Source organism: Plesiomonas sp. ZOR0011 (genome assembly GCF_000800945.1).
Classification (GTDB): Bacteria; Pseudomonadota; Gammaproteobacteria; order Enterobacterales; family CAMTGL01; genus Plesiomonas; species Plesiomonas shigelloides.
Map to the genome: position 1 here is coordinate 1 of NZ_JRKB01000064.1, position 57671 is coordinate 57671.

General features: G+C 55.0%; 46 protein-coding genes (1 of these 46 running past the window's edge). 23 read left to right on the top strand and 23 right to left on the bottom strand.

Annotation, left to right across the window (positions count from 1 at the left end):
• The first annotated feature begins 238 nt into the window (after positions 1-238).
• The 6 genes from cueO (at position 239) to hpt (ending at position 8748) form a co-directional block, all read left to right on the top strand.
• Positions 239-1975, top strand: coding sequence for a multicopper oxidase CueO (gene cueO, locus L975_RS11400; RefSeq protein WP_039046744.1), 1737 nt, complete (start codon positions 239-241; stop codon positions 1973-1975).
• Positions 1976-2236: 261 nt separating this feature from the next.
• Positions 2237-3256, top strand: coding sequence for a Fe(3+) ABC transporter substrate-binding protein (locus L975_RS11405; RefSeq protein WP_047708742.1), 1020 nt, complete (start codon positions 2237-2239; stop codon positions 3254-3256).
• Positions 3257-3375: 119 nt separating this feature from the next.
• A complete protein-coding gene (locus tag L975_RS11410; RefSeq protein ID WP_047708743.1) occupies positions 3376-5007 on the top strand; it encodes an iron ABC transporter permease in 1632 nt (543 codons plus the stop codon).
• A 1-nt stretch (position 5008) separates the two neighbouring features.
• Positions 5009-6043, top strand: a complete 1035-nt coding sequence (locus L975_RS11415; RefSeq protein WP_047708744.1) for an ABC transporter ATP-binding protein — start codon at positions 5009-5011, stop codon at positions 6041-6043.
• A 793-nt stretch (positions 6044-6836) separates the two neighbouring features.
• A complete protein-coding gene (gene ompA, locus L975_RS11420) occupies positions 6837-7907 on the top strand; it encodes a porin OmpA (protein ID WP_010862578.1) in 1071 nt (356 codons plus the stop codon).
• 310 nt (positions 7908-8217) lie between these two features.
• Positions 8218-8748: a hypoxanthine phosphoribosyltransferase gene (gene hpt / locus L975_RS11425; RefSeq protein ID WP_010862577.1), complete on the top strand. Its 531-nt coding sequence runs from the start codon at positions 8218-8220 to the stop codon at positions 8746-8748.
• 110 nt (positions 8749-8858) lie between these two features.
• On the opposite strand, the gene can is transcribed toward hpt, so the two are convergent.
• Entirely contained in the window at positions 8859-9533 is a 675-nt protein-coding gene (gene can, locus L975_RS11430; RefSeq protein ID WP_010862576.1) for a carbonate dehydratase, read from the bottom strand.
• A 128-nt stretch (positions 9534-9661) separates the two neighbouring features.
• On the opposite strand from can, the gene L975_RS11435 reads away from it, so the two are divergent.
• Together L975_RS11435 and L975_RS11440 are read left to right on the top strand one after the other, a co-directional pair.
• The gene (locus tag L975_RS11435; protein ID WP_052181431.1) at positions 9662-10627 is read left to right on the top strand and encodes an ABC transporter ATP-binding protein; all 966 of its coding nucleotides are present in this window, start codon (positions 9662-9664) and stop codon (positions 10625-10627) included.
• The gene (locus L975_RS11440; protein WP_039045939.1) at positions 10624-11394 is read left to right on the top strand and encodes an ABC transporter permease; all 771 of its coding nucleotides are present in this window, start codon (positions 10624-10626) and stop codon (positions 11392-11394) included. Before L975_RS11435 ends, L975_RS11440 begins: the two co-directional genes overlap by 4 nt.
• Positions 11395-11550: 156 nt before the next feature.
• Here L975_RS11440 and L975_RS17330 read toward each other — a convergent pair whose 3' ends face one another.
• From L975_RS17330 to thpR, 10 genes are all read right to left on the bottom strand, one after another.
• A complete protein-coding gene (locus L975_RS17330; protein WP_177326640.1) occupies positions 11551-12993 on the bottom strand; it encodes a diguanylate cyclase in 1443 nt (480 codons plus the stop codon).
• A gap of 406 nt (positions 12994-13399) precedes the next feature.
• Positions 13400-13780, bottom strand: coding sequence for an aspartate 1-decarboxylase (gene panD, locus L975_RS11450; RefSeq protein ID WP_010862571.1), 381 nt, complete (start codon positions 13778-13780; stop codon positions 13400-13402).
• Positions 13781-13928: 148 nt separating this feature from the next.
• Positions 13929-14783 (bottom strand): pantoate--beta-alanine ligase, encoded by an 855-nt coding sequence (gene panC / locus L975_RS11455; protein WP_047708745.1) that lies wholly within the window; start codon positions 14781-14783, stop codon positions 13929-13931.
• Between the two features lie 91 nt (positions 14784-14874).
• Complete coding sequence (gene panB, locus L975_RS11460) at positions 14875-15669, bottom strand: 3-methyl-2-oxobutanoate hydroxymethyltransferase (RefSeq protein WP_010862569.1); 795 nt, start codon at positions 15667-15669, stop codon at positions 14875-14877.
• Positions 15670-15758: 89 nt separating this feature from the next.
• Positions 15759-16247: a 2-amino-4-hydroxy-6-hydroxymethyldihydropteridine diphosphokinase gene (gene folK / locus L975_RS11465; RefSeq protein ID WP_047708746.1), complete on the bottom strand. Its 489-nt coding sequence runs from the start codon at positions 16245-16247 to the stop codon at positions 15759-15761.
• The gene (gene pcnB, locus L975_RS11470) at positions 16244-17674 is read right to left on the bottom strand and encodes a polynucleotide adenylyltransferase PcnB (RefSeq protein WP_218185595.1); all 1431 of its coding nucleotides are present in this window, start codon (positions 17672-17674) and stop codon (positions 16244-16246) included. Before pcnB ends, folK (L975_RS11465) begins: the two co-directional genes overlap by 4 nt.
• A 249-nt stretch (positions 17675-17923) precedes the next feature.
• On the bottom strand, positions 17924-18811 hold the full coding sequence (gluQRS, locus tag L975_RS11475) for a tRNA glutamyl-Q(34) synthetase GluQRS (protein ID WP_047708748.1): 888 nt from the start codon (positions 18809-18811) through the stop codon (positions 17924-17926).
• Positions 18812-19009: 198 nt separating this feature from the next.
• Positions 19010-19462, bottom strand: coding sequence for an RNA polymerase-binding protein DksA (gene dksA, locus L975_RS11480; protein ID WP_010862565.1), 453 nt, complete (start codon positions 19460-19462; stop codon positions 19010-19012).
• A gap of 130 nt (positions 19463-19592) precedes the next feature.
• The gene (gene sfsA, locus L975_RS11485; RefSeq protein ID WP_039045935.1) at positions 19593-20297 is read right to left on the bottom strand and encodes a DNA/RNA nuclease SfsA; all 705 of its coding nucleotides are present in this window, start codon (positions 20295-20297) and stop codon (positions 19593-19595) included.
• A complete protein-coding gene (gene thpR / locus L975_RS11490) occupies positions 20287-20832 on the bottom strand; it encodes an RNA 2',3'-cyclic phosphodiesterase (protein ID WP_052181433.1) in 546 nt (181 codons plus the stop codon). The genes sfsA and thpR overlap by 11 nt, the downstream gene beginning before the upstream one ends.
• A gap of 196 nt (positions 20833-21028) precedes the next feature.
• On the opposite strand from thpR, the gene hrpB reads away from it, so the two are divergent.
• Together hrpB and mrcB are read left to right on the top strand one after the other, a co-directional pair.
• Positions 21029-23488: an ATP-dependent helicase HrpB gene (gene hrpB / locus L975_RS11495; RefSeq protein WP_047708750.1), complete on the top strand. Its 2460-nt coding sequence runs from the start codon at positions 21029-21031 to the stop codon at positions 23486-23488.
• A 275-nt stretch (positions 23489-23763) separates the two neighbouring features.
• The gene (mrcB, locus tag L975_RS11500) at positions 23764-26277 is read left to right on the top strand and encodes a bifunctional glycosyl transferase/transpeptidase (protein ID WP_052181434.1); all 2514 of its coding nucleotides are present in this window, start codon (positions 23764-23766) and stop codon (positions 26275-26277) included.
• Positions 26278-26427: 150 nt separating this feature from the next.
• On the opposite strand, the gene hemL is transcribed toward mrcB, so the two are convergent.
• Positions 26428-27714: a glutamate-1-semialdehyde 2,1-aminomutase gene (gene hemL / locus L975_RS11505; RefSeq protein WP_047708752.1), complete on the bottom strand. Its 1287-nt coding sequence runs from the start codon at positions 27712-27714 to the stop codon at positions 26428-26430.
• Between the two features lie 239 nt (positions 27715-27953).
• On the opposite strand from hemL, the gene clcA reads away from it, so the two are divergent.
• From clcA to tyrS, 3 genes are all read left to right on the top strand, one after another.
• A complete protein-coding gene (clcA, locus tag L975_RS11510; RefSeq protein ID WP_052181435.1) occupies positions 27954-29423 on the top strand; it encodes a H(+)/Cl(-) exchange transporter ClcA in 1470 nt (489 codons plus the stop codon).
• Between the two features lie 105 nt (positions 29424-29528).
• The gene (erpA, locus tag L975_RS11515) at positions 29529-29873 is read left to right on the top strand and encodes an iron-sulfur cluster insertion protein ErpA (protein WP_010862558.1); all 345 of its coding nucleotides are present in this window, start codon (positions 29529-29531) and stop codon (positions 29871-29873) included.
• A 215-nt stretch (positions 29874-30088) separates the two neighbouring features.
• Positions 30089-31291: a tyrosine--tRNA ligase gene (tyrS, locus tag L975_RS11520; protein ID WP_010862557.1), complete on the top strand. Its 1203-nt coding sequence runs from the start codon at positions 30089-30091 to the stop codon at positions 31289-31291.
• A 152-nt stretch (positions 31292-31443) separates the two neighbouring features.
• On the opposite strand, the gene rpoD is transcribed toward tyrS, so the two are convergent.
• The 3 genes from rpoD to rpsU form a co-directional block, all read right to left on the bottom strand.
• Positions 31444-33291 carry an RNA polymerase sigma factor RpoD gene (gene rpoD / locus L975_RS11525; protein WP_010862556.1) on the bottom strand — a complete coding sequence of 616 codons (1848 nt, stop codon included), beginning with the start codon at positions 33289-33291 and terminating at the stop codon, positions 31444-31446.
• Between the two features lie 96 nt (positions 33292-33387).
• Complete coding sequence (gene dnaG, locus L975_RS11530) at positions 33388-35145, bottom strand: DNA primase (RefSeq protein WP_047708754.1); 1758 nt, start codon at positions 35143-35145, stop codon at positions 33388-33390.
• A 260-nt stretch (positions 35146-35405) separates the two neighbouring features.
• Positions 35406-35621: a 30S ribosomal protein S21 gene (gene rpsU / locus L975_RS11535; RefSeq protein WP_010862554.1), complete on the bottom strand. Its 216-nt coding sequence runs from the start codon at positions 35619-35621 to the stop codon at positions 35406-35408.
• A 183-nt stretch (positions 35622-35804) separates the two neighbouring features.
• Between rpsU and tsaD the strand changes: the two genes are divergently transcribed.
• On the top strand, positions 35805-36824 hold the full coding sequence (tsaD, locus tag L975_RS11540; protein WP_047708756.1) for a tRNA (adenosine(37)-N6)-threonylcarbamoyltransferase complex transferase subunit TsaD: 1020 nt from the start codon (positions 35805-35807) through the stop codon (positions 36822-36824).
• A 235-nt stretch (positions 36825-37059) separates the two neighbouring features.
• On the opposite strand, the gene plsY is transcribed toward tsaD, so the two are convergent.
• A complete protein-coding gene (plsY, locus tag L975_RS11545) occupies positions 37060-37674 on the bottom strand; it encodes a glycerol-3-phosphate 1-O-acyltransferase PlsY (RefSeq protein ID WP_010862551.1) in 615 nt (204 codons plus the stop codon).
• A 124-nt stretch (positions 37675-37798) separates the two neighbouring features.
• Here plsY and folB point away from each other — a divergent pair, with 124 nt between their 5' ends.
• From folB to bacA, 3 genes are all read left to right on the top strand, one after another.
• Entirely contained in the window at positions 37799-38155 is a 357-nt protein-coding gene (gene folB, locus L975_RS11550; protein ID WP_010862550.1) for a bifunctional dihydroneopterin aldolase/7,8-dihydroneopterin epimerase, read from the top strand.
• A complete protein-coding gene (folK, locus tag L975_RS11555; protein ID WP_047708758.1) occupies positions 38155-38709 on the top strand; it encodes a 2-amino-4-hydroxy-6-hydroxymethyldihydropteridine diphosphokinase in 555 nt (184 codons plus the stop codon). The genes folB and folK (L975_RS11555) overlap by 1 nt, the downstream gene beginning before the upstream one ends.
• Positions 38710-38836: 127 nt before the next feature.
• Positions 38837-39643, top strand: coding sequence for an undecaprenyl-diphosphate phosphatase (gene bacA, locus L975_RS11560; protein ID WP_010862548.1), 807 nt, complete (start codon positions 38837-38839; stop codon positions 39641-39643).
• 95 nt (positions 39644-39738) lie between these two features.
• Here bacA and L975_RS11565 read toward each other — a convergent pair whose 3' ends face one another.
• Positions 39739-40974, bottom strand: a complete 1236-nt coding sequence (locus L975_RS11565) for a multifunctional CCA addition/repair protein (protein ID WP_047708760.1) — start codon at positions 40972-40974, stop codon at positions 39739-39741.
• 181 nt (positions 40975-41155) lie between these two features.
• Between L975_RS11565 and L975_RS11570 the strand changes: the two genes are divergently transcribed.
• Together L975_RS11570 and L975_RS11575 are read left to right on the top strand one after the other, a co-directional pair.
• Positions 41156-42964, top strand: a complete 1809-nt coding sequence (locus L975_RS11570; RefSeq protein WP_052181436.1) for an ExeA family protein — start codon at positions 41156-41158, stop codon at positions 42962-42964.
• The gene (locus L975_RS11575; RefSeq protein WP_047708761.1) at positions 42964-44070 is read left to right on the top strand and encodes a general secretion pathway protein GspB; all 1107 of its coding nucleotides are present in this window, start codon (positions 42964-42966) and stop codon (positions 44068-44070) included. The genes L975_RS11570 and L975_RS11575 overlap by 1 nt, the downstream gene beginning before the upstream one ends.
• A gap of 110 nt (positions 44071-44180) precedes the next feature.
• On the opposite strand, the gene L975_RS11580 is transcribed toward L975_RS11575, so the two are convergent.
• The 3 genes from L975_RS11580 to L975_RS11590 form a co-directional block, all read right to left on the bottom strand.
• Positions 44181-44801: a TIGR04211 family SH3 domain-containing protein gene (locus tag L975_RS11580; RefSeq protein ID WP_036769158.1), complete on the bottom strand. Its 621-nt coding sequence runs from the start codon at positions 44799-44801 to the stop codon at positions 44181-44183.
• A gap of 173 nt (positions 44802-44974) precedes the next feature.
• Positions 44975-46240 carry an inorganic phosphate transporter gene (locus L975_RS11585; protein ID WP_010862543.1) on the bottom strand — a complete coding sequence of 422 codons (1266 nt, stop codon included), beginning with the start codon at positions 46238-46240 and terminating at the stop codon, positions 44975-44977.
• Positions 46241-46263: 23 nt separating this feature from the next.
• A complete protein-coding gene (locus L975_RS11590; protein ID WP_010862542.1) occupies positions 46264-46944 on the bottom strand; it encodes a TIGR00153 family protein in 681 nt (226 codons plus the stop codon).
• Between the two features lie 171 nt (positions 46945-47115).
• Between L975_RS11590 and L975_RS11595 the strand changes: the two genes are divergently transcribed.
• Positions 47116-48648, top strand: coding sequence for an inorganic triphosphatase (locus L975_RS11595; RefSeq protein WP_052181437.1), 1533 nt, complete (start codon positions 47116-47118; stop codon positions 48646-48648).
• Between the two features lie 23 nt (positions 48649-48671).
• Here L975_RS11595 and L975_RS11600 read toward each other — a convergent pair whose 3' ends face one another.
• The gene (locus L975_RS11600) at positions 48672-48896 is read right to left on the bottom strand and encodes a YbdD/YjiX family protein (protein WP_052181438.1); all 225 of its coding nucleotides are present in this window, start codon (positions 48894-48896) and stop codon (positions 48672-48674) included.
• 119 nt (positions 48897-49015) lie between these two features.
• Entirely contained in the window at positions 49016-51073 is a 2058-nt protein-coding gene (locus tag L975_RS11605; RefSeq protein WP_052181439.1) for a carbon starvation CstA family protein, read from the bottom strand.
• Positions 51074-51535: 462 nt separating this feature from the next.
• Here L975_RS11605 and L975_RS11610 point away from each other — a divergent pair, with 462 nt between their 5' ends.
• Complete coding sequence (locus L975_RS11610) at positions 51536-53056, top strand: methyl-accepting chemotaxis protein (RefSeq protein WP_197665234.1); 1521 nt, start codon at positions 51536-51538, stop codon at positions 53054-53056.
• A gap of 200 nt (positions 53057-53256) precedes the next feature.
• Complete coding sequence (gene glnE, locus L975_RS11615) at positions 53257-56184, top strand: bifunctional [glutamate--ammonia ligase]-adenylyl-L-tyrosine phosphorylase/[glutamate--ammonia-ligase] adenylyltransferase (RefSeq protein WP_052181440.1); 2928 nt, start codon at positions 53257-53259, stop codon at positions 56182-56184.
• Between the two features lie 158 nt (positions 56185-56342).
• Here glnE and L975_RS11620 read toward each other — a convergent pair whose 3' ends face one another.
• Positions 56343-57260, bottom strand: a complete 918-nt coding sequence (locus L975_RS11620) for a Kdo(2)-lipid IV(A) acyltransferase (protein ID WP_047708767.1) — start codon at positions 57258-57260, stop codon at positions 56343-56345.
• A gap of 127 nt (positions 57261-57387) precedes the next feature.
• Between L975_RS11620 and hldE the strand changes: the two genes are divergently transcribed.
• Positions 57388-57671, top strand: partial view of a bifunctional D-glycero-beta-D-manno-heptose-7-phosphate kinase/D-glycero-beta-D-manno-heptose 1-phosphate adenylyltransferase HldE gene (gene hldE / locus L975_RS11625; protein WP_047708769.1) — the beginning only. The gene runs 1147 nt beyond the window's last position; 284 of the gene's 1431 nt are visible here — the first part of the coding sequence; the start codon lies at positions 57388-57390; its stop codon lies beyond the right edge, outside the window.

Genomic DNA, 57671 nt, shown 5'->3' on the forward strand with positions numbered 1-57671 from the left:
TGTCTTCTGTCTTCTGTCTTCTGTCTTCTGTCTTCTGTCTTCTGTCTTCTGTCTTCTGTCTTCTGTCTTCTGTCTTTTTCTTAGTGAGCTTTCGCTTGGGCGCGTAACCGCAATATAAGCAAGTTGTGGCATAGTTGTGGCGTGGCTGTAAAATATCGCTTGACCTTCCGCCTGCTGGAAGCTTTAGCCTGCATATACGCAACGCAGAGTGAACCGTGGATAAACAACAGGAGCGGCTATGCAGCGCAGAGACTTTCTAAAACTGGCCTCTATCGTGGGCCTCAGCAGCAGTTGGAGTGGCATGGTGTGGGCCAAATTGGGCATTCCCTCGCGTGCCTTACCTGTCCCCCCGCTGGTCGTGGCTGATGCAGAGCAGCCGGTGGCGCTGACCTTACAAACCGGCACCAGTTATTGGCATGCCGGATTACCGACCCCAACGTGGGGCATCAATGGCCCGTTTCTGGGACCAGCGCTACAGCTACAGCGCGGTCAACGCACTGCGCTCAAGGTGATTAATCAGCTACCGGAAGCGACCACTATTCACTGGCACGGGCTGGAGATCCCCGGCGATCAAGATGGCGGTCCACATCAGATGATCGCTCCGGGAGCGAGTTGGACGGCGCAGCTGACGCTGGATCAACCTGCAGCGACCTGTTGGTTCCACCCGCATCCGCATCAAGTGACCGGACGTCATGTCGCCATGGGGCTGGCCGGTTTATTACTGCTGGAAGATGACGAGAGCCGCCGGTTAGCGCTACCCAAAGAGTGGGGCGTGGATGACATTCCACTGATCTTGCAAGATCGCCGTTTGCAGGCCGATGGGCAGATAGATTATCAGCTGGATGTGATGAGTGCGGCGGTCGGGTGGTTTGGTGACGTGATGCTGACCAATGGCGCGGTGTACCCACAGCATCGAGCACCGAAGGGATGGCTGCGTCTGCGGTTATTAAACGGCGCCAATGCACGCAGCATGAAATTAGCCTGCAGTGACGGCCAGCCGTTGCAGGTGATTGCCAGTGACGGCGGCTTTTTGGCTGCTCCGGTTGCTGTACCAGAGCTGGAGTTGCTACCCGGTGAGCGCTTTGAAGTGCTGGTATCGACCCACAACGGCAAGCCGTTCGACTTGTTGCTGTTGCCCGTCGGTCAGATGGGGATGACTTTAGCGCCGTTTGATAAGCCGTTACCGGTATTGCAAATCCAGCCGAGCGAACAAACGGGCGTGACCGTCTTGCCGGCTAGCTTAGTGGCATTACCGGCGTTAGTGACGCCATTGCCAGCGGTGACACAAACCTTGCACCTGAGTATGGATCCGGAGCTCGACCGATTAGGGATGCAGGCGCTGATGGATAAATACGGCCCGGCGGCGATGGGCTCGATGATAGGCGTGCATGCTATGCATACCATGCACGGCATGCCGAGTGCACCGGCGGCCAGCGCCGCGAAAACGGTCAGTGATCCGCATGCCGGCCACGGCGGTAGCCCTGCTCACGCTGCCCCTAGCAAGGCGGCGAGTGAGAGTGTCAGTGATGAGGGCGCGATGAGTATGCCGGCCATGGCGCATGGTGAACATGCCGGCCATGATATGGCCGCTGGGCAGCATGATATGAACGCGGCCAGCTCACCGCCAGATATCCTGCACGGCAACCGGATCAACGGCCAGACGTTCTCGATGACCACGCCGGCATTTCATGTCCCGCAAGGGCAGTGGCAGCGCTGGATCATCTCCGGTAAAGGCGACATGATGCTGCACCCGTTCCATGTGCATGGCTGTCGTTTCCGCATTCTGCGCGAAAATGGCCAGACACCGCCGCTGCATCGTCAGGGCTGGAAGGATATCGTGCGTGTCGAGGGCGATGAGAGCGAGATTTTGGTGCAGTTTCGCTTCCCAGCAGGTCAGGCTCATCCTTACATGGCGCATTGCCATCTGCTGGAGCACGAAGATACCGGCATGATGCTGTCTTTTACCGTGGGTTAACGCCTCAATGAGCCAGTAACTCTGCGATGTGAGTGTGATAAATGCGAGAGAAACAGCCGGTAGTTTTCTGACCGGCTGTTTTTTTTATGTGCAGAGCCGGAAAGGGGGATGACAGGCGACGGCGAATCCGTATAATTAATAGAAATGATAGTTGTTATCACTCGTGTTACTTAAATCGAACGGACTGTCAGACGGCATATTCGCCTTCGGCGTCAGCATACTCCAACGATAGCTCACATAACGATAGGGATAAAAGAACAGATGAAGCGTACGTTTAGCTCTCTGGCATTACTGGCTGCCACCTTGGTTTCCGGCACTGCGCTGGCCGCTGACAATGAAGTGAATGTGTATTCTTATCGTCAACCGTATCTGATTGAGCCGATGCTCAACGAGTTCACCAAAGAGACCGGCATCAAGGTCAACATGGTGTACGCCGAAAAAGGTTTGGTGGAGCGCCTTAAGCGTGAAGGTGAGTTGAGCCCTGCGGACGTGGTGCTGACCGTGGATATCAGCCGCGTGATGGAAGTGGTGAATGCCGGTTTGGCGCAGCCACTGCAAGATGCGGTGCTGGAGAAAAATATCCCCGCGCAATACCGTGACTCGGATGGCCGCTGGTTTGCTCTGACCCTGCGTGCGCGAGCCATTTACTCCTCGAAAGATCGCGTAGGTCCTTTGCCGCTGAGCTTTACCTATGCGGATCTGGCCGATCCGAAGTACAAGGGTAAAGTGTGTGTGCGCTCCGGTAAAAACGCCTACAACGTTTCTCTGGTGGCCTCGATGATTGCCCATCAAGGGGTAGAGAAAACCCGTGCGTGGCTGGAAGGCGTGAAGGCTAACTTGGCGCAAAAACCACAAGGTGGCGATCGCGATCAGGTGAAAGCCATTAAAGAAGGTGTGTGCGATCTGGCGCTGGGTAACAGCTATTACTTAGGTAAGATGCTGGAAGATGACAAGCAAAAGGCATGGGCTGAATCGGCGATCATTAACTTCCCGAACCAGCAGGCTGATGGTACGCACGTGAATATCAGTGGTGTGGTGCTGACCAAGTATGCACCAAACAAAGATAACGCAATCAAACTGATGGAGTTCCTGAGCGGCGATACTGCGCAGCACATGTACGCGGAAGTGAACTACGAATACCCAGTGAAAGCCGATGTAGCACCATCGGAGCTGGTGGCGTCATGGGGCACCTTCAAGGCAGATAAGCTGCCACTGGAGACCATCGCCAATAACTACAATCAGGCTCTGCAGCTGATTGATGAAGTGAAGTTCGATCTGTAAGTCGATTGACGGTGTTGTACACCGACAGGCAGACATTGATGCACAGGGACAGGGAGAGTTTCTCCGCTGTCCCTGTTGTCGTTGCTGCGCCGGCACAGACCTGATGATGAAGTTGTATCATGCGTAAACCGAAAAATCTGGGCTGGAGCCTTGCCGCATGGCTGTGCGGGCTCTTGCTGGTCGTTCCGATTGCGGCCATTTTCTTTGAGGCGTCGTCGCCTTCCGGTGAGCTGTTTGGTCACCTGTGGGACAGCGTACTGAGCAGTTATTTGACCAACTCGCTGCTACTGGTGGCAGGCACGGTGGGCTTGAGCTTATTGCTCGGCTTACCGGCGGCTTGGTTGATGGCGATGTACCGCTTTCCGGGCCAAAAAGTGTTGCAGTGGGCGCTCTGTTTGCCGCTGGCGCTGCCCGGTTATTTGGTGGCCTATCTGTATACCGATTTGCTGGACTTTTCTGGGCCGGTGCAGGGCAGTTTACGCGCCTTGTTTGGTTGGCAGACCCTGCAAGATTACTGGTTTCCTCCGATCCGCACCTTAGGCGGCGCCTGCCTGATTTTGGCGCTGGTGCTCTATCCGTATATTTATTTGCTGACCCGTACTGCCTTGATGGAGCAATCATCGACATTGCTGCAATCGGCGCGTTTGCTGCGCGCCTCGCCATGGCAGGTATTGTGGCGGGTGTGTTTGCCGCTGGCGCGTCCGGCGATCGCCGTGGGGGCATCGCTGGTGGCGATGGAGACCTTGGGCGATTTTGGTACCGTGGCCTATTTTGCGGTGCCGACTTTAACCACTGCGGTGTATGACACTTGGCTGGGCTATGGCGATCTCAGTGCGGCGTCTAAAATCGCGGCACTGATGCTGCTGGCGGTGTTTGTGCTGGTCAGTTTAGAGCGTTATAGCCGGCGGCGTCAGCGCGTCTATCAAAAGCATATGGGGCGTGAAGCGCATGAACTGATGCCGCTGCATGGTTGGCGCTCTGCCGGTGCGCAGCTGTATTGCTGGACGCTGGTACTGTTGGCGTTTGGTTTGCCGGTCGGTAAATTACTGTATTGGGTGATGCTCTATTTTGAGCAGTCGTGGACGGCGCAGTTTTTAACGTACAGCTGGCACAGTCTGAGTGTGTCTCTGTTGGCATCCGGTCTGACCTTGTTGGTGGCGCTGCTGCTGAACTTTTATCACCGTTTACAGCCACGCAATTACAGCAGCGTGCCGATGCGTTTGGCCTCTTTGGGCTATGCGGTGCCGGGTACCGTGCTGGCGATTGGTTTGCTGATCCCGCTGACCGGCGCCGATCACGGGCTGAATGCACTGGCTAAGTCGTTGGGGTTGCCGCTGCCGGGGTTGGTGTTCAGTGGCTCGTTACTGGCACTGGTGTTTGCCTACAGTGTGCGTTTCTCGGCGATGGCGGTCGGTGGGGTGGAGAGCACCTTGGCCAAGGTGTCGCCGTCGCTGGATATGGTGAGTCGTACGCTGGGCAGCCGTCCGCTGTCGATGTTGCGGCGGGTGCATCTGCCGTTGCTGCGTCGCGGGTTATTGACCGCGGCAATGATGGTGTTTATCGAAAGCATGAAAGAGCTGAATGCCTCTTTACTGCTGCGGCCATTTAACTTTGACACGCTGGCCACCCATGTCTTTACCTTTACCTCCGATGAACAGCTGGAGCTGGCGGCGTTGCCGGCGCTGGTACTGGTGCTGGTGGGTCTGTTGCCGGTGATTTGGTTGAACTTGTCGTTACAGCGGAAGTCCTGATATGTATGCGTTATCTGCTACCGACCTGACCTGCCGTTATGAAGGCAAGGCGGTGTTGCAAAATCTGTCACTGCATGTGGCACCGAATGAAATTCTTTGTCTGCTTGGCAGCAGTGGTTGCGGTAAAACCACCTTGCTCAAAGCGATTGCCGGTTTGTTGCCGCTCAGTGATGGCGAGATCTTGATTGCCGGTGACAGCATGAGCTGCGCCGGGATGACGGTTGCGCCAGAGCACCGCCATCTGGGCATGATCTTTCAAGACTACGCGCTATTTCCGCACTTAACCGTGGAGCAAAATGTTGGCTTTGGTTTGCATGGGCAACCGAAAGCGCAGATCCGCGCGGCGGTCGCGGAGATGCTGGCGTTGGTGCGGTTAGATGGGCTGGAAAAGCGTTTCCCGCACGAGCTATCCGGTGGCCAACAGCAGCGGGTGGCGATCGCGCGGGCGCTGGCCTGCAAGCCGGCGTTGCTGTTGCTGGATGAGCCGTTTTCCAACATCGATACGCAGGTGCGTTTTGCCATGATTGAGGAGATCCGCCGGATCTTAAAAAATCGTGGGGTGGCGGCCATTTTCGTTACCCACAGCAAAGAAGAGGCTTTTGCCTTTTCCGATCGTATGGCGGTGATGAACGAAGGGCGCATTGCACAAATCGGTGAGCCGTCGGCGCTGTACCATCAGCCGCACAGTCGCTTTGTGGCCGATTTCCTCGGCTCGGCCAATTATCTGGTGGCCACGGTGGGCGAGGATAAGCAGACGCTGGATACCCTGCTGGGGCGCTTTACCTTCCCTGAAGTATTGCCGTTTGCTGCCGGCAGTGAGGTGGAGTGGATGCTGCGTCCGCAGCAGATGCAGCTGCGTGCCGATCCGAACGGTGAAGCGGTGGTGATCAGTCGCCAGTTCCTCGGTAGCATCAGCTGTTATCATGTCGAGCTGGCGGGGGTGTGTTTGATGATCCACGCCAATACGCCATTGCAGCCGGGTGAGCGTGTGCATCTGGCGGTGGATTGCCAAGTGCCGGTGTTGTTTGCTCGTTAAGGTGCTCGTCAGTTAGTAGGCGCAAAAGAGTGTCTCTTTTCGGTTAACTCTGGTTAATCGGGAAGAGGCGTCTTGTGTTGCTGTGTGCTGGTTCGTTTTTTCTTCTCTTCTCTTCTTTGCTTTTCCCTTCTGAGTTTTTCCTGCTTGCAGGTCTCTGTTCTCTTGGCCTTGTTTCTCTTGAGGAGAGCGCAGGGAAAAAAGCATAGCTCTGGCGATTAAGTTAGACCGTTTTTAGCCAAGAAAATTGATGATTATTTATGCGCGAACGTAACCAAATATAGGCGCTTAACTGGCGGATTTGACCGGTTCTGTTCGACATATTCTGTTACCGCTTTCACCGCCCTTTACATCTAGGGATGCAACTAACCGTGAGCGAACATGAACAGCGGTAACCGGTTGTAAGGTGGCGGTGCAATTGGCTTACGCAGTACGTCATCGGTGGCGCTGTTTCTTGCGGGTAACGGTATCTTTCTGTGATCAGTTTTTTCATCCCAATGAGGTTTTAAGCTGGGTGGAACTGATTGAGCGATAAACACTTTTTTACGCAATGCGCCAGCGTCAGGCTAGCATCGGCCAGTGCGCTGAGTAGACTGCCTAATCAAGACGTGCTGCCTAAAACAGCCATCGTATTTGGGATGCGAGTGGTGTTTTATGTCGGTCACGCCGCGAACTTAGACTCAGGCAAGGATTGTTTATTTGGCCGGCAGAGTCACGTGACTAGCGTGATGTGTGTAACTGCGGAAAATGCCTGATGATTCAGTCCTATGTCTTCAGAATGATAACGAGGCGCGCAATGAAAAAAACAGTAATCGCTCTGGCCCTGGCCGGCATGGCATTCGCCGCATCTACCCAAGCAGCTCCTCAATCTGGTACTTGGTACACTGGTGCCAAACTGGGTTGGAGTCAGTACTACAGCCTGTCTGACGACAGCAACATGACCGTAACCGACACCAAGAAAAACAACGTGGGTGGCGGTATCTTCGGGGGCTACCAGTTTAATCCATGGTTAGCTGCTGAATTGGGTTATGACTACATGGGTAACATGCGTGTGCATACCCTGCATGATGGCGACGGCCGCTTCAGCAGCCAAGGTATTCAACTGACCGGTAAACTGAGCTATCCGCTGCCAATTTGGAACAACAGCATGGATATCTATACCCGTCTGGGGATCATGGGCTATCGTGCTGATATGCGTAATCTGGATAACACCCACTTTGATCACAACGGTGACAAGTACGGTGTAGCGCCAGTGGCGGCATTGGGTGCGGAATACGCCTTCAACGACCACTGGTCTGGCCGTATGGAATACCAGTGGGTGGGCAAAATGGGTAAAGAGTCCGATACCGGTATGAAAGCCGATAACGGTATGCTGAGCTTGGGTGTTGCGTATCACTTCGGTGAAGCTGCGCCAGTGCCAGCGCCAATCCCTGCTCCGGCGCCAGAAGTAGAAACCAAGCATTTCACACTGACTTCTGACGTGCTGTTCAACTTCAACAAAGCCACTTTGAAGGCCGAAGGTCAGCAAGCGCTGCAAAAACTGTATAGCCAAATCGGTGACATGGGGCTGACTAATCAGAGCATGATTGTGATTGGTTATACCGACCGTATCGGCTCTGATGCTTACAACATGAAGCTGTCTAAAGAGCGTGCGCAGTCTGTAGCCGACTATCTGGAACAACTGGGTGCGCCAGCGAACATGATTAGCGTGGAAGGCCGCGGTAAAGCGGATCCAGTAACCGGCACTAAATGTGACGGGATCCATAACCGTAACGCGCTGATTGCTTGCTTGGCTCCCGATCGTCGTGTAGACATCGAAGTTCAAGGCACTAAAGCGCAAGTGGTTGATGTACAACAGGCGCAATAAGCGTACGTTGAACCTCTCTGTGTAACACCAGTTATCATCAATCTGAAAATCCTCGTCTGGCCTTGGCCGACGGGGATTTTTTTATGGTGCTGGCGGGAGGTAGGTGCGAGAGCGGCAGTCGACCGGAGTCTCTGGTATACTTGCGCGGTCCGGAGTGGCGTGCTGTGTGTCCGCACGGGGCGCCAGTCAGCCCGGTCACACTCTTAAACCGGTTGGCGTGCGGTGGAACTGTCTTGCGGTGGAACTGCTCGCGGTGGAACCATGCGCGGCAACCTCAATAACGTTATTGAAAATCAACTGGATAAAATCAATGAAACATACCGTTGAAGTCATGATCTCCGAGCAGGAAGTCAAAAACCGGATTGCTGAACTGGGCGCCCAAATCACGGCGCATTATCAGGGTAGCAATGACTTGGTGTTAATCGGCCTGCTGCGCGGCTCATTCATGTTTATGGCGGATCTGGCGCGCAGTATCGATCTGCCGCAAGAAGTCGACTTCATGACTGCATCCAGCTATGGCAACAGCATGAACAGCAACCGTGATGTGCGGATCCTGAAAGATCTGGATGATGACATCAACGGTAAAGATGTGCTGATTGTCGAAGATATCATTGATACCGGTTATACCCTGAGCAAAGTGCGTGAGATTTTAAGTCTGCGTAGCCCGAAATCCTTGGCTATCTGTACGCTGCTGGATAAACCAGAGCGCCGCGAAGTTGAGGTGCCGGTGGAGTGGGTTGGCTTTACCATCCCTGATGAGTTTGTGGTGGGTTACGGCATCGATTATGCGCAAAAATACCGTAATCTGTCGTACATCGGCAAAGTGGTTCCGCAAGAGTAAGCCTGCGAATGCCAGAAATTTCAGCGTGCTGATGTTCGTTTGTTAATGTCAGCTTGCTAATCAGCGCCTACGGGCGCTGATTGATTATTACTCTTAGATTTAAGCGCGCTTTATTCTTGCTCGGTCGGTAGCACTTGGTGTTGCTGAATAAAGGTCGCCATCGCGCTGCGATAATTCATCTCTAACGTCTCACGACTGGTTGCGCTGACTTTCAGATCGCGCAGCAGACCGTCTTGCATCCCGTAAACCCAGCCATGCAGCATCACGTTCTGATCGCGCTTCCACGCTGATTGGATGATGGTGGAGTTACCGAGGTTATACACCTGCTCAATCACATTCAGTTCACTTAACATATCACCGCGCTGATCATGCGGGATCTTGCCCAGCAGGTGGCTATGCTTGTACCAAATATCGCGGATATGCAGCAGCCAGTTGTTGATAAGGCCCAGTTCAGGGTTATCGATTGCCGCTTGTACCCCACCACAGCTGTAGTGACCGCAGATAATGATGTGCTCAACTTGCAGCACGTCTACGGCGTATTGCACGACCGACAGGCAGTTAAGATCGGTATGGATCACCAGATTGGCCACGTTACGGTGCACAAACAGTTCACCCGGCGCCATTCCGGTTAGGCGTTCGGCCGGCACGCGGCTATCGGAGCAACCAATCCACAAATAACGCGGCTTTTGGGTCTGGGCCAACCGTTCAAAGTAGGACGGGTCTTCGTTGCTGATATTTTCGGACCAGATCCGGTTATTGTGCATCAGGCGTTCGATGTTGTGCATTGGTGGCGTCCCTGTTAAGTCAGCGTGTCTTGCGTATAATAAAGCTTTGCCAATATAAGGTAACTGACGGGAAAAACAAACGTTAACTGTTACCAAATACCGCACGGTGAATCAGGAGCACAGAGCATATGTATGCGCTGGAAATAAAAGGCTTAACCAAAACCTACAGCAACGGGGTGCAGGCACTGCGTGGCATTGATTTACAAGTGCAAGCTGGGGATTTTTATGCCTTACTCGGCCCTAATGGCGCGGGTAAATCGACCACCATCGGCATCATCAGTTCGCTGGTGAACAAAACGGCCGGCAAGGTGAGTGTGTTTGGTCATGATATCGATACCGATCTGGTTAATGCCAAACGCCAACAAGGTTTGGTGCCGCAGGAGTTTAATTTCAACCCGTTTGAAACGGTGTTGCAGATAGTGGTGAATCAGGCCGGTTATTACGGCATCACGCGCCAAGAAGCATTGGTACGCGCCGAAAAATACCTGACCCAACTGGATTTATGGGAAAAGCGCGATAGCCGCGCACGGATGCTTTCCGGTGGGATGAAGCGTCGCTTGATGATTGCGCGCGCTTTGATGCATGAGCCGAAACTGTTGATTCTGGATGAACCGACGGCTGGGGTGGACATCGAGTTGCGTCGTTCGATGTGGAGTTTTCTGCAAGAGCTTAATGCGCAGGGCACTACCATCATTTTGACGACTCACTATCTGGAAGAAGCCGAGATGCTGTGCCGTAATATCGGCATTATTCAAGGTGGCGAGCTGATTGAAAACACTTCGATGAAATCGCTGCTGGCGAAGCTGGAGAACGAGACCTTTATCTTGGATCTGGCACCGCACAGCCCACTCCCTAATCTGACCGGTTATCAGGCAACGCTCTTGGATACCAATACCTTGGAAGTGGTGGTCGCGCGTGAGCAAGGGCTAAACGGCATTTTCTCTCAGCTAAGTCAGCAAGGTATTCGTGTGCTGAGTATGCGTAACAAAGCCAACCGCTTGGAAGAGCTGTTTGTCACGTTGGTTCGCGGTGAGCAAGAGGGAGAGACGCCGGTATCTGACGCGGCGGCTACACAAGAGGAAGAGCAGGCATGATGCGTTTATATTGGGTTGCGCTGCAAAGTATTTGGATTAAAGAGATCACCCGCTTTATGCGGATTTGGGTGCAGACGCTGGTGCCGCCAGTGATCACCATGTCGCTCTATTTTGTGATTTTCGGCAACTTGATTGGCTCGCGCATTGGCGACATGCATGGGTTTACCTACATGCAGTTTATCGTGCCGGGGCTGATCATGATGTCGGTGATCACCAACTCGTACTCCAACGTAGCGTCGTCGTTTTTTAGCTCCAAGTTTCAGCGCAACGTGGAAGAGCTGCTGGTGGCACCGGTGCCGACTCATGTGATTATCTGGGGTTATGTCGGTGGTGGTGTGGCGCGCGGTTTGTGTGTCGGTGCCATGGTGACGGCGGTGTCACTGTTCTTCATTCCGCTGGAAGTGCAGCATTGGTGGGTGGTGGTAACCACGTTACTGCTGACGTCTATCGTGTTTGCCCTTGGTGGCCTGATTAACGCAGTGTATGCCCGTACCTTTGATGACATCAGCATCATTCCGACCTTTGTACTGACTCCATTGACCTATCTGGGCGGCGTCTTTTACTCCCTGACCTTGCTGCCCCCGTTCTGGCAAGGGGTATCGCGCTTAAACCCGATTGTGTACATGATCAGCGGTTTTCGTGAGGGCTTTCTCGGTATTTCCGACGTCGGTTTACCGATGACCTTCGGCGTGCTGCTGATGTTCGTTCTGGGGCTGTATGCCTTTGCGTGGCATCTGATTTCCCGTGGCGTGGGGTTGCGCAGCTAATGTTGCTAATGTAACTCATTTAGTGCAATGCATCGCGAGCTTTGATCTGTACGCGCTTAGCTTGCCAAGATGGGGATATTTCCTTTTCAATCCCGCCCGACAGGCATGCCTGCGGCGGGATTTTTTGTGCTCAGCGCTGGGTTATCCGATGCTGCCTTAAGCCAGCATCGGACAACTGACGACCTGATTGCGCCCTTGCTGTTTGGCGCGATACATCGCCTGATCGGCGCGATTCAATGCCGATGACAGGCTCTCTGCTGCGTGATTAGCGACAATCCCGATACTGACGGTTACCGGCTCGCCGTGGGCAAAGGGATGCAAAGCGATCTGCTGGCAAAGTCGTTTGGCTTGCTGCTCAATGTGCTGCAACGGGTAACTGTGCAGCGCGATAATAAATTCTTCCCCACCCCAGCGAGCAATCATCGCGATATCAGGCATATGTTTACGCAATAACGTGGCAATAGTGGCTAGCACCTGATCGCCGCTATGATGACCAAAGTGATCGTTTATTTTCTTGAAATGATCGATATCGATAAACAGCAAGCATAACTTCCCAGCCGTCGCGTGATATTGCGGCCATAGCGTTTCGAGATGCTTTTGTGCCCAACCTCGGTTATAGAGTTGGGTGAGCGGATCTTCGCTGGCCAGCTTGGCGGTGCGGCGCAGTGCATGTTTGAGTGCTTGGGTTTTGTGGTTGATGCGCCATTGCATCAAGGTACGGTTTGCCAAGTTCTCTTCTTGCATCTGGCCGAGCATCAGTAGAGGCAAACCAATCGAGATAATCAAAATCGCCCAGTAAGCTAAGCGGTGACTATCAACGGATAGTGCATGAAACAGCAGATTGTGTGAAGACAGGGTGAGCCCTTGCAAACCGAGCAGAAAGACGCAGGCGGTAGCGCCTAGATAGCGAAACTGCAGGACCAGCCACACCGAACAAACAAAGATCAGCACACTGAAAATAGGGTGATAAATAGCCAGTAAGAGTGGGAAAGGTAGCAACAGCCAGGCGCTGTAGTGTACCCATTTTACCTGCAGTCCTCGGTATTGTTGCAGCATCAGGGTATACAGCAAGGGAACTAATAAGAACATCCCTAGCGTGTTATTTAATCCTTGGGTCAAGATATAGCATAGCCAGTTAAGCTCGCTATCAGAGGCGGTCAGTTGGCGGCGTTGAGCGATGAACACTACGCCTTGTAAAGCGGCGCTGATAAAAGGCACGGTACAGCACATCCACGTAAAACGCAGCAACATCGGTTGGCTCCAACGCGCCCAGATTTTGCCTGGAATGCGCCAGATCCGAAAGCCAAGCCACGCCTCAAAACAGTCAATCAGACTGGCCAGGATACTGGATGCGAGACTATTGCCAAGTTCGGTCAGCCCTTCATTCAATGAGCCAATATCTTGCACATTAAATTGCAGATACAGGATTTGTTGATCGGTGCTCAGCAGCGAGTAATACCCGTTGACGGCAAATGAGGCGCAAAAAATCCAAGGTAAGGCTCGCTTGCCGTAACGGCAATACATCAATAGACCGATACCGGCTGGTAACCACAACAGTGCCAAGCTTTTGGGTGCCAGCTCCGTTAACTGTATGCTCAAGTAGCCAAAGCCAATATAACTGATCGCCCAGGCAAGCAGAGCCAGACATGAAGAACGTGCTAGACGGTGCATAAATAATAAAGGTGATAACCCAAAAGCGGTATCTTACATTACAGTTCGTTCTTTTCAGAGTTTTGCTTTAGTTTGTGTCGCTTATTTATAGTTTCATTGTGTTAATTTATTAAATTTCGGCTATTAACGCTTTATCGTGGTGATTTTGCAGGGTTTTATTTTGTGATTTTTGTTGGTGATGATCACGGGCGGTAATAAAATGGTTGTGAATAGTTAACCGGTAATTAAGAAATTATATGCAGCGTCATGATAAGGGAAGATGGTGCGGTATCAAGATTGATGACGCGCATCCGGAATATCGGATACGCGTAGGAGATCGGGCTTAGTGCGGCACTTAGGCTACCTGAACGGGGATAGCGCGAGCTTGGCGTTTCAGATTATTGTGTTCATCGAAGTAGGCGACCATCGGCTTATGCCGACGAGCTTCTTCATCGCTGACTTGCACATAAGCGCAGATGATCAGCAAATCACCGACACTGGCTTTGTGCGCTGCCGCGCCGTTGACCGAGATAATTTTCGAGCCGCGTTCGGCGGCAATCGCGTACGTTGAGAAACGCTCACCATTGGTCACGTTGTACAGATCAATGGCTTCATATTCTAAAATTCCGGCCGCCTCCAGAAAATCCACATCGATGGCGCAGGAGCCTTCATAATGCAGATCGGCTTGGGTTACGGTGACCCGGTGAAGTTTGCCGCGCAGCATGGTTCGTTGCATAACTTTCAATCCTTTGTACGACTGACTCGCTGTACTGAATTTGTTGAAGTACAGGTGACGGCAGCATTTGCCAGCCCCTGTACCGCACTGTACGAGACGGCAAAGGGCGCGGTATCGTACAGCTTTTAACCAGCACACTATTCCCTAATCAGGGGTGAATGTCTACTACCATATTGTCGATCAGGCGCGCTTTGCCTAGCCATGCCGCCATCAGTAATACGGCCTGTTGGCTAGTCGCATCCAGCGGTTGCAAGCTGTGTGCATCGCGGATAAAGAGCTCATCGGCGCGTAATCCGGCTGCGGCCAGCGCTTCTTTGCCGTCCGCGATGATTTGCTCACTGGCCATTGGCTGTTGTTGCAGTGCGCTGGCCATCTGTTGCATCACGCGATACAAGGCGGGTGCTTGTGCTCGCTCTTCAGCGCTCAGGTAGCCATTGCGTGAGCTTAAGGCCAGACCATCGGCCGCACGCACAGTCGGCACACCGACAATCTCAATATCAAAGGCCAGATCAGCCACCATTTGCCGGATCAGCGCCAGCTGTTGGTAATCTTTTTGTCCGAAGCAGGCCACATCCGGTTGCACTAAGTGGAACAGGGTGCTGACGACGGTTGCGACACCGCGAAAGTGTCCCGGACGGCAAGCGCCTTCCAGAATGCTGGAAATGGCCGGGACATCGACAATCGCCTGATTGTGCATTCCGCGTGGGTAAATGGCATTGGCATCGGGGGTAAACACCGCGTGAACCCCAACCGCGCGCAGTTTGGCGCAGTCTTGCTCGAGGGTGCGTGGGTAGTTGGCCAGATCGCTGGCATTATCAAATTGCAGCGGATTGACGAAGATGCTGGCAATCACCACATCGGCGCGCGCTGCCGCTTCGCGCATCAAGGTCAGGTGACCGTCGTGCAAGTTGCCCATGGTCGGAACGAAGGCAATGCGCTGGCCGCTACTTTTTAGGCGGCGAATTTCACGACGTAAAATCAGGGGCGTTTCAATGATCAGCATGCTGTACTCCTTCACCTCGGGGAGCGGCGTGAAACCTGATGCTCCCCGAAGCCTATGCGTGTTAAGCCCGATGTGTCCGAACGGGGATATCTTAGTTGAAGGTGTGTTCGGCGGCAGGGAATAAACTTTGCTCGACTTCACTGACGTACTGGCGGATCGCTTGGCGGATATCACCGGTTTCAGCCAGATAGTTTTTCGAGAATTTCGGCATGTAGTTGGCGGAAATCCCCAGTGCATCGTGCATCACCAGAATTTGGCCGTCGGTACTGACACCGGCTCCGATCCCAATCACCGGAATGAGCAAACGGCGGGTGATCTCTTCGGCTAAGGCGGCCGGAACGCACTCCAGTACCAGCATTTGGGCTCCGGCTTGTTGCAAGGTTAATGCATCGTGCAGGATTTGCTCGGCAGCTTCGGCATTGCGCCCTTGCACCTTGTAGCCACCGATCAGGTTGACCGATTGTGGGGTGAGGCCTAAATGGGCACAAACCGGTACAGCGCGCTCGGTCAACATCCGAATGGTGTCACTTAACCAGCTACCACCTTCCAGTTTGACCATGTTAGCGCCGGCTTGCATCAGGCGAGCGGCATTGTGACAGGCTTGTTCGGGGGTGGCATAACTCATGAAAGGCATGTCGGCCAGCAGCAGACACTCTGGCGCGCCGCGCCGTACGCAGCGGGTGTGGTAGGCAATCTCATCAACGGTGACCGGCAGGGTGTCGTCCTGTCCTTGCAGCACCATACCGAGTGAATCGCCGACCAGCATCACGGGGACGCCTTGCTCGGTGAACAGTTTGGCAAAGCTGGCATCATAAGCGGTAATGGAAGCGAACTTGCGCCCTTCCTGCTTCCACTGACGCAGGTGGGTGAGTGTGATCTTACTCATGCAGACCCTTCTTCTGTTGTGTGAACATCATTGTTCAAGTTTCTCATGCGCATGTGTATGGGCATGGGGTTGACGCTGGCGGCGTCAAATTAGGCGTTCTGCCAGCGCTCCAGATTATTCCTTGCCACCTGACTGACCCAGTGTTGCAGCGTGCTGCCATCCGGCAACACCAACGCGGGGGCGATTTCCGCCAACGGATAGAGCACAAATTCACGTGTGCGCATGCCGTAATGGGGAATGATCAAGTTGGGGTGATCTATCTGCTGATCACCGTACAGTAAAATATCTAGATCCAAGGTACGCGGGCCCCAACGTTCGGCTTTGCGTACCCTGCCTTGTTGTAACTCAATTTGCTGCGTGGCGTCCAGCAGCGCCAGTGGCGTCAGCGTGGTATCCAGCGCCGCCACGGCATTGATGTAATCCGGCTGATCTTGCGGTCCCATCGGTTTGCTGCGATACAGCCCAGAGACCGCTACCAGACGACTGTCTGGTAGCGCAGCTAACGCGCGGATCGCCGCGCGCGCTTGTTGCACCGGCTCGACTAAATTACTGCCGATCGCGATGTAGGTACGGATCATTCGGCGGCCTTTTTCGCGGCCGGACGACGGCGACGGAAATGCGGACGACGTGGACGACGCGGTTTATCGCTGCTGTTACCGCCTTCACGGCCCAGATCGCGCATCAGATCATTGCGCTGATCACCGTTGCTGGCTTGGAAATCGGCCCACCACTGCACCAACGTTTGCAATTCGCGACCTTCTAGGCCGGCGCGCAGCTCCAGCAAATCAAAACCGGCGCGGAATTTCGGATGCTCCAGCAAGCGCAGCGCTTTTTTACCCTGACGGCGTGGCAGACGCAGTTGCAGCATCCAGATATCACGGATCAAGGTGGTCAACCGGCGCGGAATGGCCAGTGTTTTGCACTGCTCATCCAAAATGTCATTCATGGCCAGCATGAAGGCATCGTAGTAAGTCAGGCCGCTTTCGTGCGCAATTTCGTGCGCGCGCTCAGCCAGTGGGTACCACAGCATGGTCGCGAATAAGAAGGCAGGGTTAACTCGTTTACCTTCTTGAATGCGCACATCGGTATTGTGCAGCACGCGCTCCAGCATTCGCTCTAGCTGGCTGTCTTCGTGCTGGGTGAAACCGGCGGCGATGGTCGGGAACAGTTGCTGGAACAGGTTGTATTGGCGCAGCAATTTGTAGGTTTGCAGGCCATAACCGGCTTGCAGCAGCTTGAGGGATTCTTCAAACAGGCGTGCCGGCGGAATGCTGTGCAGCAGGTAGGCCAATTCTGGAATCGGATCGGCTGTTTCTGGGGTCAGCGTCATCTCGAGTTTGACCGCAAAGCGGATCGCGCGCAGCATTCGCACCGGATCTTCGCGATAGCGAGTTTGCGGATCGCCAATCAAGCGCAGGACGCGATTGTGCAAATCTTCCACGCCGTTGGCGTAGTCGCGAATACTGAAATCGGCGATGTTGTAGTACAGACCATTGACGGTGAAGTCGCGGCGCTGCGCATCTTCATCAATGTTGCCGTACACGTTGTCGCGCAGCAGCATGCCGCCATCGGATTGGGTGGATTGCTGCGGTTGCAGATCGTCTTCCGCTTCTTCGTGGCTATGATGGCCGCGGAAGGTCGCCACTTCGATCACCTCTTCGCCAAACAGCACGTGAGCCAGCCGGAAACGGCGGCCAACCAGTCGGCAGTTTCGGAACAGGCGACGGACTTGTTCAGGGGTGGCATTGGTGGAAACGTCAAAATCCTTTGGATGTTTGCCGAGCAGCAGATCGCGCACCCCGCCGCCAACCAGATAGGCTTCATAACCGGCTTTATGCAGGCGATACAATACCTTCAGTGCGTTTTCACTGATGTCTTTGCGGGAGATTCCGTGGTGCTCGCGCGGAATAATGATAGGACCTGTCTGGGTGGCTGGGGTCTCAGCCGTCGGAGTGTCTGACTGTCCGAGCACTTTACGACAGAAATTGGCTACGCGTGTAAAAATGGTACACCTCACAAGGGTTATACCGCGCACCGGATCGGCTCCACGCTCTGGTGGGAGCAACTGATCTCTCCGTGCTGCGGCAACGCAAAAAACCGTACAGGCCGCGATCATGGCGGCTACGGTCAGTAATTGTGGCTAATAATAACGCAGCCCCCGCCAATTGAGAATGGCGGAGAGCGCGGCTTTTACCGCACCGGTCGAGATGACGAGGCGAAATGGCCACGATTTAGGTCTTTTCTGGCGCTCTTTTTAGGGATGCAGTGGTGGGATCTCGCTATGGCGACGCGGAATGCGCTGCAAATCCCAATGCGTGATAGCCCATTGTAGCAGCTCATCGATGCTGCCTTGCTGCCAATCCGTCGGCACGACTTGACCTAAAAATTGCAGCGCCCGCACCAGATGCGGCAAAGGATTCGCTGGGTCGATAGCGGTCGCGTGGTTTTGCTTGGACAGCTTGCTGCCATCGGCATTGACCACTAACGGCAGATGCAGAAAATCTGGCACCGGCGCGTTTAAACGCTGATACAGGGCGATTTGGCGCACCGTTGGCTCCAGTAAATCGGCGCCGCGCACAATTTCGGTCATGCCTTGGTGAATATCATCAATCACCACCGCCAGATTATAGGCGAATAGCCCATCGCGGCGGCGGATAATAAAGTCCTCTTCGGCCAGTGCGCTGGGCACGCGAACCTCACCAAAGAGCTGGTCGGTAAACCGGTACACCGGTTGGTGCTGGTAGAGACGTAGTGCCGCATCCTTGGCGTCATAACCTAAATGACGGCAGTGGCCGTTGTAGCCGTCACCCATCGCTTGGCGTTGCTGGCGTGAGCAGCGACAGTAATAGGCATCCCCTTGCTGCAGTAGGGTATCGATCACCGCTTGATAGGCGGCATGGCGCTGCGATTGGTAGACAATCGGACCATCCCAATACAGGTGATAGGCTTCGAGGGTGCGGATAATGCGCTCACTGGCGCCAGCGACTTCGCGCGGGGGATCGATATCTTCGATACGCAGCTGCCACACTCCTTGGCGGTGGCGGGCCTGTAAAAAGCTGCCGAGGGCGGCAACTAAAGAGCCGAAATGCAGATCACCGGACGGCGACGGAGCAAAGCGGCCGACATAACGCAGTTCATTCATGGTGGTCGTGATGACAGATAAGGCAGTCGGTATGCGCATTATCCTAATACAATTCTGCGCGGCTGAGTATGGCGGATGGTCGCTAGCATGGCGCTATAATGGCACTGATCGCAATAAAGACTACGCGCAAATAAAGACAGCGCAATAAAAGACAAAAGGGAGCCTTGGCTCCCTTCTGGTTTGGCGTATTGACGGTAATTAACCGGCCATCTGCTTTTCGCGGATCTCAGCCAGTGTCTTACAGTCGATGCACAGATCAGCGGTCGGACGAGCTTCAAGGCGGCGGATCCCGATTTCAACGCCGCAGGACTCGCAGAAACCGAAATCATCTTCTTCGATCTTCAGCAGAGTCTTCTCGATCTTCTTGATCAGCTTACGCTCACGATCACGGTTACGCAGTTCCAGGCTGAACTCTTCTTCCTGTGCCGCCCGGTCAACCGGGTCTGGGAAGTTAGCTGCTTCATCCTGCATATGGGTAACTGTGCGATCGACCTCAACCCTGAGCTGATTACGCCATGCCTCAAGAATCTTTCTGAAATGCGCAAGCTGAGCGTCATTCATGTACTCCTCGCCTGGTTTTTCCTGGTAAGGATCGACACCGGCGATGGCAAGAATGCCCAGAGACGATTTCCTGATTTGGCCTTCTGGCATGCTGCTTCTCCTAAATTCGCGCTACCCACCCCCTGTGGGGGGTAAAAATTAGGCCGCTATAAATAGCAGAAGGATACCGGTATGGCAATTCTTCGCATCCATGCTGTGAAGATAAGCGCAATTTACCGGCTCATTCCGCCCACGATAGCGGCGTATTAAGCACCATGCCTTGCGCCGAGAGGGTTGCTTGATAGCAAATCACCTCGACGCCCTGCTGTACTGCCGCGGTCAACATCCGAGCATAATCCGGGTCAATATGCCGGGCAGCACGTACCTGTGTGATCCCGCTGTGCAAGACGGCGAAGAACAGCACAGCCCGTTTTCCCTGTTGAGCCATTTGCGTCAGTTCGCGAAGGTGCTTTTGTCCGCGAACCGTAACGGCATCGGGAAAGTATCCACACTGTTGTTGCAGTAAGGTGACAGACTTCACTTCAATATAGCAGTCAGCGCGTTTTGGATCGCTTAGCAGCAGATCTATTCTGCTGTTTTCCTCACCGTAACGCACTTCCCGTGCAATTTGTGTATAGCCCGCCAGCTCCGAAATACGATTGGCGCGCAAGGCTTCTTCCACCAAGGCGTTGGCGCGCAGTGTATTTACGCAGATCCAGTCGCCCGCGGCGGTTTCGGTGAGCTCCCAGCTATGCCGGTATTTACGCTTCGGATTTTCGGAGGCGGAGTACCATACCCGATCTCCGGGCGTTGCGCACCCTGTCATTGCACCGGTATTGGCGCAATGCAACGTCATTGTGTTTCCGTCCGGCATTTCAATGTCAGCCAGAAAGCGTTTGTAACGGCGAATTAAGCGGCCGCATTCCAAAGGAGGATCAAACTGCATGGGGAGCTCCCAATGACCAGCGTTGCAGTTCCGTATAACGGCTACCACGCGGTGTAAGTTCTGAACAGTACAGGGAAAAATGGCTAAAGCTGACTGACCAGCCCGGAGTTTGTGACGGCAGGATCAGCGGATGATGGGCGCGTCGAAACAAGGTGATATGTGGGCTAAACGGGGTCGCCGGTTGCGGCAAACCGCAGCGTACCGCGGCGGCGCGCAGTGCCGAGGCCAGCGCCAATAGCGGCCGTGGGCTATACCGAGGGCCGAGCCAGATAATGCCGGCTTTCGGCCACTGACCGAGATTATCCAGCGTCAGACTAAAGGGCTGGTTTTGCAGCCGCTCGGCAATGCGGCACACACTATCGCGCTGCGCCGGTCGGGTATCGCCGAGAAAGGCCAGCGTCAGATGCAGCTGGGTGGCCGGCGTTGGGCGCGCCGGACGCTGAACATCAAAGGTCTGGTTGCGCCAATGCACAATATTGCGCGCCAACGTCGGCTGCAGGGTCAACGTAAAGAAAAGGCGCTGGGTGCTGCTCACGGGCATCTCTTTATATAACAAAATAGTCTCGGTTGACGGTCATTTCAGGTTATTTACGCGCAGGTCTACCTGTCTCGCATTTTGCGCATCAGAGTACAGGTTGCAAGGGGTTTGCTACAATGCGCCGGCCTGATTTTTACGACGACAGCTTGGCTTTGTGTGTTGAGCTGGTTTGCCTTGTGTATGAGTTATGACCATGACTGCTCCTGATTTACCGATCTGCGCTGTGATCCCTGACGTACTGGCTGCATTGCAGCAGCATCCGGCGGTATTGCTTAGCGCGCCGCCTGGCGCGGGCAAGTCGACCTATTTGCCGCTGACGCTGCTGGAGCAGCCGTGGCTGAGCGGAACGATTTTACTGCTGGAGCCACGCCGCTTAGCTGCGCGCAGTATCGCCGAGCGTTTGAGCAGTCAGCTCGGTGAGCGCTGCGGGCAAACCGTGGGCTACCGGATGCGTGCCGAAGCCAAGGTTAGCGCCGCGACACGCTTGGAAGTGGTGACAGAAGGCGTATTAACTCGCCGCTTGCAGCAAGACCCCGAGTTGAACGGGGTGAGCCTGATTATTTTTGATGAATTTCATGAGCGCAGTGTGCAAGCCGAGCTGGCGTTGGCCTTGGCGCTGGATGTGCAAGAAGGGCTGCGCGATGACCTACGCCTGCTGGTGATGTCGGCCACCTTAGATGATCAGGGGCTGCGTAATTTGTTGCCTGATGCGCCGTTGGTCAGCTCAGCGGGGCGCGCCCATCCGGTCACGGTGTTGCATCAACCTTATCCGCCGCATCAAGCGCTGGAAGAGGCGGTTAGTCAGGCGGTGTGTCAGCTGTTAGCGCAGGAATCGGGCTCGGCGTTGGTGTTTTTACCCGGCATGGGCGAGATAGAGCGCGTCAGTCGCCGTCTCGAGGGGCGCTTGCCGCCGGATACGCAGGTGTGTCCGCTGTATGGCGCGCTCACCTTGGCCGAGCAGCAACGGGCAATTGCGCCCGCGCCCAGTGGGCAGCGCAAAGTGGTGCTGGCGACCAATTTGGCAGAAACCAGTTTGACCATTGAAGGAGTACGTTTGGTGATCGACAGCGGCACCGAGCGACTGGCCAGTTTTGACCCGCGTAGCGGTCTGACCCGTTTGCAAACCACGCGAATCGCCAAGGCATCGATGACCCAGCGCGCAGGGCGTGCAGGGCGTACCGAACCGGGCGTGTGTCTGCGCCTGTACAGCAGCGAACAAGCCGAACGCGCCACCGAATTTACGCCGCCAGAGCTGTGCCGCAGCGATTTAAGCGCCATTTGGCTGGAATTGCTGCAGTGGGGCTGCAGCTCATGGCAGTCGCTACGCTTTATTGATTACCCTCCGGTGGCCCATCAGGCGGCCGCAGAAACCTTGCTGCGCCGTTTACAGGCCACCGATGAGTCAGGGCGCCTCACCGCCCGTGGCCGCGAGCTGGCGGCGTTAGGCTGCGCTCCCCGCCACGGGGTGCTGCTGCTCAGCGGTCGGGAGCGCGGCGAAGCGGCATTAGCGGCGCGTTTGGTGGCGCTATTGGAAGAGCCGCCGCGCACTCAAGTGACGCCCGATCCGGATCGCCTCACTGCGCGTCAGCGCCAGCGCGCCGACACGCTGTTGGGGCGCTTAACGCCGAATGCGGTGCGCGCTACCGAAAAAAATGCGTACAGCGCACCCGATCTGATTGCCGAGCTGTTGGCTAGCGCGTATCCGGATCGCATTGGCGTGGCGCGCAGTCATGATGGCCGTTTTCAGTTATCTGGCGGTAACGGCGCTTTTATTGAGGCCGACAGTCCACTGGCCGCTCAGCGCGCACTGGTCGCCCCAAATCTGATTTTGGGCGCATCGAGTCGTGAGGCGCGGATCTTGCTCGCTTGGCCGGTTAGCTCATTGGAGGCACTGGCGGCGCAATTGCCTCAGTTGGTCAGTGAGCAGATGGCGCTGGAGTGGGATGAGGCGCGCGGTACCTTGCGCGCTTTGCGCCGTCGCCGTTTAGGGGCGCTGACCTTGAGCGAGCAGCCGATGAGCGCGCCTGAGCCGGCGCAAATGCGCCAAGCACTGCTGGATTGGGTCGCCGAGCAAGGCTTAGCGGTGCTGAATTGGGATGAATCTGCGGTGCAGTTACGTGCGCGCTTACAGTGCGCCGCACGCTGGCTACCGGAGCTGCCGTGGCCGTCGGTGGAGGATGAGGCGCTGCTCGCCTCCCTAGATAGCTGGTTAGGGCCACAGCTTGAGGGCGTGCGTGATGTGCGCGGTTTACGCCAGTTGGATCTGAGCGCAGCGCTGAATAATCTGCTCGATTGGCAGCAACGCCAGCGTTTAGAGCAACTGCTGCCGGTGTGTTATACCGTGCCGACCGGCTCACGCATCGCGATCCGCTATGCGCCGGATGCCGATCCGGTACTGGCGGTGCGTCTGCAAGAGGTGTTTGGCGAGTCGGCATCCCCGCGTATTGCTGATGGCCGTGTGTCGTTGGTGTTGGAGTTATTGTCACCCGCGCGTCGCCCGCTGCAGATCACCCGCGATCTGCAGGCTTTCTGGCAAGGCGCGTATAAAGAAGTACAAAAAGAGATGAAGGGGCGTTATCCCAAGCATGTGTGGCCGGACGATCCGGCCAATACCCAAGCTACTCGTGCCACGAAACGGCACTGGCAGGGCTAATAAGGGCGCGGCTGGGGAAGGCGAGCGTGTGCAAGCAAGGAAGGCGACCTTCACGCTTTCAGTACGCTGCCTTAGCAAGGGCGCATGTATGCTGTGACCTCGTCCTCTGCATGGGGTGAAAGAGCGAGCACTGCAGCCTGATTCAACGTTATAATCGCGCCTTTTAATGCCATTAGTCGTTAATGGCTGTATCGGTGTGACACCGCATTTGTTCAGGTCGCGTTTGCGGGCCTGTTAGAGATGACTCGTGCAAGCAGGAGAAACCGGCAGGGATCATGCGTTACGACGACCAGGATGAAGATCGTGCTCCGATTGGACGCCGCCAGAAACCGGCGCGCAATAACCGCGCTCCGGCACGGCGTTCGCCCGCACATAACCGGAAGAATGAACAGGATGATGATGAGTGGTATGACGATCCTGACCGCGACTTGCCCGATGATGAGCAGGACGAGGAGGCGTATGACGACGACTATGACGACGATCATGATGAGCTTGCCGATGATGATGCGGAGGAGCAACTGATGGCGCGTCGTCCGTCGTGGAAACGGCGCTTGTTGAGCCTTGGGCTGAAGCTGGCGCTGGTCGGGATTGCGGTGATGGCGCTGTGGGGCATCTATCTGGATGGCAAAATTCGCGATCGGATGGATGGTCAGGTGTGGCAGCTACCGGCCTCGGTGTATAGCCGGATCATCAACTTGCAACCGGGTGAGCCGTATTCGCTCAAGATGATGAGCGAAGCGCTGGAGGGGATGCAATACCGTCCGGTGAATGCGTTGCGCCGTCCTGGTGACATGGTGGTGGGTAAGAGCAGCATCGATATTTTCCGTCGTCCGTTTGATTTTCCGGATGGCCCTGAGCCGCAGATGCGCCTGCGTTTGAGCTTTACCAATAATCAATTGGTGAGCATGCGCGATCTGGACAGCAATGAGCAGATGCAAATGCTGCGGATCGATCCGAAGCTGATCGCCATGTTGCAGTCACCGCATAACGAGCAGCGTCTGTTTACGCCGCGCGAAGGCTTCCCTGATTTGCTCATCGAAACCTTGCTGTTAACCGAAGATCGCGACTTTTATCAGCACGATGGCATCAATCCACTCGCCATTGGCCGCGCGATTTGGGTCAACTTGCTGGCCGGTCGCACCGTGCAGGGCGGCAGTACCATTACCCAGCAGCTGGCGAAAAACCTGTTTTTGACCAATCAGCGCTCGTTAATCCGTAAGGCGCGTGAAGCCTATATGGCGGTGCTGATTGACTATCGCTACAGCAAAGAGCGCATTCTGGAAACCTACCTGAATGAAGTCTATCTGGGGCAAAACGGCAACGATCAAATTCACGGATTTGCGCTGGCTAGTCTGTTCTATTTTGGTCGGCCGGTGAATGAACTGACCACCGATCAGCAGGCGCTGTTGGTGGGGATGGTCAAAGGGCCGTCCTATTACAACCCGTGGCGTTATCCTGAGCGCGCCATTGAGCGCCGCAATGTGGTGCTGAAAGTGATGCAGGAGCAGCAGGTCATTGACCAAGAGCTGTATGATCTGTTGAGTAAGCGCCCGCTGGGTATCCAAGCGCGTGGGGTGGTGACGGCTAGCCAGCCGGCGTATATGCAGGTGATGCGCCAAGAGCTGCGTCAGGCGCTCGGCGATAAGTCAGAGAAACTCTCTGGCATGCGCATTTTCACCACGCTAGATCCGGCAGTGCAAAACGCGGCAGAAAAAGCGGTACAAGACGGCATTCCAGCGCTGCTTAGTCAGCGTCATCTGAAGCAGCTGGAAACAGCCATGGTGGTTACTGACCGCTACAGCGGGGAGATCCGCGCCATGATTGGCGGCGCGCAAACCCGCTATGCTGGCTTTAACCGTGCTTTACAGGCGCGGCGTCCGATTGGCTCGTTGATCAAGCCACCGGTGTACATGACCGCGCTGACCATGCCAGATCGCTTCCGTTTAAATACGCCGCTGTCGGACAACCCGTTGTCGATGCGTATGCCAAATGGCCAGCTGTGGCAGCCGAAAAACTACGATCGTAAATACCGTGGCTCAGTCACTTTGCTGACGGCGCTCAGTAACTCCCTCAACGTGCCAACGGTGAACCTAGGCATGCAAGTGGGCTTAGATACTATCGCCACTGAGTTGACCAAGATGGGCATCGATAATCAGTACATCCCGCGTTTACCGGCGATGTTGCTGGGGGCTATCAGCTTAACGCCGATGGAAGTGACTCAGATGTACCAGACACTGGCCAGTGGCGGTCAGTATGTGCCGATGTCGACCTTGCGGACCGTGCTGGATGAGAACGGTCAGCCGCTGTACGAAAGCCTGCCGCAGGCGCAAAGCGTAGTGCCAACACAGGCTGCCGATTTGGCGCTGTATGGTATGCAGCAGGTGGTGGCGTCCGGTACTGCGCGCTCACTGAATAAGAGCTTTAACGCCGGATTGGCCGGTAAAACCGGTACTACCAATGAGCTGCGTGACAGCTGGTATGTTGGGGTAGATGGTAAGAACGTGGTGACGGTGTGGGTTGGCCGAGATGATAACGGCGAAGCTAAGCTCACCGGTGCTAATGGTGCCTTGACCTTGTATCGCCGCTATCTGGAAGCGTTGCCGCCAATGCCACTGGTGCTGAAAATGCCACCGGGGATCGCGTGGATTGGCGTGACACCATCCGGTCAGTTCGATTGCGGCGCACCGCAAAAACTGCCGGTGTGGACAAGCGATCCGGATCAGTTCTGTGCGCCACCGAATCCGGTGGATCAAATGGGAAGCTGGCTGCAGAACGTGTTGGGCTTGTAAGCCGAACGTAACAAAGGCAGTTGACTGCCCGCGGTAAAAAAAGCCCCGTCATCGACGGGGCTTTTTATTGCTATGGCGAAACTATGTCGAAACCACTTTGTTCGAAACGACTTTGAAACCGCCAGCGTTTTAGCTTCGGCGGGTGTCACTTCAGTCTTGCAGACGCGCAAAGCAGCGCTCGGCGGCGGCCACGGTGGCATCGATATCCGCTTCGCTGTGTGCCAGCGACATAAAGCCGGCTTCAAAGGCCGATGGTGCCAGATACTGGCCTTCATCCAGCATCAGGTGGAAGAAGCGCTTGAAGCGTTCGGCATCACAGGCAACCACCTCTTGATAGCAGGTGACCTGCGGCGCATCGGTGAAGAACAGGCCAAACATGCCGCCAACCTGATTCACCACCAGACCGATATTCTGGCGCTTAGCCGCAGCGCGCAGACCATCGGCCAGACGCTCGGTCAGGGCGGTCAAACGTGCTGATTGGCCAGATTCTGCCAGTGTAGTCAGGCAGGCATAACCGGCGGCCATCGCAATTGGGTTACCGGACAGCGTACCGGCCTGATACACCGGACCGGTTGGCGCGATGTGCGCCATGACATCACGACGGCCACCAAAGGCACCGACCGGCATGCCGCCGCCGATGATCTTGCCCAGACAGGTCAGATCCGGCGTCACGCCATAGTGCGCCTGCGCGCCGCCGAGGGCGACACGAAAACCGGTCATCACCTCGTCAATAATCAGCAATGCACCATACTGATCACACAGGCGACGCAGCCCCGGCAGGAAATCCGGTTGTGGCGGGATACAGTTCATGTTGCCGGCTACCGGCTCGACGATGATACAGGCGATGTCATTCGGATACGCACGGAACGCTTCTTCGACGGAGCTCAGATCGTTATAGGTGCAGGTCAGAGTGTGTTTGGCAAAATCTGCCGGTACACCCGGTGAGTTAGGCTGGCCCAGTGTCAGTGCGCCGGAGCCGGCTTTCACCAGCAGGGAGTCGGCATGACCGTGATAGCAGCCTTCGAACTTAATTATTTTGTCACGATTTGTGAAACCGCGCGCTAAGCGGATAGCACTCATGGTAGCCTCTGTGCCTGAGCTGACCATGCGGATCATTTCCATGGACGGCACCAGTCGGGTCACCAGTTCGGCCATTACCACTTCCATTTCGGTCGGTGCGCCGAAGCTTAATCCGCGTTCAGCGGCTTCAATCACCGCCTGACGGATAGCAGGATGGTTATGTCCCAGCACCATCGGCCCCCAAGAGCCGACGTAGTCAGTGTACTGTTTGCCATCCACATCAAACAGATACGCGCCATCAGCGCGGGCAATAAACAGCGGGCTGCCGCCGACACCATTGAAGGCGCGGACCGGTGAGTTGACGCCGCCGGGGATGGTTTTTTGCGCTTGGGCAAACAAGGTTGCAGATTTGGTCATACGGCTATCCTGAATGTCTGTGACCGCACCGTGTCTATGATCTGGGCCCGTTCCGCGTTGCTGAGCCGGCCAGCTTGGTGGCCACCGCACTTGGTGAGCACAATCGTCTGTGATGACACAGAGACAGGTGCATAAAACAGCTATAGTAATCGAAATGTAAGTACGCAGCGATCTGCCTGACAGACGGCTGCGGTGTTGTGAATTCTCTTCATATTAAGCGAATTAGGATCGTTTGTTCTATGAGTGCTTCAAGTAACGAGACGTCATCTGCAGCGGAGAGCACAAATCAGCCCGCTGCGCAGCAGCCTTCCACGCCTCTTTCCTCTGCCGGTCACGGCGGGTTAATTCGTCGTCTGGCCGAGCAGGATAAAACCCCGGTATTGGTGCTGATCCTGTGTGCCTTGGTCGGCCTGTTGGCCGGCGGGGTTGGGGTCGCTTTCGATCGGATGGTGAGCCGAGTCAAATTTGAGCGGGTCGATGCGCTGACCTTTATGGCCGATTATCAGGTGTTGGTGTGGATCGGGGTCTTTTTACTGTCGGCTCTGCTGGCGGCCTTCGGTTATTTCCTGGTGCATCGCTTTGCGCCAGAAGCGGCTGGCTCCGGTATTCAAGAAATTGAAGGGGCGATGGATGGCCTGCGTCCGGTACGCTGGTGGCGGGTATTGCCGGTCAAATTCTTCGGTGGCCTCGGCACCCTCGGCTCTGGGATGGTGCTGGGTCGTGAAGGCCCGACCGTGCAGATGGGCGGCGCGGTCGCGCAGATGATTGCCGATCTGTTCCGTCTCGGTAAAAATCCCGAGATTCGCAATACTTTGCTGGCGGCCGGTGCTGCGGGCGGTTTGACCGCCGCGTTTAACGCCCCGCTGGCTGGCGTACTGTTTGTGATTGAAGAGATGCGCCCGCAGTTTCGTTACAGCCTGATCTCGATTAAAGGCATTTTCCTTAGCGTCATCATGGCCTGTTTGATGGTGCGCTTTTTCACCGGTCAGGTACCGGAGTTGCCGGTCGGCTCGCTCGGGTTTGCACCGCTCAACTCCCTGTGGCTGTATCTGGTTCTTGGCATGCTGTTTGGCGTGTTTGGCGTGCTGTTCAACCGCATGGTGTTCTGGAGCCAAGATAGATTCGCAGCCTTGCACGGCGGCCAGCGCAAGAAGTTTGTGCTGATTGGTGCGGTGATTGGGGGAACCTGTGGTCTGTTGGCACTGCTGGTACCGGAAGTGTCAGGGGATGGCATGTCACTGGTGCTGATTGCAGCTAAGGGTAACTTCACCATCACCGCCTTGCTGCTGATTTTCTTTGCACGGGTGATCACCACCTTAATGTGCTTCTGCTCTGGCGCGCCGGGCGGTATTTTTGCCCCAAGTCTGGCTATCGGCACCTTGTTTGGTACCGCGTTCGGTACGCTGGCCACAATGTTGTTCCCGCAATATAACTTGGAGATTGCCACTTTCTCGATTGCAGGGATGGGCGCACTGTTTGCCGCTACCGTGCGGGCACCACTGACGGGGCTGGTATTGGTGCTGGAGATGACCGAAAACTACCAGTTAATTTTACCGATGCTGATCACCGTGCTGGGTGCCACACTGTTAGCACAAGCATTGGGTGGTCGTCCGCTGTATACTGTGCTTTTGGAGCGCACCTTGCAAAAGCAGGCGCAGCAACAAGCTGCCGCTGCCCAAGCTGCGGCGTCCCCAAGCCAGTCCGTTTGATACAGACAATCGGTCGGGGCTATCCACCGGGCAGAGCGTTCAATACTTGAACGATTTAGTCAGGTATTGGATAATAGCCCCGCTTCTGATTGCGGAGACCAAAGAATGAGCGAAGTACCGGCGTTGCCGTTGGAATTTACTGATGCCGCGGCAAACAAAGTGAAGGCACTGATTGCCGAGGAAGAAAACCCGAACCTGAAACTGCGGGTGTATATCACCGGTGGTGGTTGCAGCGGTTTCCAGTATGGTTTTACCTTTGATGAAACCGTGAATGACGGCGACATGCTGATCGAAAAAAGCGGTGTGGCGCTGGTGGTTGACCCAATGAGCCTGCAATATCTGGTCGGTGGTGAAGTTGATTATACCGAAGGCCTAGAAGGTTCGCGCTTCGTGGTGCAAAACCCGAATGCCAAGAGCACCTGCGGTTGCGGCTCCTCATTCAGTATCTAAGTGACCCACTGAATCTCTGATGTCCCCGCCGCTGGCGGGGATTTTTTTGCCTGCGGTTCACATCTTGTCTGCAGCTTGTTTACACCCGATGCCGGTGTAAACCTGCGGCGGCAGAATAATCGGCAAGATTGCGGCCTAAGCGGTTTGCCTTGCCGATTGAATCCAGTAGTATGGCAAATTCATGATTAATATTTTCGCGTATCTAGGAGAGCGCAATGGTGCGTATTGAAGAAGCACTGGCGGTAATTAAACGCGGTGTGGAAGACCTGTTGCCGGAAGATGAACTCATCGCCAAATTAAAAGAAGGGCGTCCGCTGCGTGTAAAACTGGGTGCTGACCCGACTGCGCCGGATATCCATCTGGGTCACACCGTGATCCTGACCAAGCTGCGTCAGTTCCAGGACTTGGGCCATGAGGTTATTTTCCTGATTGGTGACTTTACCGGTATGGTGGGGGATCCGTCAGGTAAAAATACCACCCGTCCGCCACTGACCAAAGAGCAGGTCATGGCTAACGCCGAGACCTATAAAGAGCAGGTGTTCAAAGTTCTGGACCCCGCCAAGACTCGTATCGAATTTAACTCCAGCTGGTTGGGCGAGATGGGTGCCGAAGGCATGATCCGTTTGGCTTCTCGTCAGACAGTGGCGCGGATGCTGGAGCGTGACGACTTTAAAAAGCGTTTCCATGATCACCAGTCCATCGCTATTCACGAGTTCATGTACCCGCTGCTGCAAGGCTATGACTCAGTCGCGCTGGAAGCAGACGTTGAGCTGGGCGGTACTGACCAGCGTTTCAACCTGCTGATGGGCCGTGAGCTGCAAAAAGAGTACGGACAAAAGCCGCAAATCGTCATCACCATGCCACTGCTGGTGGGTCTGGACGGCGAGAAGAAGATGTCCAAGTCGGCGCACAACTACATCGGGATCAGCGAAGCACCGTCCGAAATGTTCGGTAAAGTGATGTCTATCTCTGATGATCTGATGTGGGATTGGTATGTGCTGCTCTCTTTCCGCCCACTGGCTGAAATCGACGATTTCAAAGCCCGCGTAGCGGCAGGCACACTGAACCCGCGTGATGTGAAAGTGTGGCTGGCCAAAGAGATCATTGCCCGTTTCCACTCACAAGCGGATGCGGATGCGGCGGAGCAAGAGTTCATCAATCGCTTCCAAAAAGGCGCGATGCCAGATGAAATGCCAGAGCTGACGCTGGATGCCGGTAGCGAAGGCATTGCCATTGCGAACCTGCTGAAAGACGCCGATTTGGTGGCCTCAACTTCCGAAGCGCTGCGCATGATCAAGCAAGGTGGCGTGAAGATTGATGGCGAGAAAGTCGACGATGCCAAGCTGACCCTGAGCGCAGGCAGCACTGCCGTGTATCAGGTGGGTAAGCGTAAGTTTGCGCGCGTGACGCTCAAATAAGCTTGCTATTGGCGTTGGTGCTGTTGAGGTGCGGCTCTTTGTTGCGGATGCCGAAACAGCACAAATAGAACGACGCCGATAAAGACGTTGATAAAGAAAAAGCCCGTCAATGACGGGCTTTTTTATTGCTTTGCGTGACGCGACTGACGATGTTATTCGTCGAGGAAGCTACGCAGCACTTCCGAGCGGCTCGGATGGCGCAGTTTGCGCAGTGCCTTGGCTTCAATCTGACGGATACGTTCACGCGTTACGTCAAACTGCTTACCTACCTCTTCCAGCGTGTGGTCGGTGTTCATATCGATACCGAAACGCATACGCAGCACTTTGGCTTCACGCGCCGTCAGACCTTCCAGCACATCGCGAGTGGCGTTGCGCAGGCTTTCTGAGGTGGCAGAATCCAATGGCAGCTCGAGGGTAGTATCCTCGATGAAATCACCCAGATGCGAATCTTCATCATCCCCGATTGGGGTTTCCATGGAGATTGGCTCTTTGGCAATCTTCAGCACTTTGCGGATCTTGTCTTCTGGCATCATCATGCGCTCAGCCAGCTCTTCTGGGCTCGGCTCACGACCCATCTCTTGCAGCATCTGCCGTGAAATACGGTTCAGCTTGTTGATGGTTTCGATCATGTGCACCGGAATACGGATGGTGCGCGCCTGATCCGCGATAGAGCGGGTGATAGCCTGACGGATCCACCAAGTCGCATAGGTCGAGAACTTATAACCACGGCGGTATTCAAACTTATCCACCGCTTTCATCAGACCGATGTTACCTTCTTGGATCAGATCCAAGAACTGCAGGCCGCGGTTGGTGTATTTCTTGGCAATCGAAATAACCAGACGCAGGTTCGCTTCAACCATCTCTTTCTTGGCACGGCGTGCTTTCGCTTCACCGATAGACATCCGACGGTTGATATCTTTTACCTGCTCGATAGTCAGACCGGTTTCTTCTTCGATCTGACGCATCTTTTGCAGGCAACGCTGCACTTCTTCATTAACTTCACTTAAACGCATTGACCACGGTTTACCGGCGGCCAGTGCTTTTTCCATCCACTGTGGATTGGTTTCATTACCCGAGAACAAAGTGACGAAGTTTTTCTTCGGCATTTTGCACTGTTCCACACACAGTTTCATGATGATGCGTTCCTGAGTACGGACACGCTCCATCATGGAACGCATTGCGTTTACCAGATGGTCAAATTGCTTTGGAACCAGACGGAACTGCTTGAAGACTTCAGACAGCTTCTGAATCTCTTCATTGGTAACCGGATGGTTACGACCGTTGGCTTTGATCGCTAAACGGGTAACTTCATACTGATCGCGCAGTTCAGTGAACTTCTCGCGCGCCAGCTCCGGATCGATGGTGCCGTCGTCGTCGGAAGAATCATCACTCTCTTCTTCCTCTTCGTCGTCATCCAGATCCTCATCCGCCAGATGCTCTTCAGACAGCTCAGAGCCGACGTGGGTCGCCGTAGGTGCCATATCTTCTTCGGCATTCGGGTCGACAAAGCCGGTGATCAGGTCAGACAAACGGGAGGTGCCCGCTTCGACGCGATCATATTGCTCCAGAAGATAGGTAATCGCTTCTGGATACTCTGCAACAGAGCACTGTACTTGGTTGATACCGTCTTCAATACGTTTGGCGATATCGATCTCACCCTCACGGGTAAGCAGTTCTACGGTGCCCATTTCGCGCATGTACATGCGCACCGGGTCCGTGGTTCGTCCGATCTCAGATTCCACGCTGGACAGCACTTGCGCAGCGGCTTCTGCTGCGTCGTCATCCGCGAGGTTTTCTGCCAGCATCAGGTCATCGGCATCGGGTGCTTCTTCCAGCACCTGAATACCCATGTCGTTGATCATCTGGATAATGTCTTCGATTTGATCGGAGTCGACCATATCTTCCGGCAGGTGGTCATTGACCTCGGCATAGGTCAGGTAGCCTTGCTCTTTACCCTTGGTAACAAGAAGCTTAAGCTGCGACTGCGGGTTTTGCTCCATAAGACGATATCCACACTTCAAGGTCTGAAAGAAGAAACTAGTACGCTGCGGCGTAAACCGCCAAGTATAACAGTTGGGCGTTTTTTCTACTAGCTACTAGCCATTGCCCGGTTTGGCTGTAGTGATTAGCAGGGCAAGTTCCCTGCGCTCGTCGGCACTTAAGCCGTGTGTTCGGTCTTTTGCGATCAGCTGGTTCATACGTTGCTCCACTAATTGGCTGTAGAGGTGATCCAGCGTGTTCAAAAATTCGTCGGCCACATTCTCATCAGTGATCATGTGGTTCCACATGGCCAACATTTCAAGTTGTTGACCTTCTTTTGTTCCGCGCCAATGTTCTAATAACTGGCCAGTGGTGAGCCCAGGCTGCGCCTGACAGGCTTGTACCAGCCGAATAAACAGCGGTAAGCCGGGAATATCCAGCTGCTCTAACCCGGCTAGCGAAGGCACTTGGCCGGCCAGCGCTGGGTTTTGCACCAGTAAACCAATCAATACGCGCATCGGTGTACGTTTAATCTGTGGGGCTGGGGTTGCTCGCTCTTGCTGCGCTTTGGGCAGCAACCGCTCTAACTGGTTTTCATCCAAAATGCCGAGCTTTTGGCCCAGAATATTGCGCAGATACAAGCGCAAGGTATCGCCGGGCACTTTATCAATCAGCGGAATGGCCAGTGTGCTGAGTTTGGCTTTCCCGTCACGGCTGCTCAAGTCCACTTGTTGCAGCAGGGTTTCAAATAAAAACTCAGACAGCGGCAGCGCGTGTCCGATACGCTGTTCGAAGGCCTGTTTGCCTTCCTGACGAACCAGTGTATCAGGATCTTCCCCGTCCGGCAGGAACATAAATTTGAGCTGCTTGCCATCATTAAGGAAAGGCAGGGCAGTTTCCAGAGCTCGCCATGCCGCATCACGACCGGCATTATCTCCATCATAGCAGCAGATAACGTTATCGGTACTGCGCAGCAATAATTGAATATGTTCTGCTGTGGTGGAGGTGCCAAGTGAGGCGACGGCGTAGTTAATATCAAACTGCGCCAGCGCCACCACATCCATATACCCTTCGACCACCAATAAGTGATCTGGTTTCGGATTGGTTTGCTGCGCTTCATAAAGGCCATACAGTTCGCGACCTTTATGGAAAATCACCGTTTCAGGTGAGTTGAGGTATTTCGGTGTGCCATTGCCGATGATGCGGCCACCAAACCCGATGACGCGCCCACGCCGGTCACGGATGGGAAACATCACCCGCTCGCGAAAGCGGTCATAGGTGCGTTGGCTCTCTTCATTGTGAACCAAGAGACCCGCATCCGACAACATTTGTTGTTGCGTCGGATTGTTGCCACCAAAACGGCGCAACACGTTATCCCAGCCATCTGGCGCAAAGCCGATGCCGAAGCGATGAATCACTTCGGCCGACAGGCCGCGTTGGGTCAGGTATTGCTGGGCTTTGGCCGATTTCGGCTGTACCAGTTGTTCACGGTAATAGGCCGCCACTTGCCCCATTAATTCATGCAGGCTGCGGCGCTCTTTACGATCTTGCGTCGGTTGACTATGGCTACCGGTTTCGCGCGGGATTTCTAATCCGTGCTGACTGGCGAGCTCTTCTACCGCTTCCACAAATTCCAGACGATCAAAGTCCATCAGAAATCCGATGGCGTTGCCATGCGCGCCACAACCGAAGCAGTGATAAAACTGTTTTTCGGCACTGACGGTAAACGATGGCGTTTTCTCGTTATGGAACGGACAGCAGGCATGGTAGTTCTTACCCTGCTTTTTGAGTTTCACACGGGCATCAACCAGATCGACAATGTCAGTCCGGGCCAGGAGATCATCAATAAATGCGCGGGGGATTTGACCTGCCATGACACCTCATGATTGGTTAGTCAGACGAAGCAAGTTCATAAACGAGCAAAAGCCGCGCGTTCCTTGCGGAATGCACGGCCTGTGCTGTAACAGAAGTCTGTTAGCGGCTGTCTGTCCGGAGAAAACTCCGCGCGAACGGCAGGAACTGCAGCAGACAGCTGGTTGTCAGTGAGAAATTCGCCTCTGATAAATCAGTACCGAACTCCGCTGACGTGCCCGAAGGCGGTGTACTGAAACGTGAGTTTCAGCACACAAAAGCATCAGTACAGACGAGTGCGGCGTGCGTTTTCACGAGCCAGCTTCTTCGCGTGACGCTTAACAGCAGATGCTTTAGCGCGCTTACGCTCAGTAGTTGGTTTTTCGTAGAACTCGCGACGGCGAACTTCAGACAGGATACCTGCCTTTTCGCATGAACGCTTGAAACGACGCAGAGCTACGTCGAACGGCTCGTTTTCACGTACTTTGATTACCGGCATATGCCTCTCACCTCAAAGGAAATTGGGTTAATCTGCTGACTATCAATTCGCCAGCTTGACTAAAAATGGTGCGGAATTTTAATCCGAAGATATAGGGATTGTAAAGCGCTACCGTGTTCTGCTGGCGTGATTTTAGTGTGCAGGATAACATATCAGGCTTTCCACGTCAGCCTGAGGCCACTTATGCGCATTCTAGGAATTGAAACCTCCTGTGACGAGACCGGTGTTGCAATTTACGACGACAATGCCGGGCTGTTGGCTAACCAATTGTATAGCCAGATAAAATTACATGCTGATTACGGCGGGGTGGTTCCGGAGCTGGCCTCACGCGATCACGTAAAAAAAACCGTTCCCCTGATTCAAGCCGCACTGAAAGAGGCCGGACTGACGCCGAGTGATATTGATGGCGTCGCTTACACCGCCGGTCCTGGGCTGGTCGGCGCGCTGTTAGTGGGCGCGACCGTCGGCCGCTCGTTGGCCATGGCGTGGGGCGTTCCGGCTGTGGCGGTACACCACATGGAAGGCCATCTGCTGGCGCCGATGCTGGAAGACAATCCGCCACCGTTCCCGTTCGTGGCACTGCTGGTTTCCGGTGGTCACACCCAGCTGATCCGTGTTGATGGCGTTGGCCGGTATCAGCTTTTAGGCGAGTCGATTGACGATGCTGCCGGGGAAGCGTTTGATAAAACGGCCAAATTGATGGGACTGGATTATCCGGGCGGTCCGCTGTTGGCCAAGCTGGCTGAGCAGGGCACGCTGGGACGTTTTGTGTTCCCACGCCCGATGACCGATCGTCCGGGGTTGGATTTTAGTTTTTCTGGTCTGAAAACTTTCGCCGCGAATACCATCCACAAAGAGGGCAACGATCCGCAAACCCGCGCCGATATTGCCCATGCGTTCCAACAAGCGGTGGTGGATACTTTGGCGATTAAGTGCCGACGCGCGCTGAAAGAGACCGGATTTAAACGTCTGGTGATTGCCGGTGGCGTGAGCGCCAACCAAGAGCTGCGCCGTCAGCTGGCGGAGATGATGCAGAGCATCGGTGGTGAGGTGTATTACCCGCGTACCGCGTTTTGTACCGATAACGGTGCCATGATTGCTTATGCCGGTATGCTGCGCTTGAAAAACAAAGAGTTTCAGGACTTGTCAGTCTCCGCGCGTCCGCGCTGGCCGATGAATGAGTTAAAGCCGTTAACCGAGTGATCGACGCGTTGGGCATCAATCAGTCACTGGCTTTATTTTATCGCAAATGTCGGCATGTTCGTGGTCGTTAAACGACGATATGCCGATGTTCGCGACAGCGGACCAATGTGCATTTCATGCGTATTGGTGCGTAATTAGCCGCGAGACGGATGGCCAACGTGGCGCGGCATAAGCGGCCTGAAAACCGCTGTTTATTGCACTGATGTCTACGTGGCGGGTTACTGTTCACTGGCGATTACTCTTCGCGCTCCCGAGGGCGACGAAACTTTTGCCAGATTTTCGGCTCTTGGCCGCGCCATAAGCGCTCCAGATTTTCGTGGTGGCGCAGCAAAATCAGGCACGAGAGCATGGCCACAGGAAAGGTGAACTCGGGGCGGAACCACCATACGTACAACGGCGCAAGCAGCGCGGTAATCACCGCGGCCAGGGATGAATAGCCGGTCAGCAGCAAGGTGATCAGCCAAGTGCCACTGAGTAAGCCGGTGATATCCCAACTGATGGGGGCAATTGCCCCAAACGCCGTGGCGACGCCTTTACCGCCTTGAAAGTGAAAGAAGATCGGGTAGATGTGTCCGAGACAGGCGGCGATCGCGATGATCCCCAGTACCGGTGGGGCGAGATCCAGTTTATAGGCCAGCCAAACCGGTAAGCCGCCTTTGGCGACATCGGCAATCAGAACGGCGAGCGCGGCAAAGCGGCCACCGAGGCGCAATACGTTAGTGGCACCCGGATTACCGGAGCCGGTTTCGCGTGGGTCAGGCAGGCCTGCCAGCCGACAAATCAGAATTGCGCTGGAAATGGAGCCAAGCAGATACGCGCAAATGATCATGCCAAGTGCGATAGCGCTCATGGCGGCCTCCTCAGAATCCGGAATTATTGACGCAGTGGCTATCGGAGCGTGCCGATTCCATTGATAATACGCAAATTAGGCTGTTTGGGGTATCCGACCTCTCTTTTTTATGGATAGCAACGTGATGGATATCGTATTTATCGACCAGTTGAACGTCATCACTACCATCGGGGTGTATGACTGGGAACAGACCATTAAGCAGAAATTAGTGCTCGATATCGAAATGGCATGGAATAACCGTCCGGCCGGTGAAAGCGATGACGTTGCGTTCTGTCTGGATTATGCCGCGGTCAGTGAAGCGGTCACCACCTTTATCGAACAAGGGCGCTTTGCGCTGGTTGAACGGGTGGCGGAAGAGGTCGCGGCGATGCTGATGTCTCGGTTTGGGATCCGCTGGTTACGCCTGCGGGTAGCGAAACCGGGGGCGGTGGCCAATGCCCGTCAAGTCGGGGTGATTATCGAGCGCGGAGAGCGAGCCTGATGGTGGAGCTGTTCATCGGGATTGGCAGTAATACCGAGCGCGAAAAACACCTCAACGCTGGGGTGGCAGAGTTACAGCAAATCTTTACCGAGGTGGAACTTTCCCCCGTTTATGAAGCCGAAGCTGTGGGTGTTTGTAGCGGAAACTATTACAATCTGGTCGCCCGTTGTAAAACGGCGCGCACCTTGTGTGAAGTGAGCGCTGCATTGCAGGCAATTGAGCAGCGTTGGGGGCGACGCGATCCACAGTACGCTGGCTGCTGCACGCTGGACTTGGACTTGTTGCTGTATGGCCGACTTTGTCAGAGCGATAAGCCACATTTGCCGCGTCCGGATATCCTGCAGTATGCCTTTGTGTTACGCCCGCTGGCCGATTTGGCGCCGGACGTGACTCATCCGCAAAACGGGCTCTCCTTCGCGACCTTGTGGCAGCGTTTTAATGATCCGGCACAGCGTTTATGGCCGGTGAGCTTTGCGTGGCAAGACGTGAACCGCGCTAGTTTGCATACCACTGCGGTAGTGGATGTCAGCGTTTGCTGCCATACCGATGCGTAACACCGATTTGTAATATCGCGTAATGGTCACTGACGGCCTGCTGAGGATGACTTTGCTCGGCTTAAGTGATCGGTTTTCATGTTTATACATTGATTTTTGTTGTTTATTTTCGCAGGTAGGCGTGTTCATGACCGAGTTGCTGATTGCTTTCATCCTAGGTGTTGTTGAAGGCTTGACCGAATTTTTACCCGTATCTTCCACCGGCCATTTGATCTTAGTCGGTCACTTGTTAGGCTTTGAAGGCCCGAAAGCGGCGACCTTTGAGATCATTATCCAGCTCGGCTCTATTTTAGCGGTAGTGGTTGTGTTCTGGCGGCGGATGTTTGGCCTGATCGGGATCCACTTTGGTGAAAAGCCACAGCAAAGCGGTGGCCACCTGACGTTATTGCACATCATTCTGGGGATGTTGCCGGCGGTGGTGATTGGTTTGCTGGTGCATGATTGGATTAAAGCCAATCTGTTTGGTCCGCAAACCGTGATGTATGCCTTGGTAGTCGGTGGTGTTCTGCTGTTGGTTGCGGAGTACTTCAAGCCGAAAACTACTGCGCACAATATCGATGAGATCAGCTACAAGCAGGCTTTCGGTATCGGTCTGTTCCAGTGTCTGGCGCTGTGGCCGGGCTTCTCACGCTCCGGCTCTACCATCTCAGGTGGCTTGCTGTTGGGGGTAGGCCGTCATGCGGCGGCGGAATACTCCTTTATTCTGGCAGTACCGATGATGCTGGGCGCCAGTGGTTTAGATCTGCTGAAAAGCTGGAGCATTCTGAGTCTGTCTGACTTGCCGATGTTCGCGGTTGGCTTTATCACCGCATTTGTGGTGGCGATGATTGCGATTAAAACCTTTTTGGCGGCGATCAAACGCATTTCGTTCGTGCCGTTTGCCATCTATCGCTTTATTTTGGCCGCAATGGTGTATTGGGTCGTGATTGGTTAATTCTAATCAGATGAACGATAGATAACGAAAAAAACCGGCCTTGCGCCGGTTTTTTTATTGCGGAGCCCTAGAAAGGTCGGTAGTGAGCCAACGCATTATTCTGGCTGTGGATAGGCCTCTTTGGCGACGGCGATCAATTGTTGGCGCTGTTGCTGCACCGCATGTTTGATCTCCGGTCCGCGTAGCCCTTGCGCGACGATGGCTTTGACATCCACGCTCAAGGCCGCTTGATACAGCGTTTGCAGGTAAGCGGCTTGTGGATAGGCACGCTGTTCAAAGCCCAAGCGGCCACAAAAGTCGGCTTGTGCGGCCTCTAAAGCCCACTGTAGGCGTTCGGGCCGACGCCAGACATCCAACTGGTCAAAGATTTTCAACACTGTTTCCGGTCGCAAGGCAAAGGCATTGTGTAGGTTGCCGTGAGTTTGCGCGACTAAAATGGCCGCTTCTTGATGGCTGGCCGGTACTTTTAAACGGCGACAAAATTCGCGGATCAGCGGAACCCCTTTTTCGCCATGCCCATGATGGCTGGGCCAGAATTGCGGCGGCGTTAAGGCTTTGCCAAAGTCATGGCACAGCACGGCAAAGCGCACTTCGGGGCCATAAGCGCGCAGGGCGGCTTGCTGTAAAGCCATCAGGGTATGGATGCCGCTGTCAATTTCTGGGTGCCACTTCTCGGGCGCCGGAACGCCAAACAGATTATCCAGCTCTGGGAATAACACCGTCAGCGCGCCGCAAGCACGTAATACGGCAAAGTAGACATCCGGCGCGGCGCTATTCAGGGCTTTCTCGGTTTCTTTCCACACGCGTTCAGCGGTGAGATGCGTCAGCTCGCCACTGGCACTGATTTGCTGCATCAGCGCCAGTGTTTCTGGTGCGACACGAAAGCCAAGGTGGGCAAACCGAGCGGCAAAACGCGCCACCCGCAATACGCGTAGCGGATCTTCACTGAAAGCGGGGGAGACATGACGCAGCCAGCGATCGCGCAGATCCTGTTGGCCATCGTAAGGATCAGTGAGCGAGCCATCTTCTGCTTGTGCGATCGCGTTGATGGTCAGATCGCGGCGCAGTAAATCTTGTTCGAGCGTTACATCGGGCGCGGCGTGACAGACAAAACCGGTATAGCCTTGGCCTTGCTTGCGCTCAGTACGTGCTAGCGCATACTCCTCATGGGTGCGCGGATGTAAAAATACCGGAAAATCACGGCCGACTTGCTGATAGCCCTGCGCGAGCAGTTGCTCAGGCGTTGCGCCAACCACTACCCAGTCGCGCTCGGTGACGTTCAGCCCTAACAATTGATCCCGTACTGCGCCACCCACCAGATATGTCTGCACCCTGTCTCCTTAACACCGCGTCGATGAGATTATTGCTGTGCAGTATACCGGATTATGCGCCAACATGCCGGTCAGTGCGCGGTTTGCGGGCCAGATCCGCGCAGAGGATGGTAATCGCAGCGCTTTCCGGTAAGCTGTGTTGACAGGATGTGACAACCGGCCGCAGCACAAGGAGTAGGCCATGTATCAGGCTTTTTTCGGGCTTCGCGAAGCTCCGTTTGCGTTGGTGCCCGATCCGCGTTTTTTGTACCTGAGCGAGCGTTATCGCGAAGCCTTGGTGCATCTGTTTTACGGTTTGCGTGATGGCGGTGGCTTTGTGTTGCTCTCCGGTGAGGTGGGCACCGGTAAAACGTTGGCTGCGCGTACCATGCTGGAGCATACCGATCCGCAGTGTCAGTTGGCTTTGATCCTCAATCCGCTGTTAACCCCACAAGAGCTGCTACTGGCGATTGCCACTGAGCTCGGCGCCCATGTGCCGGCGATGGCATCCTTAGCCCAGCTTACCGAAGTACTGCATCACCATTTTTTGCACAATCATGCCGCTGGGCGCAAAACCATCGTGTTGGTGGATGAAGCGCAGCATTTGTCGCCGGCGGCGTTAGAGCAATTGCGGCTACTCACCAATTTGGAAACCGGCCAAACCAAGCTGCTACAGGTGATTTTAATCGGTCAGCCCGAGTTGGCTGTGATGTTGGATTTACCGGTGTTGCGTCAATTGGCGCAGCGCATCACGGCGCGCTATCACCTGACGCCGCTGGGTTATGACGAAAGTCTGCACTATTTGCAGCATCGCTGGCAGGTGGCGGCAGGCCAAGGTTGGCCCTTTAGTCGCGCAGCAGGTTATGCCTTGTACCGTTGCAGTGGCGGGATCCCGCGTTGTCTGAATCTGCTGGCGGAGCGCTGCTTGATGCGTGCTTACGGCCACCAGCAACGGCAAATTGGCTGGCGCTGCGTACTCGGTGCGTGGCGCGAGTTGCGGGGGCAGCATGCACTGCGGTTGCCACGGTTGTGGTTTTCCTCTTGGCTGTCTACTCGTCATTCTTCAGCGAATACTGGGAATGCGATGCTGTCGGCGCCCATCACAATAGCGCTCGGTGCGGGGGCGATTTATCTGCTGGCATTATGGCAGCCCAGCAGGTTTGGGCTTACCCCAACGCCAACATCCACACCGCAAGTAACGGCTACGGCGTTATCCACTGCAGCACCTGTAGCGAGCATACCGAATCTGAGCGCATTGCCTCCGGCTGCAGAGCCTAGTGCGCCTAGCGTATCAAGCATACCAAGCGCTGCGGTCGGCGAGTCGTCGGAGACTCTTTCGGGTGTGCGCACCATTGCTTCGACGCCGCAGCAGGCGTTGGCGGTGCTGTTTCAGGTGTGGGGCTATCAGCTACCTAGTGGGCAGGCCGATTGCCATGCCGCTAGCACGTTGGCGCTGCGTTGCTATCAGGGAACGGCCAGCTTAGCGCGTCTGGCGGCGTTGAATCATCCGGCGGTGTTATCGCTGCAAGAGCAGCAACAAAATTATGCCGCGGTGCTGTACCGTTTGACCGCCCAAGATGCGGAGCTATTGGTGGGAGAGAGCCGATGGCGGGTGTCTCGCGCATGGCTAGAGGCGCACTGGAATGGGGAGTTTACCCTGTTGTGGCGACCGCCGGAGCCCTCGAGCCAGCGCGTGATCCGTCGTGGCGACCAAGGCGCCTTAGTGCAGTGGTTGGCGAGCCGCTTACCGCCACAGGATAGTGATGTGGCAGTGAGCCAAAGTACCACTTCGGTAGCCCCGAATATCCGCTTTGATGCTGATCTCGAGCAGCGGTTGCGTCAGTTCCAGCAACTGCAAGGCTTACCGGCCGATGCGATGGCCGGCCCGTTGACGCAGATCGCGCTCAGTGCGGGCAGTGGTGGCCCCTTGTTAGCGGAGGTGGCGAGTAACCCACTCAATGAGAATGTCAGTGAACCGCTGCGCGCGCCGCTTGTGAAGGAGAACGGATAATGTCGACCATTTTGGCGGCGTTGCGCCGCGCCGAGCAAGAGCGGCGACGCCAACCAACCGGTGAACCGTTGTTACCGACCCTCCCCGGCGGTCCGCTATTAAGCGCGGATTCCGCCGCATCCGCCGCATTGGCGCAGCGACAGCGCCATTACCAGCGCCTTGGTTTGCGGTTATTGCTGTTGCTGCTTGGGGCGAGTGGCATGTGGCTTGTCTTACGTTACGGTATCGGGCCAGATACTCGCACGCCGCAGGTATCAACCTCATCTGTGTCTAGCATTGAGCCGCGAATACCGACGATTGAAAATGCCCATGCGCAGCCCGCATCAGTGTCAGTACCAACAGCATCCGCATTACCGAAGGTCGAGGATCATCTAGTTCAGCCACAGGTATTAAGCTTTCCGCGTCTGGAAACGGAGCGTATTAGCGCTGAGCAGCTCGCCTCGGCGTTATCGCCTGAGCGCGAGAGCTGGGCATTACCACCGCCGATTGCCGGTATCGCACTGGATGATAACCTGATCACGGCCGCCGATATTTTACCGACGCCGCCGTTACCGACCGATCCGGTGCGCCGACCGCCTGCAGCCAATAGTGACGCCTCTGCGTTAGCGGTATCGGAGGAGGCAAGCCGTGGGCTAGCGGATACCGATACTGCGCTGACGCCACCGGACAAACTGGATTTGCGCGGCGTGTCGCCGGAGTTAGCGCAAGCGTTTCGCGCCGCCTTACAGGATAAATTAAGCTCTGCTACTTCGGGCGCAGGTAGATCGGGTAGCGCCATGCCGATCACTCGATCTGAAATAACCGCGCCGACGTCGCCAACCGTCTCGACCAAGAAGGATGCTAGCGCCAAGGCATTGCCGCAGTTACGTCATTTGCCGGCGGCGCGGCGTGCGTTGATCCCATCACTGCGTTTTGAAGTGCACAATTATGTGTCGGCTCCGGACAAACGCTGGGTGCGGATTAACGGACAGGTCTATCGCAGTGGCGCGCAGTTAGCTAAAGATGTGCGATTGGAACGCATTGAGCCAGAGCAAATTGTGTTGGCGGTGAAAGGGCAGCAGGCTGCGTTGCCGGCCTTGCAGGATTGGCCGGGCAGCCGTGGCTGAGAGCGCAAAAATGAACAACGCCGGCGCATATTGTTATGTGCCGGCGTTGTTATTGCGTTTATCTGCTTCAGCGTGTTTGCGGCTAGCGCGCACGTTGGCATCGGCGCAAATTAGCGCATCCAGCGGTCTTTACGACGGCGAGTTGGGATCAGATGCGGTAGCAGCAGCCCCAGCAGCAGACCGGCACCGGCAACGCCGCCACCATAGATAAACCAGCGCATCAGGATCTCACGCTTTTCCGCATCCAGATGATTATTCAGGGTCTGCATCTTGTCTTTGGCCTGTTGCAGCTCGGCTTTCAGACGTTCGTTTTCCCCTTGCAGCGCGGCCATATCGCTATCACTGCGACTGACTTTGGCTTGCATATCACGGGTACGTTGCTGCCAATCGGCATCAATAGTGCTGAGCTTCGCGGTCAGCTCTTTAACTTGCGCTTCCAGCTCAGGGACGCGAACACGCAAACTTGGCGTGGCGCTGAGCTGATTTTCTGGTAGCCACACCTGGCGGCCTTTGCTGTCGGTTACCTGCGCAAAGCCAGTGGCGGAATTCACGCTATCGAGCGTGACGGCATCGCCTGCATTCAGGGTGCCCAAAATTCGGTATTGCGTGCTCGGGCCGGAGTGCACATACGCCTGCAGCTCATCAGAGACATAACGGGTCTGATTGGCATAGGCGGGAAGTGTTAATGCTGCAACCAGCAGGGCGGCAATTTTGGTGCTTAATTTGGACATAATGTCGGTATTTCTGCGCATTCTGGTTCATGTTCGGGAAGGGTGCATAGTAGAAGGTTTGCGCACCGGACGCAAATAAGCGGCACCCGTATCGGGTGCCGCAGCAGACTTTTGTGCGTCTGACGACAATTATGCGAAATCGTTACACGCGCAGTGCCTCGCAAAAAATGCGATTAGGCGAAAATAGCGCGGAACAGATAGAAGAAGATAATCGACAGGAAAGCACCGGCTGGCAGTGTGATGATCCACGATGCCACGATATTACGCACGACACCGAGGTTCAACGCCGCGATACCACGGGCAAAACCGACACCCAATACCGCGCCCACCAGCGTTTGTGTGGTGGAGATAGGCAGGCCTGTACCGGAAGCGATAACCACGGTGGTGGCGGTTGCAAACTGCGCCGCAAAACCACGGCTTGGGGTCAGGTCAGTAATACCGGTACCCACGGTGGCCATCACTTTATGCCCCAGCAGCGCCAGACCAATCACGATACCTACCGCGCCCAATGGCAAGATCCACCAAGCAATTGGTGAGGAGTTATGCAGTTCACCACCGCTGCTGACCACGGCCACGATCGCCGACAATGGGCCAATCGCGTTTGCCACATCGTTGGAGCCGTGGGCAAAAGCCATCGCACATGCGGTGATCACCATCAGCACGCTAAACACGCGCTCAACACCGGCAAAACCATTTTCAGATTCGGCTTTGGCGGCGAATTTTTTGCTGCTGATGTACAGGTAACCACCAATCATTACCACCAGACCGCCAATAACTGACAGTTGCAGGGTTTCGGCATCGGTCAGATCCAAACCTACGTGCTTCAGACCTTTTTTGATGGTAACCAAGAAAATCACCAACGCAGTCAGGAACATGTAGACCGGACCATAGCGCTTAGCGTTTTTCATTGGGGTTTCGGTATCAAAAATCAGGCGCTGGGCGCTGATAAAAATACCGTAAGCCAGAATACCGGCAATCAGTGGCGTGATCAGCCAGCTGCCGACGATCCCTTTTACACTGCCCCAATCCACCGAGTGTGGACCGACTGAAACGCAGGCAAAACCGATGATAGCACCGATAATCGAGTGGGTGGTGGAGACCGGCCAACCCATGACGGACGCCACAATCAACCAGGTTCCGGCGGCCAGCAAGGCTGACATCATCCCGAACACCAAGGTTTGTGGTTCATGGGTAAACAGTGAGGTTTCGATGATCCCGTTACGGATAGTCTGGGTCACTTCACCACCGGCCAGATAGGCGCCGGCAAACTCAAAGACCATGGCTATTAAAATAGCCTGCTTGACGGTGACGGCCTTGGCACCTACTGAGGTGCCCATGGCATTTGCTACGTCATTGGCGCCGATCCCGATGGCCATTAACAGACCAAGAAAAACCGCGACCAGCACAATGAGCGAGCCGTGTTGTGCCAAAATTTCCATTGAAGTACCTATTTTTTGCTACGTTATGAGCGAGCCAGCATCAGTTCCAGGCGAGCGCCCACGCGCAGTGCCTGATCAGCCAAATCACCCACCCATTCCAGAGTTTTGTACAGGAACACCACATCAATCGGATTGAATTGATCTTCCAGCGTCAAAAGCGTCTGACGTAGCAGGATCTGGAGGTGGTCTGTATCATCTTCGATGTGATCCAACTCCGTGATCATGTTTTCCACCAGCGCAACTTCACGGCCTTTAAAGCCCGTTTCCAACAGACCATCCATTTCATTGATGACCCGATTGGATTGCGCGGTTGCATCCAAGCAGCGTTGCAGATAGTTCATGAAAGCCGGGTGCATTTCATCGGGGATGCGCAGATGGCGGCCGATGACGCGTCCGGAAATATCTTTAGCACGGTTGGCAAGCTTGTCTTGCTGAGTCAGCAATTCCAGCATGTCAGTACGGTCAACCGGTAAGAATAACCCGCGTGGGAGCTTCAGTCGGATCTCACGTTTTAATGTATCCGCCTGTTTTTCCAACTGGGAGATTTCTTCCCGGATCTTATTGGCCTGTTCCCAATCATTTCGAGCAGTAGCTTCAAAAAAAGGCACCAGCTGTAAACAGCATTCGTGCACCTTATCCGAGTGCTTACCCAAAGGTTTGATGGGTGACTTGGCAAAGAGACCTAAAATAGTATTAACTGGCATAACCAATGTACCTATTGTTGGCGATTAATTTGCGCAACAGTTGTCAGAGGATGCGCATGTTATCGTATGTGACCGCAGACTTCACCCGCTTGAAGTCAAATAACCGCACATTTCTGCTGCTCCGGCTGCAAAAAATAGCCCGTTAAGTGTGACAAATTCTGGTTTTTCGTTATGAATACTGAGATTGAGTTAAAGTTTATTGTCGACCCAGCGATGAAACCGGCACTGTATCGCCTGTTGCAGGATTGGCAGACCAGCGAGCACCGTACCCGCCACCTGATCAATACCTATTATGATACGCCAGCGCAAAATTTGCGTCAGGCAAGAATGGGATTACGGGTGCGCACCATTGGCGAGCAACATGTCCAGACCCTGAAAACCGATGGCACTGTAGTTGCCGGTTTACATCAGCGCCCAGAGTTTAATGTCCCGTTGACTGCGCCGCGCCCAGAGTTAGCCCGTTTTAGTGAGGCTGGCCATGACATCAGTTGGCCGACGCAGTGGGATCTGACGGCGATCCAAGACAGCTTACAGCCGCTGTTTAACACGGATTTTGAGCGTGAGCAGTGGCTGGTTACTGCCGCAGATGGCAGCCAAATTGAGCTGGCTTGGGATCAGGGCAGCATTACGGCTGGCGAGCGTCAAACCCCTATTTGTGAAATTGAACTGGAGTTGGTGAGCGGCGATGCGAACGCCTTGTTTACCCTAGCGCAGGCTCTGTGTGCGCTAGGGGGCGTGCGGCAAGGACAAGACAGTAAAGCCGCGCGTGGCTATCGCTTGGCAGCTGGGGAGCCAGAGCCGCGCTGCCCACGTTTGCCGGCGTTTACCTTGCAGCGCAAAATGACGCTGGAGCAGGCATTTGTGCAAGTGCTATCTGGCTTACTTGGCCACTGGCAGCGAGCCGAAGTGGATATCGCGCGTCTTGATGAACAGGGTGCTGCTTTGGCGGTGCGGGCGTTACAGGCCATGCGTGATGATCTGACCTTTATCCGTCAGTGGCTGACGTTGTTTGGCCGTTATATTCCTCGCAAAGCCAGCGCCGGTTTACGCCAGGAGATGCAGTGGCTGGAAGAGCAATTGGCCGGCAGTGCTCGTTGGTTGTGGTTGGATCAGGGCGTGCCGGAGGGGCGTCGCGAGCAGTTGCAGGCGCAAACTGGCCCGTTCCCACTGGCGCATTATCAGCAGTTACTGTTGAGCCCGCGTTATGCTGCGCTGTTGCTGGCCTTTAACCACTGGTTGGCGTTCAGTACTTGGCAGCGCTTTACCGATGATGCTGGACAAAAAGCGCTGGCCGCGCCAGTGAAGCGTTTTGCCGATACCCAGCTTGGACGACATTGGTCAGAGATGAAGAGCCGATTGGGGGGCCGACATCCACTGAGCGTACGCCAATATCTGGATCAAGCGCCGGTAGTGCAGCGCTTTAACGAAGTGGCACTGGCTTTTGCGGCGCTTTATCCGCAGGATGAGGCACAGCTTTTTATGGCCGAGGTGCAACGCTTTGGCGCGCAGCTCGCCAGCCTACAGGCTCGGGAAACCGAGCGCCGTTTACTGGCGGTGAGCATGGCGACAGTCGATGAAGCTGAAACCTCGCCGGTGTGGTTGGCAAACAGTGTGACGGTGTTGGAGCAAGAGCAAGCCGAATTGGCCGCGACATTGGAAGCTGCGCGACCCACGCTGCTCAGCGCCGCCGGTTATTGGTTCTGAGCGCAGCTAGGCCCGACGCTGAGTTAGCACGGGCATTTACTGAGCTTGCCTTTTTTACCCGGATAACGAGCATCAATGCAGGCGCGATGAAAATCCGCCTCGCTCAATACCGGTAGCTCCGGATGCTGCTCACGCATGTGGGCGGCATAACGGGCATAGTCAGGAATGCCGACCATTAAGCGAGCCGTTTCGGCCATCCGTTGGTAAATCGCCTGTATTTTTACCCGCGGTATGGATATCTGGCGCATCGTGTTCTCCTTAACTTGCATCGCTCTTGTAACGTGAATCAGAGATGGGCTGAACACGCCCACCTCTGATGCTGAGTCGCTGCTCACTTTCGTTTTCGCATCACTCAGAATGCGCTTTTTTATGATGCATCATGTTGAAATTGAGCCGGCGTTTCTTTGGCACTCGGGTGGGGCAGGCGCATGGCTTGCAATGATGCGCGTACGCCAAAGAACAGCATCGCCAGAACCACGCTGATAAAGAGCGCACTCAGGGCGCTGTTCACGTAATCATTGAAAATGACCTGTTGCATCTGCTCTAACGTTTTGGCCGGAGCCAGTACGGTGCCACTGGCGGCGGCTTGATTGAATTTCTCAGCATGGGCCAGAAAACCAATTTTGGGATTCTCACTGAAGATTTTCAGCCAGCCGGCGTACAAGGTTGTGGTCAGTACCCAGATACAAGGCAGGGCTGTGATCCACGCAAAACGCAGTTTTTTCATCTTGATCAAGACGGTGGTACACAAAATTAACGCCATCCCTGCCAGCATCTGGTTGGCAATGCCAAACAGCGGCCACAGGGTATTGATGCCGCCTAGCGGATCAATCACGCCTTGATACAAGAAGTAACCCCAGCCGCTCACCGCCAGCGTAGTGGCCAGCAGGTTGGCCGGCAGAGAATCGGTATTCCCCAGCGGTTTGAAAAAGGTGCCCAGTAAATCTTGGATCATAAAACGGCAAACGCGGGTACCGGCATCAATGGTGGTCAGAATAAACAGTGCTTCGAATAAGATGGCAAAGTGATACCAGAACGCCATCATGCCCGGACCACCAAACACCTGCGACAGAATATGCGCCATGCCCACCGCCAGCGTAGGTGCACCACCGGTACGCGACAAAATAGTCTGTTCACCCACATCCTTGGCCATTTGGCTCAGCATTTCTGGCGTGACCACAAAGCCCCACTGACTGATCGCCGCCGCCGCTTCTTGCGGTGTGGTACCAATCAGCGCCGCAGGGGAGTTCATGGCGAAATAGACGCCCGGCTCCAGCACACAGGCGGCAATCAGCGCCATCATGGCGACAAAGGATTCCATCAACATCGCACCATAGCCAATGGCGCGCGCATGGGTTTCATTTTCCAGCATTTTCGGTGTTGTGCCGGAGGAGACCAGCGAGTGGAAACCGGAGATTGCACCACAGGCGATGGTGATAAACAGGAACGGGAACAGGTTACCGGCAAATACTGGCCCGCTGCCGTCAATAAAACGGGTGACGGACGGCATTTGCATGTCGGGTGCCACCACTATGATGCCTAATGCCAGCCCAACAATGGTGCCGATTTTGAGGAAAGTAGACAGGTAATCACGCGGTGCCAGCAGCAACCACACCGGCAATACCGAGGCGATAAAACCGTAGATGATCAATGACCAAGCCAGTGCCTTACCATCTAGGGTAAACCAGCTGGCAAAGCTGCTTTGGGCGACATCTTCGCCGTATACAATCGCCAGCATTAACAGCACAAAACCAATCAGTGAAATTTCGGCAATTTTCCCAGGGCGAATATAACGCATGTAAACGCCCATGAAGACCGCCAGTGGGATGGTTGCAGCAATGGTGAAGCTGCCCCACGGGCTGCCAACCAGCGCTTTCACCACCACCAGCGCCAGTACCGCCAGCAAAATCACCATGATCATTAAGATCCCAATCGAGGCAATGACCCCGCCCACTGGGCCTAATTCGGCTTTGATGATCTCTCCAAGCGATTTACCGTCACGGCGGGTGGAGATAAACAGCACGATAAAATCTTGTACTGCGCCAGCAAACATCACGCCGACCAAAATCCACAAAGTACCGGGTAAATAGCCCATTTGCGCGGCCAGGACCGGTCCGACTAACGGGCCGGCGCCGGCAATGGCGGCAAAGTGGTGGCCGAACAGCACCCATTTGTTGGTCGGGACATAATCCAACCCATCATTGTGTCGCGCAGCGGGCGTCAGACGCTGGCCATTTAACTCCAACACCTTATTGGCAATAAAGCGGCTGTAAAAGCGGTAGGCAATCAGGTAGCAAGAGACGGCTGCGGTGATCAGCCAAATCGCATTGATACTTTCCCCGCGGTGCAGGGCTAAGGTGCCAAAAGCGGCGGCACCAGCCAGAGCGATCAGGAGCCACAGCCCCCATTCCTTGAGTGTGCGCATGATTTCATCCTTGTGTCTGGGAAAACCGCTCCCGCGTTCGTTGGTGATGAGGCGCGCCGCGGTAATGGGGAACGGGAATTGTTTCGATTTTGTAAATGCCCACCGGCAAACGCAAGGGGTATGGGTGAAATCGACGATGGCGCTGCTGCACCGGTACTTGGTGGTGTTCCCGACTGCTTCGCGGGATAAGTGGAGCTGCCTTATCAGGCAAAATGTGTTATGTGTCTGGTTTTTATGCTGACAAAACTGGTGGTAGTGTTTGCGCTGAAGTAAAGTTACTGTTGCTTTTGTGACGTAGGTAGATACACCGAACGCACTGCAGCGCCTTGCTCAGGGGTTTTGTGATCTGTCACCGATTTTACGGGATTGCTGATCGGGGGATCGCAATGGATGCCGATACCCCTAACAGACGATCACCATTGCCGTGATTGATTGATATCAAAAAGGGATGCTATGGACGCAATGCAATTTCATTTCTGGGAGAAATGGCTGGTCAATGTACGGTTATTACCAAAAGCCGTGTTGCTAATGGTATTCAGTACGGTGCTCCTGACCGGTAAGCAGTGGTGGGATGCCGATACGTTGCGTCAGCATCTGCTGAGTACGGCGCAAACGCAGGCCGAGCAGCAGGCGCAGTCGGTGGCCAGCTTGCTCAATCAAGCGGCCACTGGCTCGCAAGCGACCTTGGTGCAGCAGTTGCAGCAAGCGGGAGTCTCTGTGTATGCGGTATCGCCGGATAAGCAGCTGTTAGGGCATCCGCAGCTCAAGCGTTATGAGGAGTGGAACAGCGGCGCGGGCATGTCGGGCTGGAGTGATGAAGGCGAGCAGCGCTATTTTCGCGCGCAGTCCGGTGATTGGTTGGCGGCGGTAGCGTTAGATAGAAACAGCGCGGATCAGGCCTATCAGGATTTTATCTGGCGCAGTGTGTGGCAAACGGTGGTGATGATCGTGATGTTTATCGTCCTGCTGGTGGGCGCGGTCCGTATGATGCATCGTCAGTTAAGTTATCTGAAAAACGGCATTGAGGCGCTGGCGGCCAAAAACTTAGCGGTGCCCGTACTGATGCCGTGCAAAGATGAATTTGGCGATATGGCGCGGGCGCTGGAGCAGACGCGGCAAAATCTGCGTGGCATCGTGACGGTACAAAATAATACCGCGCAAGAGCTGTCGGCGGTGGCGGAAGTGATGTCGCTGGCCATGCGTGAAACCGGTGAGTCGACACAAGAAGAGTTTGCCGAAATCGATCAGCTGGCTTCGGCCATGAGTGAAATGAGCTCAACCGTGCAGGATGTGGCGCAAAATACTGAGCTGGCGTCGCAATCGACCGCCGAAAGTGCCGAGCAGGCCAAGCAAGGCGCGGTGTTTGTCGGCAAGACCACCGATGTTATCCGTCAGCTGTCGTCTGATATTCGTGAGTCGGCATTGGCTGTGAATCAAGTGGAAGAGCAAGTGGGCTCGATTGGTTCGGTTGTTTCGACTATTCGCGGCATTTCCGAGCAGACGAACTTGCTGGCGCTGAATGCGGCCATTGAAGCGGCACGCGCCGGTGAGCAAGGGCGTGGTTTTGCGGTAGTCGCCGATGAAGTGCGTCAATTGGCGCAGCGCACGCAAAATGCCACGGTCGAAATTCAAGAGATGATTTCGCAGCTGCAAAATAGCGCGCAACAAGCGGTGACCTTGATGGAGCAAAGCGTGCTGGAAGCGGCCGAAGGCACGGAACAAATTGAGCGTGCCGGTAGCGAGTTTACCCGTATTGAGTCCAGTGTTCTGCGCATCAATGAGATGAATTTCCAAATTGCATCGGCAGCGCAGCAGCAAAGCTCGGTGGCGCAGGAGATGAGCCACAACCTGACCAATGTCCGTGAGCTGATTTCGGCCTCGGTAACCGTAATTGGGGAGCTGACCGAAACGGCCGAGGCGATGCAGCAGCAAGCCAGTAAGCTGCAGGCCGAAATTGGTGAGTTTCGTCTCGAAGCCGGTTGATGTTGCGCCCGAGTGAGATAGTGTGTGAGGTTGCGTTTAGCCATATCGGTACGACATCCCAGCAACACAAGGAGCCCCGTTAACGACGGGGCTTTTTTATGCATGCCATTTTTATTGGTACTTTTTGATTGGCAGCAGGTTAGTAACCCCGATATCTTAACGGTTCACTGTGGCTGATTTTTAACGGACCGGATGCCGTCATGACTGATCATCTTTCTCCCTCCCTGAATGCCGCCGCCGATCAGGCGTGGCAGCGCTTAGCCGAGCAAGCGCCTGACGCGTTGCAACTGTGGCAGACCGCTTCGCATCGCCCGCTGCTGCGCCGCGCCTTGGCGCTATCAGAGTTTATCGCCGATACCTTATTGCGCCAGCCAACGCTGTTACATGAGCTGTATCATCAGCCGCCGGCCTATGGCCGCGAGCAGGAGTATGCGGCCTTGCTGCAACAGCAGTTGCAAGCGGTCAGTGATGAGGCGGGGTTGATGCAGGCCCTGCGCCGTTTTCGTCATGCCGAGTTAGTGCGTATCGCTTGGTTGCAAATCCACGGTCAGCCGGATCTGATGTCCCCTGAGGAGGCTGCGCTAACAGAGCAGACTTTGCGCCAGCTCAGTGCGTTAGCGGAGAGTTTGATCGTGGGGGCGCGCGATTGGTTGTATCAGTCTTGCTGCCGTGAGTGGGGCACGCCGGTAAATGCCGAAGGGAAAGCGCAGCCGCTGCTGATTTTAGGGATGGGGAAGTTAGGCGGTGCGGAGCTTAATTTTTCTTCCGACATTGATCTGATTTTGGCTTATCCAGAGAATGGGCAAACCCGCGGTGGGCGGCGAGCGTTGGATAACGCGCAGTTTTTTACTCGTCTTGGGCAAAGGCTGATTAAAGCTTTGGATCAACCTACGGTTGATGGCTTTGTCTATCGGGTTGATATGCGTTTGCGCCCGTTTGGCGAGAGTGGACCGTTGGTGATGAGCTATCCGGCGTTGGAAGATTATTATCAAGAGCAGGGGCGTGACTGGGAGCGCTACGCCATGATCAAAGCGCGGGTGATGGGCGATGACAGTGGCGAATATGCCGCAGAGCTTAAGCAGATGCTGCGCCCGTTTGTGTTTCGCCGGTATATTGATTTTAGCGTGATCCAATCACTGCGCACCATGAAAGGGATGATTGCTCGTGAGGTGCGCCGCCGTGGGCTGGTGGATAACATCAAGCTCGGTGCCGGCGGGATCCGTGAGATCGAGTTTATTGCGCAGGTGTTTCAATTGATCCGCGGCGGACGCGAGCCGAGCTTACAGGGCCGCTCGTTGCTGCCAACCTTACAGGCCATCGGTCAGTTGGGGCTGTTACAACCGAGTGAGGTCGATGGGCTGTGTCAGGCGTATCTCTACTTGCGCCGGCTGGAAAATGGCTTACAGGCGATCCGCGATGAGCAAACCCAAACTTTGCCGTCTGCGGCGCTGGATCAAGCGCGCTTGTGCGACCTGATGCAGGCTGCGCAGTGGTCGGCGTTACAAGCTACGCTAGAGCATCATATGCAGGCGGTGCGGGCGGTCTTCGCCCACCTGATTGGGGAAGAGGAAGACAGTGCCAGCGAAGAGCCGCAGCTTCAGCTGTATCAAGATTTGTGGCTAGGGCGCTTATCGGCGGAAGAGAGTTTACGGCTTTGTCCGGCCAGCCCTGATGAAGAGGTGGCGGGCGCGAAATTGCTGCGGGTGGTGGAAGATTTTCACCGCGAAGTGGATAAACGCACGTTGGGGCCGCGTGGTCGTGAGGTGTTGAACCGTTTGATGCCACGTTTGTTATCGGCCTGCCTTAGCCATCCACACGCGGCGCTGTTATTGCCGCGCATCATTCACTTGATGAGTCGCATTGTTACTCGCACCACTTATCTGGAGTTGTTGGCGGAGCACCCAACGGTGTTAACGCACCTGCTGACCCTGTGCACCGCGTCACCGTGGGTGGCTGAGCAGTTAGCGCTGTATCCATTGTTGCTGGATGAATTGCTCGATCCACAGACGCTTTACCATCCCTTACCGTTGACACAATACCGTGATGAGCTGCGTCAGTATCTGCTGCGTGTACCGGAAGAGGATGAAGAGCAACAGATGGAGGCGCTGCGTCAATTTAAGCAGGCACATCTGCTGCGTATTGCTGCCGCTGATATTGTGGGAGCCTTGCCGCTGATGAAAGTCAGCGATCACCTCACCTATCTGGCTGAGGCCATTATTGATGCGGTGGTGCGTCAGGCGTGGCGACAAATGACGGCGCGCTATGGTGAGCCGCAGCATCTGGCTGAGCGCGGAGGTCAGGGTTTTGCCGTACTGGGTTACGGCAAGCTAGGCGGTTGGGAGCTTGGCTACGGCTCGGATTTAGATCTGGTGTTCTTGATTGATTGTCCACCGGAGGTGGTCACCAGTGGTGAGCGCAGTATTGATGGCCGCCAATTCTATCTGCGTCTTGCACAGCGCATCATGCATCTGTTTGCCACGCGTACCAGTAGTGGCGTGCTGTATGAGGTGGATACCCGTTTGCGCCCTTCGGGGGCGGCCGGATTGTTGGTCAGCTCGTTAGAAGCCTTTGCCGATTATCAGGCGCAAGAAGCCTGGACTTGGGAGCATCAAGCGTTGGTACGGGCGCGTATGGTGTATGGCGACCCGATGTTGCAAGCGGCCTTTGCCGAGATCCGGCACGGCATTTTGTGCAAAGAGCGCCCCGCCGAAGCATTGCGCCAAGAGGTGTTGGCGATGCGCCAGAAGATGCAGGCGCATCACACTCACGGTGAGCGTTCGCACGGTGAAAACTCGTTTGATTTGAAAGCCGATGCGGGGGGGATCACCGATATTGAGTTTATTGCTCAGTATCTGGTGCTGCGTTTTGCCGCCTTGCAGCCGGCGATCACCGAGTGGTCGGATAATGTGCGTATTTTTGAATTGCTGCAACGTTATGAACTGATGTCGGCAGCGGAAGCGCAGCAATTAACCGCCTGTTATTGTTTGCTGCGCGATGAAAACCATCGCTTGGCATTACAGCAATTGCCCGGGAAGGTGAGTGCGACTCAGTTTACCCAAGAGCGTGAGCAGGTGATGCGCAGTTGGCATACGTGGTTGGAAACGCCGGTTAGCGTGCCGGTCGATTGAGTTTTTGTCCGCAGGTTGATGAATCAACGAGTAAATTGATGCGCGCATAAAAACGTATTTTCAAAATAACCAAAGCGCCGCAGTGCGGCGCTGTTTACTTGAGTCTCATGAAGAGCAAAGCGTATCGATACTAAGGTAATAAAACACTAAGAGACTTTTTAATACAAAGAGGATTCGCCTTCTGGGCGGGTCTTAAAGCGGCGATGCAGCCACATGTATTGCCCTGGTGCGCGCAAGATCTCTTTTTCGACCACCCGATTCATAAAGGCCGCCGCAGCAACCTCATCATCCATCGGGAAGCCTTGAATTGCTGGGGAGATCACTAAGCGGTAACCGCTGCCATCTTTATTGCGGATCGGTGCAAAGGCCACTAATGCTGGATCGGCGGCTTGCATCAGAATACTGGTGCCGGTGGTGGTCGCCGCTTTATCGACCGCAAAGAGTGGGACAAAGACACTGCGGCGTGGGCCGTAGTCATGATCGGGAGCGTACCAAATAATCTCACCGGCACGCAGGGCGCGGATCATCCCTTTTACGTCTTTACGATCAATCATGTACTTGTTGGAGCGCAGACGACCCCAGGTTTGCAGCCAGTCCATCAGTGGATTATTGTTCGGTCGATAGACGCCCACGCCTGGGTTATACATGCCAAAAACGCGCGCACCGAGCTCTAGAGTCAGGAAGTGCACGCCAATGAGCAGTACACCGCGTTGTTCGGCTTGCGCTTTACGCATATGCTCCAAGCCTTCTACTTGGAAGATTTTTTTCACCCGCCAGTCTGGCCAAAACCAGGCCATGCCGGTTTCCATCACCGCCATCCCCGTGGATTCAAAGTTTTCTTGCAGAATTTGGGCGCGCGCTTCGCGGCTCATATCTGGAAAGCACAACTCAAGATTACGTTCGGCAATTTTTACCCGACGCTTACCAATGCGCATAAACAGCCGCCCCAGCGTGAACCCGATCCGACGAATCAAAGGATAAGGCAGCAGCGTGACCAGATATAAAGCCGCGATCCCTAGCCAAGTCAGCCAGTAGCGCGGATGAAAATATGCTGTACGAAATTGAGCTTGAACCATGATGAACTTCACATTAGCAGGGCAGACGTCTTAGTTTACCTGCAACCGCGCCGCCTTGCATGTGTGTTATGCCACCCTGTGGTACACTCTGCCAGAATTTCTTTTTTTGCTGTGTGTGGAGCAAACCATGAATGTGACTCTGCCTGATTATTCCCGCTCAGGGGTTCTGGTGGTTGGGGATATCATGCTGGATCGTTACTGGCACGGACCGACCAGCCGGATTTCACCGGAAGCGCCGGTACCGGTGGTCAAGGTCGAACAGATTGAAGAACGTCCGGGCGGTGCGGCTAACGTGGCGATGAACATTGCCTCACTCGGTGCGCGTTCGTGTCTGGTTGGTCTGACGGGCCAAGATGATGCGGCGCAAGCGCTGACACAGGCCCTGCAGGCGGTGGAGGTGGAGTGTGATTT

Excerpts from the sequence above, each read along its gene's own strand:
- cueO (WP_039046744.1), top strand. The coding sequence starts at position 239 with ATGCAGCGCAGAGACTTTCTAAAACTGGCCTCTATCGTGGGCCTCAGC.
- L975_RS11570 (WP_052181436.1), top strand. The coding sequence starts at position 41,156 with ATGTATCAGGCTTTTTTCGGGCTTCGCGAAGCTCCGTTTGCGTTGGTG.
- clcA (WP_052181435.1), top strand. The coding sequence starts at position 27,954 with ATGAGTGCTTCAAGTAACGAGACGTCATCTGCAGCGGAGAGCACAAAT.
- L975_RS11440 (WP_039045939.1), top strand. The coding sequence starts at position 10,624 with ATGATGCGTTTATATTGGGTTGCGCTGCAAAGTATTTGGATTAAAGAG.
- tsaD (WP_047708756.1), top strand. The coding sequence starts at position 35,805 with ATGCGCATTCTAGGAATTGAAACCTCCTGTGACGAGACCGGTGTTGCA.
- hpt (WP_010862577.1), top strand. The coding sequence starts at position 8,218 with ATGAAACATACCGTTGAAGTCATGATCTCCGAGCAGGAAGTCAAAAAC.
- L975_RS11415 (WP_047708744.1), top strand. The coding sequence starts at position 5,009 with ATGTATGCGTTATCTGCTACCGACCTGACCTGCCGTTATGAAGGCAAG.
- rpsU (WP_010862554.1), bottom strand. The coding sequence starts at position 35,621 with ATGCCGGTAATCAAAGTACGTGAAAACGAGCCGTTCGACGTAGCTCTG.
- L975_RS11595 (WP_052181437.1), top strand. The coding sequence starts at position 47,116 with ATGAATACTGAGATTGAGTTAAAGTTTATTGTCGACCCAGCGATGAAA.
- mrcB (WP_052181434.1), top strand. The coding sequence starts at position 23,764 with ATGCGTTACGACGACCAGGATGAAGATCGTGCTCCGATTGGACGCCGC.
- tyrS (WP_010862557.1), top strand. The coding sequence starts at position 30,089 with ATGGTGCGTATTGAAGAAGCACTGGCGGTAATTAAACGCGGTGTGGAA.
- glnE (WP_052181440.1), top strand. The coding sequence starts at position 53,257 with ATGACTGATCATCTTTCTCCCTCCCTGAATGCCGCCGCCGATCAGGCG.
- L975_RS11580 (WP_036769158.1), bottom strand. The coding sequence starts at position 44,801 with ATGTCCAAATTAAGCACCAAAATTGCCGCCCTGCTGGTTGCAGCATTA.
- folK (WP_047708746.1), bottom strand. The coding sequence starts at position 16,247 with ATGATCCGTACCTACATCGCGATCGGCAGTAATTTAGTCGAGCCGGTG.
- erpA (WP_010862558.1), top strand. The coding sequence starts at position 29,529 with ATGAGCGAAGTACCGGCGTTGCCGTTGGAATTTACTGATGCCGCGGCA.
- bacA (WP_010862548.1), top strand. The coding sequence starts at position 38,837 with ATGACCGAGTTGCTGATTGCTTTCATCCTAGGTGTTGTTGAAGGCTTG.
- L975_RS11410 (WP_047708743.1), top strand. The coding sequence starts at position 3,376 with ATGCGTAAACCGAAAAATCTGGGCTGGAGCCTTGCCGCATGGCTGTGC.
- sfsA (WP_039045935.1), bottom strand. The coding sequence starts at position 20,297 with ATGCAGTTTGATCCTCCTTTGGAATGCGGCCGCTTAATTCGCCGTTAC.
- rpoD (WP_010862556.1), bottom strand. The coding sequence starts at position 33,291 with ATGGAGCAAAACCCGCAGTCGCAGCTTAAGCTTCTTGTTACCAAGGGT.
- can (WP_010862576.1), bottom strand. The coding sequence starts at position 9,533 with ATGCACAACATCGAACGCCTGATGCACAATAACCGGATCTGGTCCGAA.
- ompA (WP_010862578.1), top strand. The coding sequence starts at position 6,837 with ATGAAAAAAACAGTAATCGCTCTGGCCCTGGCCGGCATGGCATTCGCC.
- panD (WP_010862571.1), bottom strand. The coding sequence starts at position 13,780 with ATGCAACGAACCATGCTGCGCGGCAAACTTCACCGGGTCACCGTAACC.
- L975_RS11610 (WP_197665234.1), top strand. The coding sequence starts at position 51,536 with ATGCAATTTCATTTCTGGGAGAAATGGCTGGTCAATGTACGGTTATTA.
- gluQRS (WP_047708748.1), bottom strand. The coding sequence starts at position 18,811 with ATGAATGAACTGCGTTATGTCGGCCGCTTTGCTCCGTCGCCGTCCGGT.
- panC (WP_047708745.1), bottom strand. The coding sequence starts at position 14,783 with ATGCTGATCATTGAAACGCCCCTGATTTTACGTCGTGAAATTCGCCGC.
- L975_RS11585 (WP_010862543.1), bottom strand. The coding sequence starts at position 46,240 with ATGGAAATTTTGGCACAACACGGCTCGCTCATTGTGCTGGTCGCGGTT.
- folB (WP_010862550.1), top strand. The coding sequence starts at position 37,799 with ATGGATATCGTATTTATCGACCAGTTGAACGTCATCACTACCATCGGG.
- L975_RS11605 (WP_052181439.1), bottom strand. The coding sequence starts at position 51,073 with ATGCGCACACTCAAGGAATGGGGGCTGTGGCTCCTGATCGCTCTGGCT.
- hrpB (WP_047708750.1), top strand. The coding sequence starts at position 21,029 with ATGACTGCTCCTGATTTACCGATCTGCGCTGTGATCCCTGACGTACTG.
- hemL (WP_047708752.1), bottom strand. The coding sequence starts at position 27,714 with ATGACCAAATCTGCAACCTTGTTTGCCCAAGCGCAAAAAACCATCCCC.
- plsY (WP_010862551.1), bottom strand. The coding sequence starts at position 37,674 with ATGAGCGCTATCGCACTTGGCATGATCATTTGCGCGTATCTGCTTGGC.
- L975_RS11575 (WP_047708761.1), top strand. The coding sequence starts at position 42,964 with ATGTCGACCATTTTGGCGGCGTTGCGCCGCGCCGAGCAAGAGCGGCGA.
- panB (WP_010862569.1), bottom strand. The coding sequence starts at position 15,669 with ATGAGTAAGATCACACTCACCCACCTGCGTCAGTGGAAGCAGGAAGGG.
- L975_RS11590 (WP_010862542.1), bottom strand. The coding sequence starts at position 46,944 with ATGCCAGTTAATACTATTTTAGGTCTCTTTGCCAAGTCACCCATCAAA.
- folK (WP_047708758.1), top strand. The coding sequence starts at position 38,155 with ATGGTGGAGCTGTTCATCGGGATTGGCAGTAATACCGAGCGCGAAAAA.
- L975_RS11620 (WP_047708767.1), bottom strand. The coding sequence starts at position 57,260 with ATGGTTCAAGCTCAATTTCGTACAGCATATTTTCATCCGCGCTACTGG.
- L975_RS11435 (WP_052181431.1), top strand. The coding sequence starts at position 9,662 with ATGTATGCGCTGGAAATAAAAGGCTTAACCAAAACCTACAGCAACGGG.
- L975_RS11600 (WP_052181438.1), bottom strand. The coding sequence starts at position 48,896 with ATGCGCCAGATATCCATACCGCGGGTAAAAATACAGGCGATTTACCAA.
- dnaG (WP_047708754.1), bottom strand. The coding sequence starts at position 35,145 with ATGGCAGGTCAAATCCCCCGCGCATTTATTGATGATCTCCTGGCCCGG.
- dksA (WP_010862565.1), bottom strand. The coding sequence starts at position 19,462 with ATGCCAGAAGGCCAAATCAGGAAATCGTCTCTGGGCATTCTTGCCATC.
- L975_RS11405 (WP_047708742.1), top strand. The coding sequence starts at position 2,237 with ATGAAGCGTACGTTTAGCTCTCTGGCATTACTGGCTGCCACCTTGGTT.